Source organism: Gemmatimonas groenlandica, assembly GCF_013004105.1.
Lineage (GTDB): Bacteria > Gemmatimonadota > Gemmatimonadetes > Gemmatimonadales > Gemmatimonadaceae > Gemmatimonas > Gemmatimonas groenlandica.
This window is the reverse complement of record NZ_CP053085.1, coordinates 4,260,569-4,318,239: the sequence shown is the minus strand read 5'-3', so window position 1 is coordinate 4,318,239 and position 57,671 is coordinate 4,260,569. Positions and strand designations below refer to the sequence as shown.

Annotated in this window: 47 protein-coding genes (2 of these 47 running past the window's edge); 11 read left to right on the top strand and 36 right to left on the bottom strand. The window is 65.8% G+C overall.

The annotated features are described in order from the left end of the window. Positions 1 to 159: the beginning of a TonB-dependent receptor gene (locus HKW67_RS18520; protein WP_171226793.1), read on the bottom strand. Its footprint begins 2,568 nt before the window's first position; 159 of the gene's 2,727 nt are visible here — the first part of the coding sequence; it begins with the start codon at positions 157 to 159; its stop codon lies beyond the left edge, outside the window. A gap of 183 nt (positions 160 to 342) precedes the next feature. Here HKW67_RS18520 and HKW67_RS18515 point away from each other — a divergent pair, with 183 nt between their 5' ends. Together HKW67_RS18515 and HKW67_RS18510 are read left to right on the top strand one after the other, a co-directional pair. Beyond that, the gene (locus HKW67_RS18515; RefSeq protein WP_171226792.1) at positions 343 to 1,347 is read left to right on the top strand and encodes a proline iminopeptidase-family hydrolase; all 1,005 of its coding nucleotides are present in this window, start codon (positions 343 to 345) and stop codon (positions 1,345 to 1,347) included. Beyond that, on the top strand, positions 1,347 to 1,760 hold the full coding sequence (locus HKW67_RS18510; protein WP_171226791.1) for a hypothetical protein: 414 nt from the start codon (positions 1,347 to 1,349) through the stop codon (positions 1,758 to 1,760). The genes HKW67_RS18515 and HKW67_RS18510 overlap by 1 nt, the downstream gene beginning before the upstream one ends. Positions 1,761 to 1,777: 17 nt before the next feature. On the opposite strand, the gene HKW67_RS18505 is transcribed toward HKW67_RS18510, so the two are convergent. From HKW67_RS18505 to HKW67_RS18495, 3 genes are all read right to left on the bottom strand, one after another. Further along, complete coding sequence (locus HKW67_RS18505) at positions 1,778 to 3,832, bottom strand: response regulator (RefSeq protein WP_171226790.1); 2,055 nt, start codon at positions 3,830 to 3,832, stop codon at positions 1,778 to 1,780. After that, on the bottom strand, positions 3,829 to 6,126 hold the full coding sequence (locus HKW67_RS18500; protein ID WP_171226789.1) for a PAS domain-containing sensor histidine kinase: 2,298 nt from the start codon (positions 6,124 to 6,126) through the stop codon (positions 3,829 to 3,831). The genes HKW67_RS18505 and HKW67_RS18500 overlap by 4 nt, the downstream gene beginning before the upstream one ends. 234 nt (positions 6,127 to 6,360) lie before the next feature. Then, positions 6,361 to 8,400 carry a sodium-translocating pyrophosphatase gene (locus HKW67_RS18495; protein ID WP_171226788.1) on the bottom strand — a complete coding sequence of 680 codons (2,040 nt, stop codon included), beginning with the start codon at positions 8,398 to 8,400 and terminating at the stop codon, positions 6,361 to 6,363. 293 nt (positions 8,401 to 8,693) lie between these two features. Here HKW67_RS18495 and HKW67_RS18490 point away from each other — a divergent pair, with 293 nt between their 5' ends. Both HKW67_RS18490 and HKW67_RS18485 read left to right on the top strand, forming a co-directional pair. Next, on the top strand, positions 8,694 to 11,999 hold the full coding sequence (locus HKW67_RS18490) for a TonB-dependent receptor (protein WP_171226787.1): 3,306 nt from the start codon (positions 8,694 to 8,696) through the stop codon (positions 11,997 to 11,999). A gap of 146 nt (positions 12,000 to 12,145) precedes the next feature. Beyond that, positions 12,146 to 13,174, top strand: a complete 1,029-nt coding sequence (locus HKW67_RS18485) for a dienelactone hydrolase family protein (RefSeq protein ID WP_171226786.1) — start codon at positions 12,146 to 12,148, stop codon at positions 13,172 to 13,174. 45 nt (positions 13,175 to 13,219) lie between these two features. On the opposite strand, the gene HKW67_RS18480 is transcribed toward HKW67_RS18485, so the two are convergent. Beyond that, positions 13,220 to 13,669, bottom strand: coding sequence for an Lrp/AsnC family transcriptional regulator (locus tag HKW67_RS18480; RefSeq protein ID WP_171227746.1), 450 nt, complete (start codon positions 13,667 to 13,669; stop codon positions 13,220 to 13,222). Between the two features lie 95 nt (positions 13,670 to 13,764). On the opposite strand from HKW67_RS18480, the gene rocF reads away from it, so the two are divergent. After that, positions 13,765 to 14,715 carry an arginase gene (rocF, locus tag HKW67_RS18475; RefSeq protein ID WP_171226785.1) on the top strand — a complete coding sequence of 317 codons (951 nt, stop codon included), beginning with the start codon at positions 13,765 to 13,767 and terminating at the stop codon, positions 14,713 to 14,715. A gap of 14 nt (positions 14,716 to 14,729) precedes the next feature. Further along, complete coding sequence (gene rocD, locus HKW67_RS18470; RefSeq protein WP_330998917.1) at positions 14,730 to 15,938, top strand: ornithine--oxo-acid transaminase; 1,209 nt, start codon at positions 14,730 to 14,732, stop codon at positions 15,936 to 15,938. A gap of 310 nt (positions 15,939 to 16,248) precedes the next feature. Here rocD and HKW67_RS18465 read toward each other — a convergent pair whose 3' ends face one another. From HKW67_RS18465 to HKW67_RS18445, 5 genes are read right to left on the bottom strand one after another with little or no spacing between them, the layout of a single operon-like run. Continuing rightward, entirely contained in the window at positions 16,249 to 17,547 is a 1,299-nt protein-coding gene (locus HKW67_RS18465) for an MFS transporter (RefSeq protein WP_206044492.1), read from the bottom strand. Further along, positions 17,544 to 18,560, bottom strand: coding sequence for a threonine ammonia-lyase (locus HKW67_RS18460; protein WP_230981059.1), 1,017 nt, complete (start codon positions 18,558 to 18,560; stop codon positions 17,544 to 17,546). Before HKW67_RS18460 ends, HKW67_RS18465 begins: the two co-directional genes overlap by 4 nt. Beyond that, complete coding sequence (locus tag HKW67_RS18455) at positions 18,557 to 19,150, bottom strand: YbhB/YbcL family Raf kinase inhibitor-like protein (protein ID WP_171226784.1); 594 nt, start codon at positions 19,148 to 19,150, stop codon at positions 18,557 to 18,559. The genes HKW67_RS18460 and HKW67_RS18455 overlap by 4 nt, the downstream gene beginning before the upstream one ends. Further along, the gene (locus tag HKW67_RS18450) at positions 19,147 to 20,010 is read right to left on the bottom strand and encodes a DUF1028 domain-containing protein (protein WP_171226783.1); all 864 of its coding nucleotides are present in this window, start codon (positions 20,008 to 20,010) and stop codon (positions 19,147 to 19,149) included. The genes HKW67_RS18455 and HKW67_RS18450 overlap by 4 nt, the downstream gene beginning before the upstream one ends. Positions 20,011 to 20,058: 48 nt before the next feature. Continuing rightward, positions 20,059 to 21,501: a glycogen synthase gene (locus HKW67_RS18445; protein ID WP_171226782.1), complete on the bottom strand. Its 1,443-nt coding sequence runs from the start codon at positions 21,499 to 21,501 to the stop codon at positions 20,059 to 20,061. 109 nt (positions 21,502 to 21,610) lie between these two features. Between HKW67_RS18445 and glgC the strand changes: the two genes are divergently transcribed. Continuing rightward, positions 21,611 to 22,876: a glucose-1-phosphate adenylyltransferase gene (gene glgC, locus HKW67_RS18440; RefSeq protein ID WP_171226781.1), complete on the top strand. Its 1,266-nt coding sequence runs from the start codon at positions 21,611 to 21,613 to the stop codon at positions 22,874 to 22,876. A 15-nt stretch (positions 22,877 to 22,891) separates the two neighbouring features. Here the strand turns inward: glgC and HKW67_RS18435 are convergent, their stop codons facing one another. The 5 genes from HKW67_RS18435 to HKW67_RS18415 all read right to left on the bottom strand — a co-directional run bounded on the left by HKW67_RS18435 (position 22,892) and on the right by HKW67_RS18415 (position 29,363). Continuing rightward, positions 22,892 to 25,153, bottom strand: a complete 2,262-nt coding sequence (locus HKW67_RS18435) for a PAS domain-containing hybrid sensor histidine kinase/response regulator (RefSeq protein WP_171226780.1) — start codon at positions 25,151 to 25,153, stop codon at positions 22,892 to 22,894. Between the two features lie 89 nt (positions 25,154 to 25,242). Continuing rightward, positions 25,243 to 26,466, bottom strand: coding sequence for an RNA polymerase sigma factor (locus HKW67_RS18430; protein WP_171226779.1), 1,224 nt, complete (start codon positions 26,464 to 26,466; stop codon positions 25,243 to 25,245). 8 nt (positions 26,467 to 26,474) lie between these two features. Continuing rightward, positions 26,475 to 26,828: a YciI family protein gene (locus HKW67_RS18425; protein ID WP_171226778.1), complete on the bottom strand. Its 354-nt coding sequence runs from the start codon at positions 26,826 to 26,828 to the stop codon at positions 26,475 to 26,477. A 1,078-nt stretch (positions 26,829 to 27,906) separates the two neighbouring features. Then, entirely contained in the window at positions 27,907 to 28,971 is a 1,065-nt protein-coding gene (locus tag HKW67_RS18420) for an aldo/keto reductase (RefSeq protein WP_171226777.1), read from the bottom strand. Further along, positions 28,968 to 29,363, bottom strand: coding sequence for a TIGR04076 family protein (locus tag HKW67_RS18415; RefSeq protein ID WP_171226776.1), 396 nt, complete (start codon positions 29,361 to 29,363; stop codon positions 28,968 to 28,970). Before HKW67_RS18415 ends, HKW67_RS18420 begins: the two co-directional genes overlap by 4 nt. A gap of 38 nt (positions 29,364 to 29,401) precedes the next feature. On the opposite strand from HKW67_RS18415, the gene HKW67_RS18410 reads away from it, so the two are divergent. Continuing rightward, the gene (locus HKW67_RS18410; protein WP_171226775.1) at positions 29,402 to 30,826 is read left to right on the top strand and encodes a Na+/H+ antiporter NhaC family protein; all 1,425 of its coding nucleotides are present in this window, start codon (positions 29,402 to 29,404) and stop codon (positions 30,824 to 30,826) included. A 589-nt stretch (positions 30,827 to 31,415) separates the two neighbouring features. Here the strand turns inward: HKW67_RS18410 and HKW67_RS18405 are convergent. From HKW67_RS18405 to HKW67_RS18305, 21 genes are all read right to left on the bottom strand, one after another. Continuing rightward, complete coding sequence (locus HKW67_RS18405; protein ID WP_171226774.1) at positions 31,416 to 33,644, bottom strand: YfhO family protein; 2,229 nt, start codon at positions 33,642 to 33,644, stop codon at positions 31,416 to 31,418. Beyond that, entirely contained in the window at positions 33,625 to 34,683 is a 1,059-nt protein-coding gene (locus tag HKW67_RS18400; protein ID WP_171226773.1) for a glycosyltransferase family 2 protein, read from the bottom strand. The genes HKW67_RS18405 and HKW67_RS18400 overlap by 20 nt, the downstream gene beginning before the upstream one ends. Then, entirely contained in the window at positions 34,683 to 37,418 is a 2,736-nt protein-coding gene (locus HKW67_RS18395; protein WP_171226772.1) for an Ig-like domain-containing protein, read from the bottom strand. The genes HKW67_RS18400 and HKW67_RS18395 overlap by 1 nt, the downstream gene beginning before the upstream one ends. Continuing rightward, positions 37,415 to 37,900, bottom strand: a complete 486-nt coding sequence (locus tag HKW67_RS18390) for a hypothetical protein (protein WP_171226771.1) — start codon at positions 37,898 to 37,900, stop codon at positions 37,415 to 37,417. Before HKW67_RS18390 ends, HKW67_RS18395 begins: the two co-directional genes overlap by 4 nt. Then, on the bottom strand, positions 37,897 to 38,973 hold the full coding sequence (locus HKW67_RS18385; protein ID WP_171226770.1) for a hypothetical protein: 1,077 nt from the start codon (positions 38,971 to 38,973) through the stop codon (positions 37,897 to 37,899). The genes HKW67_RS18390 and HKW67_RS18385 overlap by 4 nt, the downstream gene beginning before the upstream one ends. A gap of 6 nt (positions 38,974 to 38,979) precedes the next feature. After that, positions 38,980 to 39,909: a hypothetical protein gene (locus HKW67_RS18380; protein WP_171226769.1), complete on the bottom strand. Its 930-nt coding sequence runs from the start codon at positions 39,907 to 39,909 to the stop codon at positions 38,980 to 38,982. 70 nt (positions 39,910 to 39,979) lie between these two features. Beyond that, the gene (locus HKW67_RS18375; protein WP_171226768.1) at positions 39,980 to 41,176 is read right to left on the bottom strand and encodes a flippase; all 1,197 of its coding nucleotides are present in this window, start codon (positions 41,174 to 41,176) and stop codon (positions 39,980 to 39,982) included. Between the two features lie 47 nt (positions 41,177 to 41,223). Next, positions 41,224 to 42,015, bottom strand: coding sequence for a polysaccharide deacetylase family protein (locus HKW67_RS18370; protein WP_171226767.1), 792 nt, complete (start codon positions 42,013 to 42,015; stop codon positions 41,224 to 41,226). Then, positions 42,012 to 43,241, bottom strand: a complete 1,230-nt coding sequence (locus tag HKW67_RS18365; protein ID WP_171226766.1) for a glycosyltransferase — start codon at positions 43,239 to 43,241, stop codon at positions 42,012 to 42,014. The genes HKW67_RS18370 and HKW67_RS18365 overlap by 4 nt, the downstream gene beginning before the upstream one ends. Beyond that, positions 43,238 to 44,428, bottom strand: a complete 1,191-nt coding sequence (locus HKW67_RS18360) for a glycosyltransferase family 4 protein (protein ID WP_171226765.1) — start codon at positions 44,426 to 44,428, stop codon at positions 43,238 to 43,240. The genes HKW67_RS18365 and HKW67_RS18360 overlap by 4 nt, the downstream gene beginning before the upstream one ends. A 109-nt stretch (positions 44,429 to 44,537) precedes the next feature. Further along, entirely contained in the window at positions 44,538 to 45,506 is a 969-nt protein-coding gene (locus HKW67_RS18355; protein ID WP_171226764.1) for a glycosyltransferase family protein, read from the bottom strand. After that, a complete protein-coding gene (locus tag HKW67_RS18350; protein WP_171226763.1) occupies positions 45,499 to 46,437 on the bottom strand; it encodes a glycosyltransferase family protein in 939 nt (312 codons plus the stop codon). The genes HKW67_RS18355 and HKW67_RS18350 overlap by 8 nt, the downstream gene beginning before the upstream one ends. Positions 46,438 to 46,444: 7 nt before the next feature. Further along, on the bottom strand, positions 46,445 to 47,491 hold the full coding sequence (locus tag HKW67_RS18345; RefSeq protein WP_171226762.1) for a Gfo/Idh/MocA family protein: 1,047 nt from the start codon (positions 47,489 to 47,491) through the stop codon (positions 46,445 to 46,447). A gap of 6 nt (positions 47,492 to 47,497) precedes the next feature. After that, complete coding sequence (locus tag HKW67_RS18340; protein WP_171226761.1) at positions 47,498 to 48,592, bottom strand: Gfo/Idh/MocA family protein; 1,095 nt, start codon at positions 48,590 to 48,592, stop codon at positions 47,498 to 47,500. A 30-nt stretch (positions 48,593 to 48,622) separates the two neighbouring features. Then, entirely contained in the window at positions 48,623 to 50,416 is a 1,794-nt protein-coding gene (locus HKW67_RS18335) for a glycosyltransferase family 39 protein (protein WP_171226760.1), read from the bottom strand. A gap of 13 nt (positions 50,417 to 50,429) precedes the next feature. Then, complete coding sequence (locus tag HKW67_RS18330) at positions 50,430 to 51,257, bottom strand: glycosyltransferase family 2 protein (RefSeq protein ID WP_171226759.1); 828 nt, start codon at positions 51,255 to 51,257, stop codon at positions 50,430 to 50,432. Beyond that, positions 51,254 to 52,258: a UDP-glucuronic acid decarboxylase family protein gene (locus HKW67_RS18325; RefSeq protein ID WP_171226758.1), complete on the bottom strand. Its 1,005-nt coding sequence runs from the start codon at positions 52,256 to 52,258 to the stop codon at positions 51,254 to 51,256. Before HKW67_RS18325 ends, HKW67_RS18330 begins: the two co-directional genes overlap by 4 nt. A 116-nt stretch (positions 52,259 to 52,374) precedes the next feature. Beyond that, positions 52,375 to 52,782, bottom strand: a complete 408-nt coding sequence (locus tag HKW67_RS18320; protein WP_171226757.1) for a VOC family protein — start codon at positions 52,780 to 52,782, stop codon at positions 52,375 to 52,377. 73 nt (positions 52,783 to 52,855) lie between these two features. After that, positions 52,856 to 53,815, bottom strand: a complete 960-nt coding sequence (locus HKW67_RS18315) for a sigma-70 family RNA polymerase sigma factor (protein ID WP_171226756.1) — start codon at positions 53,813 to 53,815, stop codon at positions 52,856 to 52,858. Continuing rightward, on the bottom strand, positions 53,815 to 54,195 hold the full coding sequence (locus tag HKW67_RS18310; protein WP_171226755.1) for a DUF1801 domain-containing protein: 381 nt from the start codon (positions 54,193 to 54,195) through the stop codon (positions 53,815 to 53,817). The genes HKW67_RS18315 and HKW67_RS18310 overlap by 1 nt, the downstream gene beginning before the upstream one ends. 12 nt (positions 54,196 to 54,207) lie before the next feature. Beyond that, positions 54,208 to 55,419 (bottom strand): FG-GAP repeat domain-containing protein, encoded by a 1,212-nt coding sequence (locus HKW67_RS18305; RefSeq protein ID WP_171226754.1) that lies wholly within the window; start codon positions 55,417 to 55,419, stop codon positions 54,208 to 54,210. A 364-nt stretch (positions 55,420 to 55,783) separates the two neighbouring features. Between HKW67_RS18305 and HKW67_RS18300 the strand changes: the two genes are divergently transcribed. The 3 genes in view from HKW67_RS18300 to HKW67_RS18290 are tightly spaced (at most 28 nt apart) and all read left to right on the top strand, a layout consistent with a single transcriptional unit that may run on beyond the window. Beyond that, positions 55,784 to 55,993 (top strand): heavy-metal-associated domain-containing protein, encoded by a 210-nt coding sequence (locus HKW67_RS18300; protein ID WP_171226753.1) that lies wholly within the window; start codon positions 55,784 to 55,786, stop codon positions 55,991 to 55,993. A gap of 13 nt (positions 55,994 to 56,006) precedes the next feature. Next, complete coding sequence (locus tag HKW67_RS18295; protein WP_171226752.1) at positions 56,007 to 56,423, top strand: cupredoxin domain-containing protein; 417 nt, start codon at positions 56,007 to 56,009, stop codon at positions 56,421 to 56,423. A 28-nt stretch (positions 56,424 to 56,451) separates the two neighbouring features. Then, positions 56,452 to 57,671: the 5' portion of a heavy metal translocating P-type ATPase gene (locus HKW67_RS18290; protein ID WP_171226751.1), read on the top strand. Its footprint extends 1,171 nt past the window's final position; only the first 1,220 of its 2,391 coding nucleotides appear in the window; its start codon is at positions 56,452 to 56,454; its stop codon lies beyond the right edge, outside the window.

Below are 57,671 nucleotides of genomic sequence, written 5' to 3'. Positions count from 1 at the left end.
ACCGGAGACGACGACGGTGGCACCCGTGATCGGGGCATTCGCGTCGTCGCGCACCACGCCGGTCACGATGCCGGTAGACTGGGCGACTGCCGGCATGGCGAACGCACACAGCGCAACGCCAAGTCCGGCCACGAGGGTTCGGAGCGGGAGAGTCATCATAGGGGCGGGGTGTTGGAAGCGCGGCCCGGTCTCAGGCGATACGGACAGACCGGCTCTCGGCGGGTGGGAGGCGAGAGGGACGAAAGGAGGGATTAACGCCGGGACGAAAGGTGTAACGGGAAGCTCAGCGGTGAGGTTCCCTGAGGGTTGGCGCACCAGCCTTCCGTACTGCACTCTTCCGCTGTGCCCAAACACTTTGCGATCTGGTGCGGCCTGACCGCCGCCGCACTCTGCGCCTGCCGCGGTGATACGCGCTCCACGAACGACAGTGCCGCGGCCACTGCGGCGGCCACCTCACCCGCTCCAGCCACGCCGGTGCTTGGCCCGGGCGAGGCCATGCTCCCGGTCACCGGCGGCAGGATCTGGTATAAGGTGAGCGGCACTGGCACAGGCACCCCGGTCATCCTCGTGCATGGCGGCCCGGGTATGGGCAGTTTCTATCTCAAGTCGATGGAAGGACTTGGCGTCGACCGTCCGGTGGTGCGTTACGACCAGCTCGGCGCGGGCAAGTCGGATCGGATGACCGACACCACGCTGATGGTGATTCCGCGCTACATCGAGGAGCTCGATTCGCTCCGTCGCACGCTCAAGTACGACAAAGTATTTCTCAACGGCAATTCGTGGGGCACGATCGTCGCCGTCGAGTACTACAAGGCGCATCCGGAGCACGTGGCCGGGATCATCTTCAGCGGCGAGGCCTTCGACATCACGGCCGCCGAGAAGGAAATCAACAAGTGGGTGGCGACCCTGTCGGATTCGGCGCAGAAAGCCTTCGCGCAGTACAACACCGACAAGAATCTCGAGGCACCCGCCTACAAGGCCGCCACCGAGGAGTTCTACGCCAAGAACGTCTTCCGGCGCCCGGTCAAAGCCGATCTCGACTCGATGTTCGCGATGATCGGTATGGACCAGTACCGGTACTTCCAGGGCGAAAACGAGACGATCGTGGTCGGCACGCTCAAGGGATACAGCGCCATGAGCATCCTGCCGACGATCAAGGTGCCGGTACTCATGACCACCGGTGAGTTCGACGAACTCGGGCCCAAGCTCATCGAGCAACACACGAAGCTCATCCCTGGGGCGAAGTACATCGTCTACAAAGACGCAGCCCACATCACGCAATGGGACGCTGCCGAGCAGAGTGTGAAGGACGCGCGCGCGTTCCTCGCGGCGGCGGACAAGAAGTAGTGGCGGACGCCTCACGTCGTCCGCGCGAAGAACAGATCGGGGAGCACGACTACGCGCGTGCGTCCCGATTCACGTGGATGGGCGAAGTGATCATCGGCGACGGCCACGACGCGCGCGCGGTTCGCGGCACGTGGAATCTCGAGTGGCACCCGCATGCGCTCGTGCGCCCCAGTGCGTCGTCCGCACTGATGCCGGAAGTGGGTGACGCGGTGGCATGGACGTCCCGCGTAGCCCGCCTCATGACGCTCGCCGAGCCGGGGCTGCAGCTGCGCATCGGTACGTCAGATGCCGATGGCTGGACGACGCTCGAGGTGACGGCGCCTTCGCACCCGGCGACCGTACTCGAATTCGATCGCGACGCGATGGCGACGGTGGCCGGTGTTCCAGCGATAGCGCTGCGCGTGTTCGCGTAGCGCCGATCGTCGCTACCCTACCACGCCTGAGCCTGACGCGCCAACGCGCCTGACACGGTGTTCAGGAGCGTCTCGATCGAGTACGGCTTCGCGATGAAGTTCGCTCCCTTGGACAGCGCCAGCGTCGGGTCGTCGAACGAGTCCGAATAGCCGCTACAAAAAATCACCGGGAGTGCTGGCCGTTCGACGGCCAGCCTGGCCGCGAGATCACGCGCCGTGAAGCTGCCCGGCATGATCAGGTCGGTGATCACGAGGTCGATGGCGTCGCGCTGCGCATCCCAAATGTGCCACGCGGCCTCCGCGCAGTCGGCCACGAGCACGGTGTATCCATTGCGGCTGAGCACCCGCTGCATGACTGATCGCAGGGACGCCTCATCGTCGACCAGCAGGATGGTGCCGCTGCCGGGTTTCGATTCGGCGCGCACGCTCGCGCGAACCTCGCGCTTCGGCGGCATGTCGCACGCCGGGAGGTAGACGTCGAACACGGTCCCGCCGCCATCGCGAGCGGTAACGCCGATCGCGCCACCGTGCAGCTGCACAATCTCGTGTACCGTGGCGAGGCCTAGTCCGGTGCCGCGGCCCTCCGCCTTGGTCGTGAAGAACGGTTCGAACATCCGCGCGCGCACGTCATCCGGGATGCCGCTACCCGTGTCACGCACCGAGATGCGCACGTATTCGCCGGGACGCATCGCCGCGCTGATGGCAGCAGCAGCAGCAACATCCACCGCCTGCCGCGTAGTGGCCATCGTGAGCTTGCCGCCGCCCGGCATCGCATCGCTGGCGTTCATGGCCAGATTGAGCACGACCTGCTCCAGGTGCTGCTCATCGCTCAGCACCAGCGGCAAGTCGGCCGCCAGTTCAAGCTCAACCGCGACATCAACGACGATCAATCGCTCGAGTAACCGGGCGATCGCCACAATCACACCGTTCACTGACATCGGGTGTGCCTCGAACCGGTCGCGTCGACTGAATGTGAGCAAGTGCCGGGTGAGTGCGCGACCGCGGTCGGCGGTGGCGAGAATCTCCTGAAGCAACTCCGTCCGCTCCATCGGATCGCTGCCCGTCAGCACCATCTCGGCGCTGACCGCCATCGCCGTCAACAGGTTGTTGAAGTCGTGCGCCACACCGGCGGCCAGCCGCCCGACTGCGTCAACCCGCTGGCGCTGGTGCCTCTCGTCGCGGGCTTCCCGTCGTTGGATCGCAAAGAGGATGGCACGACCGAGTCCGCTGCCGCCGAGCTCATTTTTCTGCAGATAGTCCTCGGCGCCCGAGCGCAGAGCCTCCTCCCCGCTCCGTCCGTCCGCGTTGCCGGTAAGCACAATGATTGGCTCGCCATGCGTGGACAGCCGACGCAGGGCGTGCACCGCTTCCAGCGCTTGCGCGTCCGGTAGCGAGAGATCGGTGACGATGACGTCGAATCGGCGCTCGGCCAGCAGCGGTGCAGCATCCGAAAGCCGGGTCACGTGGACAAGCTCGAATGCCGTCGATTTGGCCGCGAGCGACGACCGCACAAGCAGGGCATCCGACGGCGAGTCCTCGACCAGCAGCACGGCAACACGGCCCGCCGCGCTCCGTCCAATCTCGGCAGGTACGGCGGACGGACTCCCCGACGGCGCAGCGTGCGGCGGCAACGTGACCACCTCGAACCAGTAGCGCTCAAGCGAGGCCAGGGCCTCATGGAAGCGCCGGAAATCCACAGGCTTGGTGATGTAGCTATTGGCGTGTGCGGCGTAGGCGGCGGCCACGTCTTCCGGCGCGGCCGAAGTCGTCAGCACCACCACCGGAATGTGGCGCAACGAGGGATCGGCCTTGATGTGGACGAGCACCTCGCGCCCGTCCATGCGCGGGAGATTCAGGTCGAGCAGGATGAGGTCGGGACGCGGCGCATCAGCGTACGAGCCTTCGCGGCGCAGAAACGCCAGCGCCTCCACGCCGTTGGCGACCGTGTGCAGCGTGTTCAGCAGGCGCGCTTCTTCCAGCGCGGCCTTGGTGATCAGGCGATCGCTGGGAGAATCCTCCACCAGGAGAATCACGACGGCCGATTTGCCCGGGGCGGCGACGCGGGCTGTCATCGAGGCGCCGGCAACGTGAAGCGGAACTCTGTTCCCGCTCCCTCAACTGGTTCCACCCAGATCCGGCCATGATGCCGCTCTACGATTCTCCGGCAAAGCGCCAGGCCAACGCCCGTGCCTGGGTACTCCTCCCGCGTGTGAAGTCGCTGAAAGATCTCGAAAATCCGCTCGCGCGCGTCCGTCGGTATGCCGATCCCTTGATCCCGGATTGCCAGGATCCAGCTGCCATTTTCACACCAGCTGCGGATCTCGATCCGAGGCGGGGCGCTACCCGCATACTTGATGGCGTTGGACATGAGATTCTGAAACAGCTGCACCATCTGGCGACGGTCAACCTGCAGAGAAGGGAGCTGGCCGACCGTGACCACGGCGCTCGCTTCGGTCGCGGACAGGTGAAGGTTGCGACCCGCCTCTTCCACTGGCTCAGCGAGTGACACTTCCGTCAACTCGGCACCTTGCGTGCCCACTCGCGAATAGGCGAGCAAGTCGTCGATCAGACTTCGCATCCGATCAGCACCACCGACCATGTGGCCGATCAGTTCGTCGGCCTGCAGGTCGAGCTTGCCGTGGTACCGCTGTCGCAAGATCTGCGCGCAGCCGGAGACCGCGCGAAGCGGCTCCTGCAGGTCGTGCGAGGCAGCGTACGCGAACTGCTGCAGGTCCTTGTTGCTGCGAGCCAACTCGTCGGTTTGCGACCGCAGCTCGGTCTGCAACTCCATCGCCTCGCTCACATCACGGGTAAAGAACAGCATCCCGCCAAGTACATGATTCGCCTCGTAGAATGGTCGCGCCTCCCATTGCAGCCAGGTCGTCTTGCCATCGGGCTGCGGGAATGGGTCACCATCATGGCGATGCACTTCACCCGCGAGCACCTTTTGATGAATCAGCTTCCAGCGCTCCGGCAGGTGAGGAAAAACGTCGTAATGACAGCGGCCGATGACTGCCTCGCGCTGCAGACCGTAGTCGGTCATCCAGCGGTCACTCGCTTCCACATAACACACGTCCTTGTCGAGCATGGCAATCGCCGCCGGCGCGTGCCGAATGAACTCCTTGAGCTGCGCAGCGCTCTCCTCCTGCAGGCTAGCGGCGACCACCTCCGCAGTCACGTCGAAGTTCACGCCGATCATGCGAATCGGGGATCCGTCGTGGTCGAGGAAGCCGCGTCCGCTGGCGCGAAGGTGCCGCACGCCGCGGCTGCTCGGCCGCAATCGGAAGTTGGTGATGTAGCTGGTGCCGCTGGCGGATGCCGCCTGAACGATCGCATCGGCCTCCGCTCTGTCATCCTCGTGCACGGCCGATGTCCAATCGTCGTATGTCACCGGCGTGCCGCGAGGGATGTCATACAAGTCATACATATTGTCATCCCAAGTCAACGTGCCCGTCTCAACGGTCCAGTCCCAGATCCCGATGCCGGCAGAGGAGGCCGCTATCGCGATGCGCGCGGCTGCACGATCCCGCTCGCGGCGCGCCAGCGCCAGTTCGGTCACATCCTGAAGGGTGCCATACAGACGACGAACCACGCCCACATTGTCTCGCTCCGCGTATCCGCGGGCGACCACGAAACGTGGCGTCTCGGACGCGCCCGCAAGCTGCAGTTCCAGCTCGTACGGATCGCCGTGCTCTCTAGCGCGTCGGATCGCCGCCGACAACGCGATCCAATCGCGCTCTGTGAAGAGCGCGTGATGCGTGTCGAACGGCGGGGGCGTATCGCCGACCGGCAACCGGAAAATGCGAAAGAGCTCAGCGGACCAGCTGACTTGATTGTCATCGAGATCAAAGCTCCAGCTACCGGTGTGCGAAATCTGCTGCGCGGTCTCGAGCGACGCGGCCAGCACTCGCATCTTCTCCGCGGTGGCGAGCGCCGCCTCGGTGCCTTGGTGAATGCGCAGTTCAAGGTCAGCGTTCAGCGCCGCCAGCGCGGTCTCGCTGTCCCGGAGCTCCTGCACGTCGGTGTTGGTGCCGTACCAGCGGAGAATGGTGCCGTCCGGCGCGACGTCTGGGGTCGCACGGGTTTTGAACCATCGGTAAACGCCGTCGTGCCGACGGATGCGGAAGTCGAGATCGGCGGGTTCCTTCCGGTCAACGGCGGATGCCCACCCGGCAGCGGTGGCGACCCGATCGTCCGGGTGGATTTGCTCCAGCCACGCAGAGCCAAGCTGCTCCGACTCCGGAATTCCCGTGTACGCGACCCATTGCGGGCCGAGGTAATCGCACGGCCCGTCGCCACGACAGCTCCACACCAGCTGCGGCATCGACTCGGTAAGCGCACGGAAGAGGTCGAGCGGTAGCGTCATATGTCGAGCGGAAGGTGGGACGCACGAGGCGGGCCTTGCAGGCCGTATTCGCTCTGGTACTGCACGAGGCGCCTCGTCGCGTCCGCTCTACATAGCGCAGAGTATCGGTCGGTGCGAGTAAACGCGCAAGCAATGCGTTGACAGTAGGCGCCGACGCAAAACCGCGCGGACCGTTGCCGGTCCGCGCGGTCATGATGCGGATGATGCGACCAGAGGTTGGGTCGTGACGCGCGACTACGCCTTCGCCAGCAGCGGCACCAGCAACAGCGCCACGATGTTGATGATCTTGATCAGCGGGTTGATCGCCGGGCCCGCGGTATCCTTGTACGGATCGCCCACGGTGTCACCGGTTACCGACGCCTTGTGGGCTTCGCTGCCCTTGCCGCCGTGATTGCCTTCTTCGATGTACTTCTTTGCGTTGTCCCACGCGCCGCCGCCGGTGCACATCGATATCGCCACGAACAAGCCCGTCACGATCGTGCCCATCAGCAGTCCACCCAGCGCCGCGCCACCGAGCAGGAAACCGACAATGGGCGGGATGACGAGCGGCAGCATTGACGGGAGAATCATCTCGCGAATGGCGGCCTTCGTGAGCAGGTCCACCGCCTTGTCGTACTGCGGCTTCTGCGTGCCCTTCATGATGCCGGGCAGCTCCTTGAACTGACGCCGCACTTCTTGCACGACCGCACCAGCCGCGCGACCCACCGCCTGCATCGCCATGGCGCCGAACAGGTACGGAATCATGCCGCCGATGAGCAGGCCGATCACGACCTTCGGATCGTCGATCGAGAAGTTGACCGGGCTGCCCAGATGCACGCCCAGCTTGCTCGAGTAGTCGGCGAACAGCACCAGCGCGGCGAGGCCGGCCGAACCGATCGCGTAGCCCTTCGTGACGGCCTTCGTGGTGTTACCCACCGCGTCGAGCGCGTCGGTGATCTTGCGAATCTCCGGACCGAGATGGCTCATCTCGGCGATGCCACCGGCGTTATCGGTGATCGGACCGTACGCGTCGAGCGCGACGATCATGCCCGCCATCGAGAGCATCGACGTGGCCGCAATGGCGATGCCATACAAGCCGGCCAGATCGTAGCAGAAGTAGATCGCGGCCGCGACCACCAGCACCGGCGCGGCCGTCGACTTCATCGACACCGCCAGACCGGCGATGACGTTCGTGCCGTGTCCCGTCTCCGACGCCTTCGCGATCTGCCGCACCGGGCCGTACTCGGTGGCGGTGTAGTACTCGGTGATCACTACCAGCGCTGCCGTGAGGGCGAGGCCGATCATCGCGCAGCTGAACAGGTTCGTGCCCAGTTCACCGGGGAACATGGTGCGCGTCACGAAGAAGAATGCGATCGCCGCCAGCACACCCGACACGATGAGGCCGCGGTACAGCGCATTCATGATCTTGCCGCCCGGCTTCACGCTCACGAAGAACGTGCCCACGATCGACGCCGGGATCGACACCGCGCCGAGCACCAGCGGATACAGCACGCCGGTGTTGCCATAGGTGGCGAACGACAGACCGGCGACCAGCATCGCGGCGATGATCGTCACCGCGTACGTCTCGAACAGGTCGGCCGCCATGCCCGCGCAGTCACCGACGTTGTCACCGACGTTGTCGGCGATCACGGCCGGGTTACGTGGATCGTCTTCGGGAATGCCGGCTTCGACTTTACCCACGAGGTCGGCGCCGACGTCCGCGCCCTTCGTGAAGATGCCACCGCCGAGACGGGCGAAGATCGAGATGAGCGACGAACCGAACGCCAGACCGATCATCGGTTCGAGCGCCGCGCGGATCGCTTCTTCGCCCGTCCCGTTGCCGAGGACATACATATAGAAGCCAGCCACGCCCAGCAGGCCGAGGCCGACCACGAGCATGCCGGTGATCGCGCCGCCCTTGAAGCTCACGTTCAGCGCAGCGTTGAGCCCGCTGGTTGCGGCCTGTGCGGTGCGGGAGTTGGCGCGCACCGACACGAACATGCCGATAAAGCCGGCCAGCCCGGAGAGCACGGCGCCAATCGCGAAGCCGACGGCGGTCACCCAGCTGCCGAGACCGAAGCCGACGGCGAGAAAGAGCACCACGCCGACGATGGCGATGGTGGTGTACTGGCGCTTCAGGTAGGCGTCCGCGCCTTCCTGGATAGCGCCGGCGATCTCCTGCATGCGCGCATTGCCGGCGGGCAGCGAAACGATCCATCTGGCCGAAAGGATGCCGTAAACAATGGCAACGGCCGAGCACACGAGGGCAAGGACGAGAGCGTACTGCTCGAGCACGGGGTGTCCGGGGTTATTTATGGAGGGGAGGCCTGGGAGCCCGTAATGCAAAGGATCCCCGCAAATTCGTTCCTTGGCTGGGGTTAGGCCAGTCCCCAGAGTCTGCTTTGTTGCGATCTAGCAGGGACGGGACCGAATCCAGGACTGGACGGAGCGGACTGAAAATGGGAGGAACCGTGCCGAATTGTTGCCCATTCGCGACGTGGCCGATTCGCTCGCCACACGCCGCTCCGCGTACATTCCCCCCCGGCAGCTAGTCACGCCCCCTAGATAGAAACCTTCAGGAGATGGGAATGAAGCCGTGGTTCATGAAGTTCACGCGGGCAGCGTGGTTGCTCGCGTGCGGGTGCCTGCTGGCCCTTCCGACCGCCGCGCTCCACGCGCAGGGTGTCACCACCGGCTCGATGAGCGGAACGGTGAAGAGTGACAAGGGGGTCGTTGCCTCGGCCCGCGTCGTCGCCGTGCACCAGCCGTCCGGCACCACCTACCAGGCGACGACGCGCGCCGACGGACGCTTCCTCATTCCCGCCATGCGCGTCGGTGGACCGTACACCGTGACGGCCGTGGCGCTGGGTTACGAGCGCAACGCCCAGAGCGGCCTTGACGTCACCCTCGGCTCGTCCACCGACGTGAGCTTCGAGCTCAAGACGGTCGCGGTCACGCTGACCGGAGTACAAGTCACCGCCACGGGCGGCGCGCTCAGCTCGCGCATCACCGGCGCCTCGACGACCATTCCGCGGGAAGCCATCGCGGCGTTCCCGACCATCGGGCGCACGATCACCGACTTTACGCGCCTGACGCCCCAGTCGAGCGGCTCGTCGTTCGCGGGTCAGGACAACCGCCTGAACAACATCACGCTCGACGGTTCGTTCTTCAACAACTCGTTCGGGCTTGGCTCGCAGCCAGGTGCCCGCACGGGCGTGTCGCCGATCCCGATCGACGCCATCGAACAGATTCAGGTGAACATCGCCCCGTTCGACGTGCGTCAGGGCGGCTTCACCGGCGCCGGCGTGAACGCCGTCACCAAGAGCGGCGGCAACGAGTTCAAGGGCTCGCTGTATTACACCACGCGTAATCAGGGGCTGGTCGGCGACAGCACGGCTGGTGCGTTCTACAACAAGGGCACGTTCAAGTTCACGCAGCCGGGTGGCTACGTGAGCGGTCCGATCATCAAGAACAAGCTGTTCTTCTTCGTCGACTACGAGACGGACGAACTGACCCAGCCGGCCACCAGTTTCCAGGCGAACACCGGTGGGCAGGAGATCAAGAGCAACACGACGCGCGTGCTGCAGACGGACATCACCACGCTCAGCGCCTTCCTGAAGGACAAGTTCAACTACGAGACCGGTCCGGCGCAGGGCTTCAATCTGGCCGTCCCGTCGACGCGCATCATTGCCAAGATTGACTGGAACGTCAACGACCGGAACAAGTTCAGCTTCCGCTACTCCGATCTCGAGTCCAAGTCCGACCAGCCGATCTCGAACTCCAATGCGCTCGGCACGCTGGGCAATCGTCGCGACAATCTGAACTCGATGAGCTTCCAGAATTCCGGCTACGCCATCAAGGAGAACGCGCGGTCGTACATCGGTGAGTTGAACTCGCAGATCGGGTCGAACATGTCGAACCAGATCATCGCCGGGTACACCACGAACGATGAGAGCCGTGAGTCGAAGGGCACGCTGTTCCCGCTCGTGGACATCAACAACAACGGCACCAACTATCTCTCGTTCGGTTTCGAGCCGTTCACGCCGAACAACGTGCTGAAGTACAACACGCTGCAGTTTCAGGACAACTTCTCCATCTACACCGACAAGCACGATCTCACCTTCGGTGTGACGGCGCAACGCTACCAGTCCGACAACGGATTCTCGCCCGGCCTGCAGAGCGCGTACGTGTACAACTCGCTCGCCGACTTCTATACCGACGCGAACGGCTTTCTGGCCAATCCGACGCGCACCACGTCACCGGTGACGCTCGGCCGCTTCCAGGTCCGCTACAACAATATCCCGGGCATCGACGCGCCGATCCAGCCGCTGCGTGTCAACACGTACGGCGCCTACGCGCAGGACGAATGGCGCGCGACGCGCAACCTCAAGGTGACCGCAGGCTTGCGTATCGACCTGCCGGTGTTCGAAAACACTGCGTTCAACAACGCACAGGCCAACGCCCTGTCGTTTCGCGACGAGACCGGTGCGGCCGTCAAATACAACACCGGCAAGCTGCCCGACGCCAACCTGCTCATCTCGCCGCGCGTCGGCTTCAATTGGGACGTGGAAGGCGATCGTCGCACGGTCGTGCGCGGCGGTACGGGTATATTCAGCGGTACGCCGCCGTACGTCTGGATTTCCAACCAGCTCGGCAACACGGGCGTACTCACGGGCTTCGATCAGCGCGACAACACCACCACGCGCCCGTTCAACCCGAACCCGGAAACGTACAAGCCGACGACCGTGACCGGCGCGCCGGCGGCCACGTACGAACTGAACGTCACCGCACCGGACTACAAGTTTTCGCAGGTATGGCGCTCGAACATCGCCGTCGATCGTCGCTTGCCGTGGGGATTCATCGGTACGCTTGAAGGATTGTACGGCAAGGAAGTGAACGGCCCGTACTACATCAACGCGAACCTGCCGGCGGCCAACTCCGCCTTCACCGGCGCCGACACGCGTCCGCGCTGGACGGCGGGCAACAACCGCGTGAACAGCAACGTGACCGCGGCCTACGTGATCAGCAACGCAACGACGGGACACTCGTACAACATTGCCGGCTCGCTGCAGAAGTCGTTCACCAACGGCTTCTTCGCGAAATCAGCGTACTCGTACGGCGTGACCAAGAACTCCTACGATCCAGGCTCGACGGCGTCCACGAACTGGACGGCGAACGCGCAGGCCGGTGACCCGAACAACCCCGGCGTGCAGTTCTCGGCGTTCTCGCCGGGACATCGCGTGTTCCTCGCGGTGTCGTATCGCAAGGAGTATTTCAAGTTCGGCGCAACGTCGATCTCGCTCTTCACTGAAGGCCGTACGCAGGGTAACTCCAGCTACACCTTCAGTGCCGACGCCAACGGCGACGCAGCGGGGGCGAACGATCTGATCTACATCCCGCGCAACACGTCGGAGATGAACTTCCAGCAGTATGGCGTGAATGCGGCCGGCACCGTGGTCACCACGAATCCGGTAAAGGTGTTCACCGTGGCCGAGCAGCAGGCGGCGTGGGAAGCCTACATCACGCAGGACAAGTACCTTTCGGCGCGCCGCGGGAAGTACGCCGAGCGCAATGCGGTATTCCTGCCGGTGCTGTTCCGCAGCGATCTCGGCGTTACGCAGGAGATCTTCCAGAATGTCGGCGGCAAGCGGAACACGCTCGCCATCCGCTTCGACATCCTGAATCTCGACAACCTGATCAACAAGAAGTGGGGCGCCGGCGATCGTCTCGTGTCCAGCACGCCGCTCATTCCGCAGGGAGCGGACGCGAATGGCGCGCTGCAGTATCGCCTCCGCAACTTCGGCACGAACCTGCTCAACACCACGTACCAGCACACCGCCGGCATCTCGGACGTGTGGCGCATGCAGTTGGGTGTGCGGTACACGTTCAACTAAGCCGCTCCTCGTTGGGTCCAACGCGCCGTCACCTCCCAAGGTGACGGCGCGTTGTCGTTGGCGGCGTTCCTCTCGCGCCCGCTGGCGCGACGGTCTCTCCCCACTGAGATTCCGTGTGTCGTTCCCACCTTTGCCAGGAAGCTCCCATGTCCCGCCGCACTTCCCTGATCGCCGTCGCCCTGCCCACCGTCGCGATCCTCGCCGGCTGCACGCTCCAGCGTTCGTCGTCCAATCCGACGGCCGACGATCACATGGCGCATATGAATGCCGCCGATCGCGCGGCGCCGGCCGCGGGTGCCACCGCCGGTCAGGGCATCGCCGGGCTCCCCGCTAGCAACAACACGGCGCCGGCACGGCTCAAGGCGAGCCCGCGTCACGCCGAATGGGTCAAGATCGCGTGGGGAGCCGGGTCGGCCGACTCGATCATGGCGTGGGTGGTCTACCCCGCCAGCCCGAACAGCCGCGCCAAGGCGCCAGTGGTCGTCGTGGTGCACGAGATCTTCGGACTCTCCACGTGGGTCCGTGGTGTGGCCGATCAGGTGGCCGCCGATGGCTTCATCGCGATTGCCCCCGATTTTCTGTCGAAGGTGCGTGGCGGCCCGAGCAGCGTGGAGCTGTCGTCGGATTCCGCTCGCAAGCTCATTGCAGGCGTGAATGCAGCCGAGCGCAATCGCGCGATCAGTGCCGCCGCGAACTACGCCATGATGCTGCCCAGTGCGCAGCAGAAGTACGCCGTGATCGGCTACTGCTGGGGCGGACAGACGGTGTTCATGCATGCCGTGAACGGCGGCCTGAAGGGCTTCTCGGGCGGCGTGGCGTTTTACGGCCTGCCGTACACCACTGGCGGTACGCCCGCGACGGCGACGACGGCCGCGGTGCCAGCGAGCATCAACACCGACTCGATCGCCAAGATCAAGCAGCCGGTGATGCTGTTGAACGGCTCGAAGGACGCGCGCATTGCGGCCGCAATGCCGGCCCTCGATTCGATCATGAAGGGGCTCAAGAAGGATTACTCGGGCACGAACTACGAGGGTGCTACACACGGCTTCCTGCGCGCGCAGGGTGACCCCAAGGCCACGCGGGATGAAGCCGAAGAAGCGGCCAATCTCGCGGCTACGAAAGACGGCTGGCCCAAGACGATCGCCTTCCTCAAGAAGAACCTCGGCGTGAAGTAAGCGCCGCGTGTAGGTCTTCTCCCGCTGTCGACGCGAGGCTCGTGGTCAGAGCTTCTGCGTCGACAGCAGGAGGCTGGTCTCGGAATTGGCCACGCCCTTAATACTACGAATGCGACGCAACACCGCGTCGAATGTCTCCAAGCTGTCGGTGCCGATTTCGGCCACGATGTCCCAGCGCCCGTTGGTCGTGTACAGCGCCTGCACCTCGGGGTAGCCCCGCAGTGTGCGCAGGATCGCGTCCGAGCGATCCCCTTCAATGCGGTCGCCTTCCACCGCGATCGACATGATCGCCCGCACGCGATGCGCCGCCGCTTCCGGCGTGGTGCGCACGGTGAAGCCCAGCAGCACGTTGTCGGCGATGAGCCGGTCGATGCGGTTCTGCACCGTGCCCCGCGACACCTTGAGCTGTTTGGCCAGCTGCGCCACCGACATGCGGGCGTTTTCGCGAAGGAGCCCGATCAGGCGTAGGTCCTGTGCGTCTAGGTCTTTGAGCATATTGCCAAATTTATCCTGCATTTCGTCAGATAGTGAAGCATTTATGGCAATTCGTTGAACTTGTTGCTGTCACTGGCAATCGGCAGCTTGGAGTCATGAATGCGACCTTCGCCTCCCCTGCCCGCGCAGTAGTCAAACCGTGGACCGGCACCGTCCAGCTGATCGGCGTCCCCATGGACTTGGGCGCCAGCCGCCGAGGGGTGGACATGGGCCCGTCGGCCATGCGCCTTTCCAGCCTCACCGCCCAACTCGAGCGACTGGGACTCGCGGTGCAAGATGCCGGCAACGTGCCGGTGCCCGATCGCACGTCGCTCGCGAACGAACCGCGCGCCGTGCTCGACGCGATCACCGAGGTGTGCATCGATCTCGCCGACCGCACCGCCGCGGCCGTGCGCGCCGGCATCCGCCCGCTGGTGCTGGGCGGCGATCACTCGCTGGCCGCCGGCTCCGTGGCCGGCACCGCCACCGCCCTTGCCGAACGCGGGCAGCGCACGGGACTCATCTGGCTCGACGCGCACGCCGACTTGAACACGCCGCAATCGAGCTTGAGCGGCAATGTGCACGGCATGCCGGTCGCGCACCTTCTGGGCTTCGGGCATCGTCCGCTGCGTCAGCTGTCCACGGCCATTCCAGCGGTGAGCCCCGAGCATCTCGTATACGTGGGGCTGCGCGATCTCGACGACGCCGAGCGGGCGATGATCCGCGAACTGGGTCTGCATGCGTACACCATGCGCGACATCGACGAGCGCGGACTGCGCGCCGTGATGGACGAAGCGGTCAGCATCGCGACCGACGGCACCGGCGGCGTACACGTGTCGTGCGACGCCGACTGGGTCGATCCCGCCGAAGCGCCGGGCGTGGGCACACCGGTACGTGGTGGCGCCACGCTGCGTGAAGCGCATCTCGCGATGGAGATCGTGCACGACTCCGGCGCGATGGTGGCGATGGACCTGGTGGAAATCAACCCAATTCTCGATCGACAGAACCAGACCGCTGAACTGTGCGCGGAACTGATCGCGAGCGCGTTCGGCCGTCGGATTCTCTAAGCACGGAGCACACCATGACGTCGACCACGATGACCACCACCGACGAACTGATCGCCCGCGAAGACGCGTGGGGCGCGCACAACTATCACCCGCTCGACTTGGTGATCGATCACGCCGAGGGCGCGTGGGTGACCGACGTTGAAGGCAAGCGGTACCTCGACTGCCTCAGCTCCTACTCGGCGGTGAACCAAGGCCACTGTCATCCGCGCATTCTCGCCACGTTGGTGCAGCAGTCGTCGCGCGTCACGCTCACGTCGCGCGCCTTCCGCAACGATCAGCTGGGTCCGTTCTGCGAAGAACTCGCGGCGCTGTGCGGCATGGAAATGGTGCTGCCCATGAATACCGGCGCGGAAGCGGTGGAAACGGCCATCAAGGCCGCACGACGGTGGGGCTATCGCACCAAAGGCATACCTGAGAGTCAGGCCACGATCATCGCCTTCGAGAACAACTTTCACGGACGCACCACGACCATCGTGGGCTTCTCGTCGGAGCCGGCGTACAAGGCCGACTTCGGCCCGTTCGCACCGGGGTTCGTGCTTGTACCGTTCGGCGATATCGCGGCAGTACGCGCGGCGATGACGGCGCACACGTGTGCGGTGCTGATCGAACCGATTCAATGCGAGGCCGGTGTGCTGATGCCGCCCGACGGATTTCTGGCCGAGCTTTCGGCGTTGTGCACCGAACAACAGGTACTGCTGATCGCCGATGAGATTCAAACGGCACTTGGTCGCACCGGCACCATGTTCGCCTGCGATCATGATGGCGTGACACCAGACATGTACGTGCTGGGCAAGGCACTCTCCGGCGGATTCTATCCGGTGTCGGCGGTGGTATCGCGCCGCGAGGTATTGGGCGTGTTCGGCCCCGGCTCGCACGGCAGCACCTTCGGCGGCAATCCACTCGGCTGCGCCGTGGCGCGCACCGCGCTAAGCGTGTTGCAAGACGAGCATCTGGTGGAGCGATCGGCCGAGCAGGGTGCGTGGTTCCTGGAGCAGGTGCGTACGCTGCGTCATCCGGCTATCAAAACCGTGCGTGGTCGCGGCCTGATGATCGCGATCGAGCTGCACGAGAAGGCACGGCCGTATTGCGAGGCGCTCAAAGCGCACGGCATGCTGTGCAAGGAAACGCACGACACGGTGATTCGACTGTCGCCGCCGCTGGTGGTGAGCCGGGAAGATCTGGCGTGGGCGGTGGGACAGCTGCGAGCGGTGTTTGCGGGCTGACGCGGCGAACTGCTCAGTACTCAGTTCTCAGTGCTCTGGCGACAGGCGTCAGACTTGGTATAGTGGTCAGAATCGAGCAGCCGCAGTGCTCAGTACCGAGAATATCCTGACTGCGCGTGCGACGGCGGGGATGCGTTGGGGCGACGGCTCGCGACAGACCCCGCGAACCGTCAGCTCCACGAAACCCGCTCGGTACTGAGCACTGTCGCTGCTCGATTCTGAACACTATACCGATCAGAGTTCTGAAGCCAGTTCACTGAGTACTGAATCCGCGCGGTACGGCGCTGGAGCCGTCACTTCCGCGCTGCCGCTACTCCAGCTCCTTCCCCTGCGTATTCGGGATTACCGACCACGTAAGCGCCGCCAATAGATACGCCGAACCCGCTACCGCGAATGCGGTTTGAAATCCGCGAGACGTAGCCAATGACCCCACCGTAAACGGTGCCGCCGCGCTCGCGATGCGTCCGATGTTATACGTGAATCCCTGCGCCGAGGCGCGGATCTGCGTGGGGTACATCTCGGCCGTCACTGCACCGAAGCCACTGAAGAAGCCGGTGCCGAAGAACGCCACGAAGGGTCCGAGCAACAGCAGCAGCAACGGGTTCGACAACGAGCCGTACAGCGGCAGCAACAGGCTCGCACCAAGCAAGTACACCACGTACACCTTCTTGCGGCTCATGACGTCGGTGATGTACCCGAACGACACGTAGCCCAGCCACATGCCGAGTTGCATGAACACCACCAGCTTGGACATGGTGGCGGTGCTGAGACCGATACCACCCTGCGTCGCGGGTAGCGAGAGATACGCCGGAATCCAGCCGTTCATGCCCCACCAGCCGAACAGCGTACAGGCGTTCATGAACGTGACCGCCGCCGTGCGCTTGAACATCGCGCCGCGGAAAATGTCGAACACCGAATGCATGCGCTGCGCATCGGGAAGCTTGGCCGCACCAGTCCGCTTGGCGTCGAGACGCGCCGCGTGCAGCGACTTCCACGCGTCGGGCTCTTCCACGCTGCGGCGCACCCAGAGTGTGAAGAATGCCGGCAGGATGCCGATGAAGAACACGGCGCGCCATCCGTAGGTGGGCAGCACGAAGCCCACCACCGTGGCCGCCGCCGCGAAGCCGATCGCCCACGCGCTCTGCATGAACGCGAGCGCGCGTCCACGCGACTTGGCTGGCCAACTTTCCGACACGAGCGCGGCACCGCTGGCCCACTCGCCGCCCATGCCGAGTCCCAGCAACGCGCGGAAGAACGCGAACTGCCAGAACGTGTTCGACAGGCCGCAGGCAGCGGTGAACACGGAGTACAGCAGCACACTCGCAATCATCGAGCGCGTGCGACCGTAGCGGTCAGCCACCCATCCGAAAAACAGGCCGCCCGCCGCGCCGCCCAGCAGCGTGATCGAACCCAGCGCACCAGCCTGCGCCTTCGTGAGGCCCAACTCGGCGATCACCGCCGAGAGCGTGAGCGAGAAGAGCATCACGTCGAAGGCATCGAGCGCCCAGCCCATGGAGGCGGCGACCAACGCGCGGCGGGCCTGCGAGGGAGCAACGCGCCACCAGCCCATCAGGCCGGCGTCGGAGGGAGCGAGAGATGCTAGGCTCACGCGAGCAACTGCGCCGCAAACGTCGCCGCGTCGATATTCGCGCCACACACCACGATGCCGACGCGCTTCCCTTCTAGCCGTTGGCGTAGCGGATACATCAACGCCGCCAGCGACGCCGCACCAGCTGGCTCCACGGCAAGTTTCGCCGCACGGAACGTGAGACGCATCGCCTCGCGGATCTGATCGTCGCTCACCAGCACCACTTCGTCGACAAAGCGGCGGTTGAGCGCGTACGAATACGGCTCGCAACGCGGCGCACCGAGTGAATCAGCGATGGTGCGTACGGCGTCGATCGACTGTGGCGACCCGGCGGCGAAGCTCCGCGCCAGCGTGTCGGCGCCCTCGGGTTCCACCACGTACACCGCCGTGCTCGGGCTCATCTGCTTCACCGCACACGCGACGCCGGCGGTGAGTCCTCCCCCGCCCGCCGCGACGATCACGGCATCAAGCTCCTCGCCGGCAGCGCGCACCTGATCGATGAACTCCATGCCCACACCGGCGGTACCAAGCGCGGTCTTTGGGCCCTCGTACGGGTGCACGAACGTGCGTCCTTCGCTCGCTTCGATCTCTTCCACGCGTGCGAAGGCGGCGTGTACGTTCTCCACCAGTTCCACGGTGGCGCCCAGTTCACGACACACTTGCACGCGAAAGGCGTTCGCGGTTTTGGGCATCACGACCGTGGCGGTAGTGCCGAGTACGCGCGCCGAGTAGCCGAGTGAAATGGCGTGGTTGCCGGCGGATACGCCCACCACGCCGCGCGCGAGTGCGTCGGCATCGAGATCGAGCATCACCGACAACGCGCCGCGCGGCTTGAAGCTGCCGGTACGTTGGAAGAGTTCTTCCTTCAGCCACACGCGCGTGGTGTCACCCACTGCGCGCGACAGCGCGTCGTCGACCAGCAGCCGCACCGGCGTAGTGATCACGCGATCGCCGAGTCGTGCGCGGTTGGCGCGGATCGCCTCGACGGTCGGGAAATCGATCTCGACGTCCGTATTGTTCACCGATGACGTCACGGCGCCGACCGCTTGTACAGACCCACCAGCACACCCTTGCCGCGAATGTGCGAGGCCATGGCCGTCATCACCTCGCGCCGCGTGAGCGGTGGCGACATGCCCGTCGGTGCCACGTTCACCATGGCATCGAGCGCGTACAGCTCGAACACGTAGTGATGCGCCGGTCCGGTGGCCGGTGCCGCCGGGCCGCGATAGTACGGGCCCGTACCACTGATCTGGCGCATGCCGTTCGATGCCTGCGCGCCCTGCGGTACGCCCTCCGGCAGCGACGTGGCGTTGCCGGGGATATTCCACACCATCCAGTGCAGCAGGTCGTCGTAGCCGTCACCGATGGCCGCGTCGGCATCGTGCACCAGCAGCACGAAGCTGCGCGTGGAATCGGGCGCACCGCTCCAGCTCAGCGCGGGCGACAGATCGCGTCCGGCTTGCGCGTAGCGGGAGGGAATCATACCGCCGTCGGTGAACGCCGTAGACGTGAGCGTCATCACCTGCGTCGCCGGCCGACGCTGCGCAAACGCGCTGGTAGCAACGCACAGCGCCGCGCTCACGAGCGCAACGCGGGCCAGCGCCTTCGTCATCACGGCGCTCATGAGAACGACTTCGGCATGCGCTTCCGCCACACGTCGTACCGTGCTCGCAGCGTCTTTACCGGATTCAAATTCTCGCCGGCCTTGATCGCGTTCGGTCCACCCTGCTCCGGCTGCACCACCGTGAGATACATCGCGTAGGTCCCGTTGCTGTGCGAGTCGCCGCTGGCGTCGTTCGCGTTGGCCATCAGGATGTACGCGATGTACGATGTGCGTCCTTCACACGGACTCGCCGGGGCCGAGCCATCGGTCGGCAGGGGCGGACAGACACATCGGCTGTCACCGCCGTACTGATCGGCCGTTTCGAGTGCCGCCATCACGCGATCGGTGAGCGCGCCCTTGGTGTGCAGAAAAGCCTTCACCGCGTTCGGGATCACTTCACCCGGACGCAGGATGTTGCCCTGAATCGAGTAGTAGATCTGCGTCCCCGGCACGCGGCCCTGAATGTCTTGGCTCACGTAGCCGTTGGTGAGCCCCGAGTGTCCGGCGCTGCGCCCGGTGAGATCGAGGATACCGAACTGTCGTGATTGAAAGGCGGGATCTTCGGAGAGCATCTCGATGATACGCGTCGGGTCGGTGCCCTTCTGGAGTTCACGATACACCAGCATCTGATTGGCGTGCGTCCCGTCCACGCCGGCCTGACAGGCGGCGACACCCTTGCCGGGAACGACCACCGCCTGAATGCCCATGAGGAAGGCGTCGTTGTTGTTGACGCAGGTCGCCGAGGCGATGACGACACGACCGGTCGCCGCGTCGACGGCGATCACCGACCAGGTGGCATGGGCGACTCGGGGGACGGTCACCGAGAGCGCAACGAGGGCGACCGCGTAGCCAACCACGCGGCGCAGAAGAGATGTCAGCATCCCGCTAACGTGCGCCTCGAGCATGCGGTATCGCAAGGGCAGCGTGTCTTACCGTCGCGCCAACCTCGCGGCCCAGTCGTACACGCCGCCGTACTGCTGGGCCGCGAAATCCCACGAGTTGTCCTCGCGCATGCCGCGCGCCCGCAGCAGCGCCCAGCTTTCGGGGTCGCGATACACCTGCAGCGCACGTGCAATCGCGTCGGCGAAATGTTGCGCCTCGTACGGATGGAAGCGGAAGCCGTTGCCATCAAAGCCTTCGCGCACGGTGTCGTTGAGACCACCGGTGGCACGCACGATCGGCACACTGCCGTAGCGCAACGCGATCATCTGTCCCAGTCCGCAGGGTTCGAAGCGCGATGGCATGAGGAAGGCGTCGCTGCCGGCGTAGATACGCTGGGCCAAGGCGGCGTCGAAGCCGATGCGCACGGCAATGCGGTGCGGATGAGCCCGCGCATGTTGCTGCATCACAAACTGCAGGTGCGCATTGCCCGAACCCAGAATCACCAACTGCGCATCGGTGCGTTGCAGGATCCACGGCATGACCTGATCGAGCAGGTCGAGTCCTTTCTGCTCCACCAGCCGCGACACGATGCCCAGCAGCGGACGATCGGGGGCAACTGGAAGTCCGAACTCCTCCTGCAGCGCGGTCTTGCACACGGCCTTGCCCGAGAGATCGTCGACATCGAAAGTGGCCGCGAGCTGCGCGTCGGTGGACGGATCGAACGCCTCGCGATCGATGCCGTTCAGAATGCCGACCACCCGATCCCGCTTGGCGCGCAGCAAGCCATCGAGCCGCTCGCCGTACTCTGGCGTCATGATCTCCTGCGCGTACGTCGGGCTGACGGTGGTGACGACGTCATTGAACAGGATGCCACGCGCCATGAAGTTGAACGTGCCGGCGATCCCGGGGCCCATGCCGTCTTCGGGCAAGCCGCCTTCGGTCAGCCCCGCCAGCGCCAACGTCTTGGTGCTGCGCTGCCCCTGATACGCCAGATTGTGAATCGTGAACACGGTGGCGACGTGGCCGAACGTGTACGCGAGATACGTCTTGAGATAATTGGCGATCAGCGCAGCGTGCCAATCGTGGCTGTGCACCACGTTGACCTGCCAGCGTTCCACTTCACGCAGATGCTGCATCAGCGCCAGCACGCCGCGCGCGAAGAGAATGAAGCGGCGATCGTCGTCCCCTTCCCCGTAGATGGCCGAACGCTCGAAGGCGGCGGGGATGTCGAGCAGATACACGGGCGTCTCGCTGCCGGCTAACCGCCAGACCCGGAGCTCCTCCTGTCGCTCGCCAACCGTGACGAACGATGCGGCAATGGGGCCTTCCACCGGGATGCCGCGCTCGCGCAGTTCGCGGAAGTAGGGCATCACCACGCGGACGTCATGCCCGGCGCGCCGCAGCGCCGCCGGCAGCGCACCAGCCACGTCGGCCAGTCCACCCGTCTTGATCAGGGGGGCGACTTCAGCAGCCGCGAAGAGGACGTTCATGGCTGAAAAATGCAGTCTGGAATCGCTTCGGGACACCCTTCCGCGCGATCAACCCGCGACACAGAATGCAGAGAGGGCGATTTCCTTCCCGATTGCGAGTATCCCCGATATGACGTCACCATCCCGCCCGAGCACGATTGCCCGTAACGCCATGGCCTACGTACTGGCGGGGGGACGCGGCTCCCGACTCTACGAGTTGACCGATCGACGGGCGAAGCCAGCGGTGTACTTCGGCGGTAAGACGCGCATCATCGACTTCGCCCTCTCGAACGCGCTCAACTCGGGCATTCGGCGCATCGGCGTGGCCACGCAATACAAGGCGCACAGTCTCATCCGACACCTGCAGCGCGGCTGGAACTTTCTGCGCCCCGAGCGCAACGAAAGCTTCGACATTCTGCCGGCCAGTCAGCGTGTGAGCGAAACGCAGTGGTATGACGGCACCGCCGACGCCGTGTATCAGAATATGGATATCATCGAGGCGTATCACCCGGAGTACATGGTGATTCTCGCCGGCGATCACATCTACAAGATGGACTACGAGCAGATGCTCGAGCAGCACGTCGCGCAGAACGCCGACGTCACGGTTGGCGTACTCGAAGTGGCCCGCAAAGACGCGTCCGGATTCGGCGTGATGCACGTCGATGCCGAGGATCGCATCGTGCACTTCCTCGAGAAGCCGGCCGACCCGCCGGGGATTCCGGGCAATCCGGAGCGGGCGCTGGCCAGCATGGGCATCTACGTGTTCAAGACCACGTTCTTGTTCGACTTGCTGCGCCGCGATGCCGCCGACCCGAGCTCCTCACGCGATTTCGGCAAGGACATCATTCCGTATGTCGTCGCGCACGGCAAGGCAGTGGCGCATCGCTTCGGCACGTCGTGTGTGAAGGCGCATCGCGAGTTGGAGGCCTACTGGCGTGATGTCGGCACGATCGACGCGTACTGGGAAGCGAACATCGACCTCACCAGCGTGATTCCGTCGCTCGACTTGTACGATCAAAACTGGCCGATCTGGAGCTACAGCGAAATCACCGCGCCGGCGAAGTTCGTGCATAACGATACGCATCGCCGTGGTGCCGCCATCAATTCGCTGGTGGCCGGCGGCTGTATCGTGTCCGGCTCGCACGTCGAGAAATCGCTGCTCTCCACCGGCGTCAAGGTGCACTCGTTCGCGCACCTCGATGGCGCCGTGGTACAGCCGTACGTCGAAATCGGTCGCGGCGCCCGGTTGCGCGATGTGGTGATCGATCGCGGTGTGGTCATTCCCGCCGGTCTCGTGGTCGGTGAAGACGCCGAGAAGGACGCCAAGCGATTCCGCCGTACGGACAAGGGTCGCGTGTTGATTACGCAGCCGATGATCGACCGGCTGCCCGAATGAGCCCCGTCGTGCGTGTCATCCGATCACGGACTGCAGTGCATCCAGCAGTTCGCGACCGCTGATCGGCTTCTGCAGTACCATCGCGGCGCCAACGAGCTCCTGCGCGTCGGAAACGTGCCCCGAGAGCACAATGACGGGCACGCGGGGAAGGGAGGAGCGGATCTGCGGTAGCGCCTGCGCGCCCGACAACCCGGGCATCGACAGGTCGAGAATGACCGCGAGAACGGGCTCCGTGCGAACCTCGCGCAACCAGTCAAGCGCGACCTCGGCACTCTCTGCCACCTCCACACGCACGCCACCTCTGGTTAGTTGACGCGAAACAGCGGTGCGCACCATCGGCTCGTCGTCGATCAGCAGGACAACGCCATCCGGAAACACGTATTGCGACGGTGACGACGCGGAGGATTCGTTGGTCTGCGGCGCGACGAGCGGCAGGCGCACGAAGAATGCGGTGCCATCCCCCAGCGTGGACTCAACCCGCCAGGTGCCGCCCGCGTCGGCGATACTGTGAAAGGCCGACGCCAGGCCGAGCCCGGTCCCTCGTCCCGGACCCTTGGTTGAGAAGAACGGCTCTCCAAGTCGCTGCAGCGTGTCACGCGACATGCCGTGACCGGAATCGCGCACCGTCAAACTCACGGCATCGGCCCCGTCCGCCTCCAATCGCACGAAGAGTCGGCAGCGGTCGCCTCCGAGCATCGCGTCACGGGCGTTGAGACACAGATTGAGCACAACCTGCTGCAGCTCACTCGCGCTGCTTCGCACGAACGCCACCGGCAGTGCGATGTCATCCACGATCGTGATGCCGCGATCGAAGGTTTGTCGGCACATGTGCACCGCTTCGCGCGTGATCGCGGCGAGATCGACCGATGCATCCGCGGCCGTCGGCTCCGCCCGACCAAGGGCGAGCATACGCCGCACAAGATCGGCGGCGCTGCTGGCGGCACGTGCCGCGTCCGACAACGATGCGCGCGTTTCCGGCGACGCGTCGTCCCGCGCCATCTCGACGTTGGGGAGTATGACGGCCAGCATGTTGTTGAAGTTGTGCGCGATCCCCGCCGCCATGTCGCCCATCGCCTCGCGCCGCTGTCGGCGTCGCAACGCCTCTGCCATCCGGTGCTCCTCGGTGACGTCGAGGATCACCCCGGTGTACAGGACGCCCTCGTCGGTGCGCTCCGGTATGCCGTGCACACGCAGCCAGCGCAGCCCCCGGTCGGGCAGCGTGACCGACAGCACGTGATCGAAGATCTCCTGCTTCGCGACGTACGCGTCGATGTTGGCGAACAGGGCGGCCTGCTCGGACTGGCCGAGTAGCGTCGGCAGCAGCATCGGGTTTGCGGCGGCAACTTGGGGATCCACCCCGAGCACCTCGCGGATTCGTCCGGCCAGAAATGGCATCCGGTCGGGACCCTCGGTGGGTCGAAGGAACTGATACACGACACCAGGTACCGCATCGAGCACGCGTTGGATCTGCGCGCGACTCGCCTCGAGCGCGAGCGTGGTCTCCCGTTCGGCCGTGATGTCGGTAAAGGTCGCGACAATGCCGCGCAATGCGACGTCGCCGGGGTCGAACATCGGGTCGGCGCGCACGGCCACCCAAGCCAGGGCACCACTGGCACGCGACACGCCGAGAATGGTCTCGCCGGCGGGTTGGCCCGTGCGACGGGCAATTTCCGACGGGATGACGGTGGCGTCAGCCGCCACGCCGTCGGTCGTCACGAGCTGCCATCGCGGATCGGTGGCGGCGCGTCCGCTCATCTGATCGACGGTGAGCCCGAGGACACGCTCTGCCGCGGCGTTGGCCGCACGGATCGACCCGTCCGGCGCGTGTAGCACCAGGCCTTCTGACATCGAGCGGAACACCGACTTGTACACCGCATCCTGCTCGCGATACTCGCGGTGCGCATCGCTGACGTCACTCAGGGTAATCACGACGCGCTCGACGACGCCGTTGTCCGATCGCTCAGGAATGGCCGACACCTGGATCCAGGCCCGTTCCGGCCTATCGTCGCGGCGCACACCGAGGATAACGCCGCGCACGGGTTCGCCGGAACGCAAGGCGCGCGGCCCCGGATGCTCATCCGGCGCGACGGGGTCGCCGGTCGCCTCGATGACATCCCATCGTGCGTCATCGGTCGTTCGCGAGGTCATCTCGGCAGCGGCGATCCCAAGCATCTCGGTGGCCTTGGGGTTCGCGTACACGATGGACAGATCGCGCGCCTGTACCACCACGCCAACGTCCAGTGCACGGAGAGTCTGCTGCCAATCGGGCAAGGGCATGCGAACAGGGGCGGGCGTGGTTTGGAGCTTCGTCTTGTCCCAGAAGCATGCGCGCTGCTTCGGATCCGGTCAACCGCAGCGCGATCTGTTCACTCGTTGGAATGCCCGGCGAGTGAGCCCAGCCGCAACTCGATCAGTCGTCGCTCCGGCGCCGACTCGCTCAACGCGAGCGCTCGCTCGAAGCCGTCGCGCGCGTCGGCGAAGCGACCCGCCCGTCGACAGAGCTCGGCGCGCGCAGCGTGTGCAAAGCGGTACTGCCCCAGCTCACCGCGCGCGAACAGGTCGTCGATGATGGCGACACCGATCGCCGCGCCATCGCGCATAGCGACCGCAACCGCGCGATTGAGTTCCACGATGGGCGACGGATCGGCGCGCCGGAGCAGATCGTAGAGCGCGACGATTTTGCGCCAATCAGTTGCGTCGGCTGATGGCGCCTCGGCGTGCACCGCCGCGATCGCCGCCTGCAACGTGAACGCACCAATGCGTCGGCTTCGTAGAGCGCGTTTGACCAACTGACTGCCGTCGGCGATCATCTCGCGGTTCCACCGCCCGCGGTCCTGATCTTCCAGCAAGACGATGTCGCCGTTGGCACTGGATCGTGTATCGCGTCGGGCCTCATGCAACAGCATCAGCGCCACGAGTCCGTGCAGCTCGGGCTCATCGAGCAGCGTCATGAGCTCGCGCCCCAGGCGGATCGCCTCGGCCGACAGTGACGCGTGAGTCACGTCGGCCCCACTCGACGGCGAGTAGCCTTCATTGAACACGAGATAGATCACGTGCAGCACGGCGTCGAGCAGATCGGGGAGATCAGCGGGCAGCGGCACGGCGTACGGAATGCGCGCACCGCGGATCTTGGCTTTCGCGCGCACGATGCGCTGCGCGATGGTCGGCGGCGATGTGATAAACGCGTGGGCGATGGCCTCGGTGGTGAGCCCACACACCTCGCGTAGCGTGAGCGCGATTTGCGCATCAGGCGAGAGCGCCGGATGACAGCAGGTGAACAGGAGGCGTAGCTGATCGTCGGCGATGGTCTCGTCGTCGAGCGCAGGCTCGTGCACGTCGACGCTGGGTAGGTCGAGTTCCGCGAAGCGGGTGGCGCGGCGCAGTCGGTCGATGGCACGGAATCGACCGGCCGAGATGAGCCAGCTGCGCGGGTTGGCCGGCATGCCTTCCAACGGCCACCGCTCGACCGCCGCCGTGAAGGCATCCTGCATCGCCTCCTCGGCGAGATCGAAATCGCCGAGGAGCCGAATCAGGGTGGCGAGAATGCGACGCGACTCCTCCCGGTACACGGCCTCGATCGCGTCGCGCATGGTCGTACTCAAGCCATCTGGGTGGAGATGGGCCGTACTTCGATGCTGCCGGTACGCGCTGACGGGATGCGCGACGCGATCTGAAGGGCCTCGTTGAGATCGCGGGCGTTGATCAAGTAAAAGCCCCCCAGCTGCTCTTTGGTCTCGGCGAACGGCCCGTCGGTGGTGGACATCTTACCGTTGCGAATGCGCACGGTGGTCGCGGTGTGCACCGGCTGCAGCTCCTCGCCGGCGATCATGTTGCCGCTGGCGATAATGTCATTGGTGAACGTGCCGTATTCGCCCATGAAGGCGCCCATCTCGGTGGGCGACATGGCGGCCAGCGTGGCCTCAGCGTCATAGATCAGGCAGAGATACTTCATACTTCAAGCTCCTGGCGGATGGTGAGTCGGGGTGGACACCATCTGGTCGAACGGGGGACGGGGAATTCGACAAGCGAGTAGCACATCGGGGATAGGAACCGAAACCGCGGTTCCAGCCTGACACGGATATGAACGGACAGAAGCGGCTACGAACGGATCGGCTCCGTGCTTTCGACGGAATCCCCGTGGACACGGGGCGTTCAATTTTTTGACATGAACAGTCGTCGAGCCGCCGAGTCCGTCGCGTATCGAGGATGATCAGTTGTTATCCATTCGTATCGGTTCGTATCCGTGTCAGGCTGGAACCGCTGGTTTCAATTTGTATCCCACCAGCAGGATAGGAACAGAAACAGCGGTTCCTCCCTGACACGGATATGAACGGACAGAAGCGGCTACGAACGGATCGGCTCCGTGCGTTCGACGGAATCCCCGTGGATACGGGGGGTCAATCTTTTGACGTGAACAGCCGTCGAGCCGCCGAGTCCGTCGCGTATCGAGGATGATCGGTTGTTCTCCGTTTGTATCGGTTCGTATCCGTGTCAGGCTGGAACTGCTGGTTTCAATTTGTATCCCACCAGCAGGATAGGAACAGAAACCGCGGTTCCAGCCTGACACGGATATGAACGGACAGAAGCGGCTACGAACGGATCGGCTCCGTGCGTTCGACGGAATCCCCGTGGATACGGGGGGTCAATCTTTTGACGTGAACAGCCGTCGAGCCGCCGAGTCCGTCGCGTATCGAGGATGATCGGTTGTTCTCCGTTTGTATCGGTTCGTATCCGTGTCAGGCTGGAACTGCTGGTTTCAATTTGTATCCCACCAGCAGGATAGGAACAGAAACCGCGGTTCCAGCCTGACACGGATATGAACGGACAGAAGCGGCTACGAACGGATCGGCTCCGTGAGTGGGACGGCTTCCCCTCGCACACGGGGCGTTCAATTTCCTGAACACAACAGCCGTCGAGCCGCTGAGTCCGTCGCGCCTCGACGATAATCGGTTGTTATCCGTTCGTGTCGGTTCGTATCCGCGTCAGGCTGGAACAGTCCGTTTCTGTTGATATCCCGTCGCAGAGACCGGTCACGCCGTGTTCAGGTTGTACCGCATGATCCCCGCGTGTACACCGGTCATATCTCGCTCCAGCTCGTACACATCACCACGTGGACCGGGCGCGGCAGCTATCAGCGCCTGAAGCACCGCACGCTCGGCCACCGAGAACTCGAGCGACAGGGAAGCCAACGTGGCCGGCAGGTGATCGGCGTGGCGCGCGCCGAAGATCACCGACGTCACGGCGGGTTCGTCGAGCACCCCACGCAGCGCCACTGCGCCGATCGTGGTGGAGTGGGTATCGGCAATGTCACGCATGGTGCGCAGCAACTGCTGAAACGCGGGCCAGCCGCCGAACTCGTCGATGATCAGTTTGTACTTCACCAGCGAGCGGTTCTCGAGCGGGGCGATGGGCTCATGCACGCCGAGCCAGCGTTCGTGAAAGAAGCCGCCGGCCAGCGCGCCGTAGGTCAGCAGCCCGACACCGCGTTCGGCGCAGAGTGTCGCCATATCGCCCAGTGCGCGGCGGTCCAGCAACGAGCATTGCACCTGATGCGACACGATCGGGATACCGGCGTCGAGCAACGCCCGTAGTCGCGGCGTATCGAAGTTCGTCACGCCAAGCTGCCGGATCTTGCCGATGCGTTTGAGCTCGGCCAGATGGCCAGCCGCTTCGAGCCAGCCCGAGATGTCGAAGTTCCACCAGTGGAACTGCACGAGGTCGAGGGCCTCGACGCCGAGTCGCGAGAGCGAGCGGTCGACGAGACGCTCGATATCGGCGCGGGAGAGCGTGGGCAGTGCGTCACGATCCGGCACACACTTGGTGTGCACGCGAATCGTGGGGGCGGCGGCCCCGTACCGTTCATGCCAGCCGCGCAGGAACTCCCCAATGAGCTCCTCCACGCCGGTGTAGATGTCGGCGCAGTCGAACGCTGTGATTCCCACTTCCGCGAAAGCCACCATGTCGGCGATCGCATGCGCGCGATCGACCGTGCCGTGTCCACCGGCCAGCTGCCAGCCGCCCTTGATGAGACGGGGAAGCACATAACCCGGCGCCAGTTCGCGCGTAGGAACCGGCGGATGCTCCGCGGCGCTCACGACGGCTCCGGTGTCGGCGGCAGCGGTACCAGCGTGACATCGGCATGCCGAAAGGTCGTCGTGCCCGTGCGCGTGATGCGAAACCGGCCGCCGCAGTGCGGATCGGGACAGGCGATGTCGGCGTCGGTCGTCATCCAGTCGTTGGGATGTGTCGGGCGCTGCTTGGCCGGCAGTAGCGGCAACAGTGCCGCCAGTGGATAGAGTGGAAACGTCTGACCGGCGGGGAACGCGAGGTTCTCGCCGCGCAGCGTGAAGTAGTCGCCAACCTGGTGATTGCACACCATCGGTCGGTCGGTCCCGATCACCTCGACGCGCAGGTCGAAAAGCGTGAACGCGTCGTCGCGCGCGGGCGGTGTGGTGTGCCGCGCGGGGTCCCGATTGGTCTCAGACATGGCGCGAACGATAGCGCCACACGACCTTCTCCTGCCATATGTCCAGCCAGATGCCAAGCCCAACATCTCCCGCAGCCACGCCCCCGGCTCCGCTCACGTTCATCGGCGGGCTCGCGGGCGCGCTGGCCCCGTTCGCGGCATTCTTGGGCGGCGTGGCGTGGCTCGCACTGAACGGCGCGCCCGATGAGAAGGGTTTCTGGCCGATCCTGCTCGGCGCGCTCATTCTAGGCCTACTGCTCGCCAAGGATCGCGAGCGGTACGCTGACGCGATGCTGGACGGTATGAGCCAGCGGGTGGTGATGGTGATGCTGTGCGCCTGGCTGTTCGCCGGCGTGATGGGGGCGGTGTTGAGCGCGGGTGGTCTGGTGACCGGACTCGCCTGGCTTTCGCGGACGTTGGGGCTGAGCGGTGGTGCGTACGTCGCCGCGACCTTCCTCACCACCGCGATCGTATCGACGGCCACCGGCACGAGCTTCGGCACGATCCTGTTGTGTGGCCCGATTCTGTATCCCGCTGGTGGTGCGGCCGGTGCGATGCCGGCGGCGCTCATGGGTGCGGTGCTCGCCGGCTCCACGTTCGGCGACTCGATGTCACCGGTATCGGATACCACGATTGCGTCGAGTGGCACGCAGCGCGTGGATATCGGCGGCACCGTGCGCAGTCGGCTGCGATACGCCGTACCGGCGGGGCTTGTCGCGTTGGTCGCGTCGGCGCTGCTGGGCGGCGGTACGGTGGTCGATGCCGTGACCACCACCGTCGCGAGTACCGCCCAGTCGGCACCAGCCTCTCCGAAAGGCTTGGTGCTGCTGTTCTCGCCCGCGCTCGTGATCGCGATGCTGTTGCGCCGAACGCATCTCATTACCGCGTTGCTGACGGGAGTGGCGACCTCCGTGGGTATCGCGCTCGCGTTTCAGTTGGTGAGTCCATACGACCTGCTACACATCGCGCCGGGGACCTTCGGTGCGACGGGCGTGCTGGTGGAAGGCATGAAGCGCGCGATCGGCGTGAGCGTGTTCACACTGCTGCTCGTGGCGCTGGTGGGCACGCTGCAAGCCACCGACGTGCTCGATCGGTTGGTCCGCGCCTCCGAGCAACGGGCACATACCGCCCGCGCGGCGGAAGGATGGATGGTGGGTGTAGTGTCGGCGGCGGTGCTGCTCACCACGCACAGTGTGGTGGCCATTCTGGCCGTCGGCGAGTTTGCGCGACAAACCGGTGAGCGCTTCGGCATTGACGGCTATCGTCGCGCCAATCTGCTCGACCTCACCGTATGCACGTGGCCGTTTCTCCTGCCGTACTTTCTGCCTACGATTCTGACGGCCAGCGCGAGCCGCAGCGGCGAGGCCTTCGGCATGCCTGCCCTGGCCGCCGGTACCGTGGGCCTCTACAACAGCTACGCCTGGGCGCTGGTCGCCACGGTGCTGTTCGCGGTGGTCACCGGATACGGGCGGCAACGCAGCTAATGTCATTCCAGACTTGGTCGATCACGCGGCGCCGGGGCTCGGGACAGGACCTGAAGCAGACTGTTCCTGCCTGACTCGGATACGAACCGATAGCCACGGCTGCGAACGAATCTGCTCCGTGCACACGGCACCGCCATCGTCAGTCCGGGCTTTTCGTTCCCTGCCGTGAACAGCCGGCGAGCCACCGAGTCCGTCGCAGAACGACGATGATCGGCTGCTATCGGTTGCTATCAGTTCGTATCCGTTCTAGCTGGAACAGCACGTGTCCGTTCGTATCCCGTGGCCGCTGGATCACGCGGCGTCGGGGCTCGGGACAGGACCTGAAGCAGACTGTTCCCGCCTGATTCGGATACGAACCGATAGCAACGGCTGCGAACGGATCTGCTCCGTGCACACGGCACCGCCATCGTCAGTCCGGGCTTTTCATTCCCTGCGGTGCGCAGCCGGCGAGCCACCGAGTCCGTCGCACAACGACGATGATTGGCTGCTATCGGTTTTTCTCAGTTCGTATCCGTGGCAGGCGGGAACCGCTGGTTTCCGTCCGTATCCAAAAATAAAACGCCGACAAATTCCGGCAGACACCAACCAGTCAGGCTGACGCAGCCAGCAGACGCCGAGGCAGCCAGTCGAATCGGTCGCGAACCACGCACACGATCGCTAGGACCAGCGTACCAAAAGCCAGCAGGATCCACTTAACGGTCGCCATCGTGTAGCGCGCAGCGATGGTGTGTTGCCCAGCGGGAAGGTCGATGCCGATGAACACCGGCGACACCATGTACGTGCGCACCGGCGTACCGTCCACGGTCACACGCCAGTTGGGGTGGTACGTGGTCTTGAGTATCAGCGACGACGGCGACTGGCATTCGACGACGAGATCGATGATGCCTGCTTCCGCACGCTCTGAGAGTGTGCGGCCGCCACCGGGACAGGCACCGGTGGGCACCGCCGGACCGCTCGGCTGGCGAAAGTCCCAGCGGATGAACTGCTTCGCTACCGGCGCTGCACTCTTGCTCCACGCTTCCACGCCGCGCAGGAGCTCGAGCTGCGAACCGGCGGCACGTCGTTCCACCACTGCACCGTAGGTCGCGATACCGGTGGTGGCCACGCGATAGACCGTATAGCGCGGCGTACGCGCGAGCGGCGTCATGAAGCCGTCCACCGGCGCGCCGCTCGGCAACGCCACGTAGCGCACGTCGAGCAGATCGTACTGCGCGGGATCACGATCGCGGAAGCTGACGACCATATCGGCGTTGAGCGACAGCCCCTGGAACAGCGGCGCCACCGCCGGCAGTCCGCGACCCTTGAGCACGTCGTACGCGCGAATGAGGGGACCGATGCGCCACTGCTTGCCGCCGTTGCTGGCGAGACCCATGTAGGCGCGCCCGCCTGGTTGTGCCGCCATGGTGTCGAGCACCGTGGTCAGGTCAGGATCGGCCTCCAACGCAGCGCGCGTCGCCGTCATCGCACGGCCGTCGCGACCGAAGAACGTGGCGCGGTCGCGCATCGCCGGCGAGAGGATCGCCAGCAGCAGTACGGTGGCGACCACGAGCGCACCGATGGAGCGCGGTGCGCGGGGTATCATGGCCTCGGAGTCGCGTCCCACCTGACGATCCACAATGGCGCGCCAAATCCACTCACCTCCAACGCCGACCAGCATCAGCAAGAACACGTCGGCGATGCCGATGAACCGGTATACGAGGTGCCCGTCATACCGCAGCACGCGCCCGAGCCAGTTCACTTCAGTGGGGCGGAGTTGGTAGAGCAGCAGCCACACCAGTGTCCCCACCAGCGCGAAGCGCGCCGCACGGGTCCGCATAAAGAACGTCGCCACGCCGCCCAACAGGGCGAGCGCGGTCAGGATCGGCCAGCGGTCTTCGTCGATCACCAGGCGCTGCAACGCGCTGAGCAGCGAACGGCTGCCATCGAGATCCGGCGACGTAATGCCGGGAAACATCGCGAGATAGCTGCCGGAGCTCATCGCGAACGGGATCAGCATGTACGCCGACATCGCCATCGCGAGCGCGCCCACGATGACAAGCCGCAGCACGTTCGCCTTCCACGTGTCGCGCGTCGACAGCAGCACGCACAGCAACACACCGGTCATCGCCATCATGTACGACCAGATGAAATGCGACAGCGCGAGCGCGGCGAGTGCGGCCGTGGTGCCGGCGTAGCCGCGCCCCGTACGCATGAGGCGATAGAGTCCCGCCATCGCGATCAGCGAAAGATGCTCGGCCCACAGCTGCGTGAAGAGACCGCGACCGACCCACAGCTGCCCGTCGTACTCCAAACCATAGCCATCGCGGTTGGCGAACAGGGTGGTCGCGGCGGCACTGATCGCCGCCGCACGCACCGAGAAGTCCATGCGGCGCATGGACCAATACACGGTGAGCGGCAAGCCAATCAGCAGCAGATAGCGCGCGCCGTCGAACACCGTGCGCAGCTCGACGAGGCCGAACAGCAGGCGGTGCACACCCGCCACCACGAGGTGCGGCAGGTTCTGGTAATACAGGAACTGCGGATAGCCGAGTTCGAGCTGCGGCATCCAGAAGTCGAGCGGATTGCGCCACTGCGCCATTTCGCGACTGGCGCCCTGCACCATCTGCCAATGCAAGGCGAGATCGTTGCTGGCGGGCACCGGCGTCGTGAACTCGGGCAGCAGTTGCCACGCCGTCACCAGCAACGGCACCAGTGCCAGCAGCGCCAAGCAGAGGCGCTCCCAGTTCACCGTCGAGGGCGACTCAGTGGCCACGCTTTCCGGTGACGGCGACGTTACCGCCGCTGGCGCCGGTGCCGAGTTACGACGCCGTTTGCTCATACGCCGCGAGCGGTGGGAGCCGGACAGGTCCGACTTGCTGCTTGTGTGTGACGATCGCCCAGGCGGCACCAAGACCGGCCTCGGCGTAGTAGAGCAGTCGCAACGGCGCCACCCCAATCGCGAAGAAGAAGCCGCGACGTGAGCCGAACCACGACAACAGCGCGGCATTGCCCAGGAGTACAATCATCACACAAAACGCCGCGATGTAGGCCAGCGCGTTGTTCAGGAACACCAGCGCGCCGAACGTGGCCGCGACGGCGATCGCGGTGAACACGGTGTACAGCTTCTCGCGCACGCGAAGATTGAGCGGACCGCGTTGCATCGCTTCGCCCCGACGCAGAATCAGGTGCATCCAGGGAATGGCGCGCTCACGCAGATCGGTGCGCACCATGTTGCTGAAGCTCCATCGCTTGAGGTGTTTGCCCTGCAAGTCCGGATCGAGCAGGATGCGCGCGCCGGCTTCGCGCAGCCGATAGCCCAGCTCGATGTCTTCGATCTGTGGGCGCGGATAGCGCACCGCGTCGAATCCACCGACCGCCAGGAACGTGTCACGCCGCACGGCCCCACAGCCCGCCCAGAACGTATCGGCCTCGCCGGGGTGCAACGTGTGCACGTAACGATGCAGGAGGTTGCGGTACTGTGAAATGAAATCCGTTTCCGCCGGCGCATCGTCGTAGGCACCGAACGCGGCGCCGAGTGTGGGGTCGGCGGCGAAGTGCGCGGCAAAACCACGCAGCGTGCCCGGCGCCACGACCACGTCGGCATCGATGAACACCAGCACCGAACCCGTGGCGGCGCGTGCACCCATGTTGCGGGCGTGGGCCGGACCACGCGGGCCATCGGCCACGCGCAGTACACGATCGGCCGCGGCCCGCGCGACGTCGGCCGTGTTGTCCGGACTGCCGTCGTCCACCACGATCAGTTCCCACGACGCGCGCGGCAGCTCGCTGGCCTGCAGTCCGTGCAAACACTGCTGCAGGTACGCCGCACAGCGATAGGCCGGCACCACCACCGAAAGAAATGGCGCCGTAGAACTCACTACGGTCGCTGCTTCTCGAAGGTGATCCCGACCGCCGCCAGCGTCGCTCCGCTGATACGACCGATGATCCACGAATTGGGTTGCGCCGAGGGATTCGCGGCGAACGCGCCCGTGAAGGCGAAGGTGAGCCCGTTCGCCGTCGTAATCGTGAACTCCACGACGTTGCCGCTCACGGTACCGGTGACCGACGCGACCTGCACGATGCTCTGGCCGCCCAACGCCAGCACACCGTCGGTATTGAGCGCAGACAGCTGACAGTCACCGGCAGTCGCCGCGCATCCACTCGGCGAGGCCAGCGCGATCGTATTGCCAGTTTGAACGAGGCGGACATGCCAGTGCACATCACTGCACGCCGATTCACCCGACCAGAAACCCGTCATCGTGACCGGCGCCACCGAGCCGGGCACCGGCGTGAAGCAGCTCTGTACCTGCGCCGGCAATGTCTGGCCGTTTACATCGGCCACGCCCGTGGTCACCGTGGCAACGTAGCCATTGTTGTTGTTCAGCGCGGAGCTCGGCGTGAATGACGCGGTGCGAGTGGCGCTGTTGTACGATACCGTACCGGGCACCAGTTCGGCGGTGTTGCGGTTGCGCACGAAAAACGTGCTGCCATTCACGGTGCTGGCAAGCATCGGCAAGCTGAACGTGACCGACACCGGACCGTTCACGGCGGCGTCGACCGATCGATCGGGCGGCGTGAACGACACCACCCGCGCCGGCGCCGGACGTGTTTGGAAGTTGAACGACGTGGCCTCGAATCGATTGCCGGCGAGGTCGCGCGCGTTCGCACTCACCGACACGGTATACGTGGTCACGTATTCCAACGGCGAGGCGGGACGGAAGGTGAGCGTCGTGGTAGCCGCGTCGTAGGTGAGGGACCCGGCAATCGACTCGGTGGTGTTCGCCACCCGGAGTGTGATCACACCCGTCGTGAGGGTGGCCGCGTTCATGGCTTCGTTGAAGCGCACACTGATCGCCGTCGCGATGTCGATGGCGGCCGCGTTCTCCGCGGGGACGCTGCTCGCAATGCGCGGCGGCGTGTCGTCGGTGGTCGCGGCCGTCGTGAAGCTGACGTCGCGCGCTGCGGCCAGGGCATTACCAGCGGAATCACGCGCGGCGGTGGTGATCGTCGCCGTGTAGCCGGTGTTGCCGGCCAGTCGTGCCGCCGGCGCGAACGATAGCGTCCGCGTCGCCACGTTGTACGTCACGGCTCCCGCGATCGCGGTGCCGCCGGTGGTGGTGCGCAACACGAAGGCGGCGGCGGTGAGCGACGCCACATTCATCGTTTCGCTGAACGTCGCGGTGAGCGTCGAGGCTGGGTCGACATTCGCGGCGCCGTTGGCTGGAAACGTGGCGGTTACGGTAGGCGACACGATGTCCGCGCCGATCGCGGTGAATTGCGACGTAAACGGTGCCGCCAGCGGATTACCCGACAGATCGCGTACGGCGGTGGTCACGGTCAGCGTGTACGTGCTGCCGAGCGTGAGCGGTGTCGATGGCGTGAGGGTGGCGCGGTTGGTGGCCGGTGAGAACTCCACAGCGGCCGGCACCGCCACCGCGCCCGGGGCGCGCGTGAGCGAGAGGGTGGAGGCGGTGATCGTCGTGGCGTTCATCGCTTCACTGAACGTCACCGTGATGGCCGACGCGATCGGCACGTTCGCCGCGCCATTGACCGGCGACACGGCCGTGACCGTCGGTGCCGATTCATCGACCGGCGCCGACGTGACGAACTGGGTGGTCGCGACCGACGCGAGCCCGTTGCCCGCCAGATCGGTCGCGGCGGTCGACATACGGGCCGTGTACGACGTCGACGCCGCCAACGGCGCGGTCGGCGCCAGCGTGGCAATGCGGGTACCGGCCGCGTACGAGACAGTGGCAGCCACATTCGCGCCACCGGCGGTCGGCGCGAGCGTCATCGAGGTCGCCGAGATCGACGCCGCATTCATCTCTTCGCTGAATGTGGCGGTGACGGTCGCGCGCACGGGCACATCGACGGCACCCGCCACGGGCGCGAATGCCAGCACGGTGGGCGCCGTGGCATCGATTGGGGCGGCGGTGGTGAACGACGCGCGATAGGCCACGAGCAGACGATTTCCCGCGCCATCCTTGATCGCGGTCGTGACGTCGAACGTGTACGCGGTGCTGGGCGTGAGCGGGACCGACGGCGTGAACGTGAATGCTTTGGCGCCGGCGGTATACGACACCGTGCCGGCGAGGTTCTGGCTGGAGCCGACGGCGCGCAGGATCAGGTTCGCGGACACAAGCGTGCTCGCGTCGAGCGCCTCGCTGACCGTGACCGTGATCGGCGCCGCGATCGCCACGTTGAGGGCGTTGGTCGCGGGCACCGAGCTCACCACCGTGGGACCGGTGAGATCGGGCAACGTGAAGGTGGACTGCGTGGTAACCGGAGACGGCGCCGACTGGGCGCTGCCGCTGCCCTGCGCGATGACGGTGTATGTGTACGTCTTCAGCTCTTCGAGACCGAAGTCGGTGTACGTGGGCACCGTGACATCGCCGACCTTCGCGCCGTTGCGCAGCACGGCATAACTCTTCACCGATTCGCGCGCGGGGTTCGCCGTCCAGTCGACCCGGACCGACGTCAGCGAGGTGAGTGTCACCGTGACGCCGGTCGGCGCCGAGGGCGCGACGGGACCGCTGGGGTCTCCCGAACACGCCACGGCGGCCAGCGCGCCAACCGCCCGCATCCAGCGAACCGCCCGGGCACGCGCGATCACGTCGTAATGCTCTTCTCGAACGTGATCGTCGTCTCAGGCAACGTCGGCCCACTGATCTTCCCCGTCATCAGGCGATCTTCTGCCATCCGTCCGGTGAAGGTATAGGTGCGGTTGTTGCTGAGCGTGAAGGTGAACGTGATGTTCGGATTGTTGAAGGATCCCGTGACCGACCGCACCGTGACCGGCAAGTCGCTCCCCACGAATGCGACGCCCGTCGGGCTGAACGGGAAGAGGCCGCACCGCTCCGGATCGCAGTTGGGGAGCAGCGAGAGCGACGTGCCGGTCTGCACCAACGTGATGTGCAGATGCACTGCGCCGGTCTGCTCGATGCCGACCCAGTACGACGTGGCGGTTTGGGCCGGGACATTCGGATCGGCATCGGTCGGTGCCGGACCGCCGCATGCAGACACGAGCGCGATCATGGCCAGCGTCGACACACGACGGGCAAACGAGCGGACGGAACGAAGCGAACGAAGCATCATGAGCCTGGATGTTTGTGAGGTGCCGCCGCCTTCGGTGCCGGACGGCGCGGCAACGGCGCCGGGCCTCCCTGCTGCGTGAGTCCCATCGCGTGTCCCATCGACACCCACTCATCGACGGTCGTGATGTTGGACGTGGCATCGCGGTACTTGGCCGATGCCTCGAGAATCGTGGCGCGCTTCTTCTCGCGCGGGACATTCGGATTGGCGAGGATGTCCGATACGACGTCATGTAGAGAATGCAGGTTGTCGAAGATGATCGCCGCTTCCGGATAACGCGTGGAGAAGTCGGGCGCGATCGCCGGCGACATCGGCATGACCGTGGGCAACTTGTCGATGCCGCCGCGCGTCATCTCGTAGAACCGATCGACCACGGCGTTCACGTTCACGTCCATGTCCGCCTTCGCATCGGAGGCCAGCATGGCGTCGTACAGCGTCATCTGAATCCAGTGGTACGACCACACGAGCCCGTTGAACTTCGGGTTCTGCTTGCGGAAGGCCAGCGAGTATGACTGACCTTCCATCAGGTTCATGTCCTTCGGATGCGAGCTGAAGGCGAGCGCCGGGCGAGACTTGTAGTAACGCAGCAGATCGGCCACATGTGCGTCGCGCTCGGCCGGTTTGCCGGCGTCGTGCGCGAGCACGTCGTACAGCTGCCGGTGCAGCATGTGCGCCCAGCTGAACATCGCAAGCGTTTCCGGAGCCAGCAGCGACCACGACGGACCAACGGCCGCTTCATCGAGCGGCACACGGGGCGGCTTTTCGAGCAGTGATTTGGTCAGGAAGTCGTATTCCTGTCCATCGAGATCACGCGCCGCCGTACCCGGTGAACGCCACAACCGTTCGTACAGAATGGCGTGTCCGTAGTCGAAGGCGTTGAACAAGTAGCTGGCACGCGGATGCAGCGCGTTGAAGGCGAAGCTGTGCGCGCCCGGCAGATACGTCTGCTCGAAGTACTTGCCGGCCTGCGCCTGTAGCGGCGCGGCGGATACCGCCGACACGGCACCACTGACGGCCGCGGCCGCCAGCAGCGTACGTGCGAGCAGTCGGCGGGACGACTGCGTGTGAAGGGACATGATGGCCTATAGCGTAAGGGCACGACTGAGCGTCGTGCCGAAGGTCAGGAACGTCGCGCGGCTTTCACCGGTGAACAAGCGACCGACAGCCGCGTCGATCACGATGGAACGCGAGAGCTGGGTCCGCACGCCCACTTCGCCGGTCCAGTCGACCGGACGACCGATACTGCGATATTTCTGTCCGAACACGTCGGCCATGAGCAGCGTGGAGCGCAGCGGTAGCGACTTGTCGACCGCCATGCCGAACAGCCAGCGATCGTGCGTGCGCGTCGCGCCGGGGGCGGCGGCGCTCAGCAACGTCGAGGGCATACAGGCGAAACGCACGGTCATCGCCAGTTCGGTCGGCGCCACACTGCAGGCGCCGTGAATGGGCGGGAGGATCTTTTCGAAGCCGACCGGCGTGCGCACGTTGAAGGTGCCGTAGGCGCCGTTGAAATGGATGCGTCCCACCGGAAACGAGCGCGTCATCATGCCACGCACGGAGTACGTGGGCGGCAACGCCGCCGGACCGGTGGGCACGAACAGCTCAGTGCCGAGCCCCACGCTCGGCAAGTGCAGCGATTCGATGCGGAGCTGATGCTCGAAGCCGATGCCGACTCCCGCGACGCCGGCGCGCGGTCGCAGCGCCCGTTCGTTGAAGAAGACCGGCGAGCGCACGGACACTTCGGTGCGAGGGAGCAACCCGTACGTCAGACGCGGCTCCAGCTGCAGGCGATAGCGCCCCTGCGACAGCTGCTCGACGCGTCCATTGCCAAGATTCAGTTCGAGCGACTTGCGCGCAGTAGGCGTCGCATCGCCGATGCGGACCGGACGCCCCGAATCGATGTTCCGATAGTCCACCTGAGCGTGCGCAGCCCGGGCTCCGGGAAGCAAGGCGCCGACAAGCAGCACCGCCGGCAGTACCGACGACGTCATCACGTTGTGAATCCTGGGCATGCTCGTTGGAAAATGGTCAGTCCACCGGGTCGTCGTCCCCAAGTATAGAGGAAGCTTCATCTATTGTCACTCAGGACGCGCCCCGGCGACGGAAGTCAGCGCGCGTGGCCCAGCTGCCGAGCGCCAGCACCGCCAGTTCACCCCCGAGGGTACCCAGCGCCGCCCCCTCGATCCCGGCGATAGGGATCAGCGCCAGCTTCAACGTCACGTGAGCGCCCGTCGACAGCATCGTATTGCGCAAATCCACCCGCTGGCGGTTGGTGGCCAGCAGCATATAGCGGAAATGGTTGTTCACCACATTTACGAGTGCTGCCGCACCCAGAATGCGGAGCGCCATCGCCGCGCCGGCGAAGGAGGGTGAGAAGAGGAGGCCGAGTGCCCACGGCGCCAACACCGCCACGCCAACCGCTCCCGCCAGCGCCAGCGGCATCACGCGGGCCAGCGATCCGAGCGCTTCCGCGCGGAACGCGGCCGGCGATTCGGCCGCCCGTCGCGAGAGGCGCGGAAAGAGAATAGTGAAGTACACGGCGCTCAGTCCCATCATCAGCCCAAACAGGCGCCAGGCGCCGTTATACCAGCCGATCTGGGCGTCGCCGACCAACAGCAGGCGCAACAGTACGAGATCGGAGCCCAGGGCGACGGTTCGCAGCAGCCACGACGCGCCGATCGGCGCCGACTCGCGCAGCACACGCCCCCACTCCGCCACCGGCCATGGCGCCACCAGTCGTTCGGCACGCCCCCGCAGCCACCGGAAGAGTCCCACCGCCACCAGCGCTTCAGCTGCCACCTGTGCCATCGGAAGGCTCCACAGCGGCCCGCCTGTCCGCGTGATAAGCAACACGCCCAGGAAGTACAGCGCACCGATGGAAAGATTCGCTGTGGCCAACACTCGGGTCTGTTGCAGCGCCTGCGGCACCCACGTGAGCGACAGCGCACCGGTGAAGACCGTAAGACCGAACAGCGCCACCAACGGCAGGATCGGACGCAGCGCCGGCAGCGCCCAGCACACCACCAGCAGGACCGTGTACGCCGCCAGCCCCAAGGCACCACGCATCGCCATCACGGAGCTCGCCGTCGCGCCGATCTGGTCGGGATGACGCGCCCCGTGACGCACCGCGAACACATCGAGCCCGCAGGTACTCGCCTGCAGCGCGTAGGTGACCACCGTCGTCGCCACGCCGATCTGGCCGAACGCTTCGTCTGCGAAGGCGCGTACGATCAGCAACGTGCCCAGAAAAGCGAGGCCCCGCGACGCGACATCGGCCAACGCGAGCGAGCTGAACCTGATGAGCGTCGACGACGGCGCGCGCGTACTCAGCGACCGATCCCCCGGTGCACCACTGCATCGAGCAGTGGGGCCACCGCGCGCACGGCGCGGGCCGCCGCGCGCACCCGCAGATACCAGTCGCCGGCACGATGCCCGAACAGCGGAAAGACCGACGGACTCCGCCAGTAGTACATCTCCACCCGCGGCAGCCCGTACCGATCGTCGGTGGCCGCCGCCACCCGCAACTGCGTACCGACCGCCGCGCGGTAGTGTTGTGCGACCGTCGCGCGCACGGCCGCGTTCGAGTGACCGAACGGATACGCGAACGACGTGACCGATACACCGAGCGTCGACTCCAACGCCTCGCGACAGACCACGACCTCCGCGGACCACGCTGACGGCGAGAGCGTGTCGAGTCGGACGTGAGTGGCCGTGTGGGCGCCGATTTCACAGCCCGCCGCGATACACTCGGCCAGTCCGCTGCGCGACAACAGCGGCAAGCGGGGAATGCCAGGCGCTTGGCCCGGCCAGTCGTTCACACCGCCCAGCTTTCCGCTCACCGCAAAGATCGTCGCGCGGAACTGCAGCGCCGAAAGTACCGGCAGCGCGTGCGGCAACAGATTCTCGGTGGCGTCGTCGAATGTGAGCACCACGGTGTTCGGCGCCACCGGCTCGGCGCGGTCCCACGCATCGAGCAGTTCGCGCAACGCGATCACCCGGTACCCACGGCGCGCCATCAGCTCCATCTGCGCGCGAAACACTCCCGGTGACGTCGAGATCACCGACCCCGAGTCGTCCAACGAGTGATACGTGAGAATCGGGACCGCCGCGTCGGTCACGGCCGCCTCGCGGCGCGCGTCTCCAGATGCGACTCCACCAGCGCCTCGTAGCGCGCGAGATGCACCTCGATCGTCCACTCGCGCTGCGCGAACGCCCGACCGGCATCGCCGAACGCGGCGCGGACCTCGGGCTCGAGCCGCATCCGTTCCATGGCGGCGCGGCACTCGGCAAGCGTCTCGAACGTAAGCCCACCACCCGAAATCTCGAGCAGCTCCTGCACCGCACCGATACGCCGCCCGATCACCGGCGTGCCGTAGGCCATCGCCTCGGCCGCGCTCAGCGCGAAGGTTTCATAACACAACGACGGCACCAGCAGGGCGATCGCCTGCTGGATGTAGCTGTCGAGTGCCGACGGATGCACGGTGTCGAGGAAGTGCACGTGCGGCATCGATTGCGCGGCGGCGCGCAATGACGCTTCGCTCTCGCCCGAACCCACGATGAGCAGGTCGGCGTCGCGATAGGTCGAAAAGATCGTGAGCAGATCCTGCACGCCCTTCAGTCGCTCGAGTCGACCGACATACAGGAAATACGGCCGCACCGACGGCGACGACACCGCCAGTTCGGCATCCGTCGGCACCGGCACGAAGTGCGGCAGCAGCGTGAGCGGCTTGGTGATGCCATCACTCGCGTGCCGGTCGCGCGCGAACCGGCTGGGCGTGAGGACCGCATCGACCGACTCCAGACTGTCCGCCAGCTGCGAGGTGGCGCGCCACCACTGCGGTGGACGATGGCTGCGCAGCGTGCAGCTGAGACACGCCCGCGACGTGCACGCCTCGCGATCGTTCTTGAACAGCACGTGCGTGGGACACACGAGCCAGTACTCGTGCGTAGTGTAGAACTTCACCGCCGTACCCATGCGCAAGATCGAGGGCGCGCCCATGAGCGACACGTTGTGGTAGTGAATCACATCGTACGCGTTCGCGGCGAAGTGCGCTTCGAGCTGTGCCGCGTACGGCAGCGGATGTCCCGACTGATGCACCTGGAGCGCCGACCAGCGCGGGTGCGCCGACTGCAGGCCGATACGACGTACGTTGGGATGGTCAGTGAACGCCACCGACGGTTCGGCGTCCACCTTCGCGCGATACGCGTCGATGGAGTGAATCACATCCACCCGATGCCCGCGCGCGGCCAGCGCCTCGGCCAGCCGGTACACGAACACGCCGTCTCCGCCGAAGTGATACGGCGGATAGAACGTGGTGACGAAGCAGAAGCGACGCGGTGTCATGCGGCCGCTCCCGATGGCGCGACGACACGCTCCAGCAACTGCGCCATGCGCTCCGCCCCGCGGCGCCACGAATAGGCATCCGCGCGCTGCAATCCCTTGGCACGCATCATGGCGCGCAGGTCTTCATTGCCGAGCACGCGCGAGAGCGCCTGCGTCATGTCGGGCGCGGAGTCCGGATCGAAGAGCACACCGGCATCGCCCACGATTTCCGGCAGCGAGAAGCGGTTGCTCACCGCCACCGGGACACCGCACGCCATGGCCTCGAGCACGGGCAACCCGAATCCCTCGCTGAACGACGGCAACACCAGCACCGTGGACGCGCGATAGAGTGCCGCGAGCTGGTCGTCTGGCACGAAGCCGGTGAACGTGACGCGGCCGGCAAGACCAGGCGCACGCGCCTGTGCCTGCAACGCGTGCGCGCAGGTGAGGAATGTGTCGTTCGCCACGTCCCCAACGATGGCCAGATGCCAAGGCGATAGCGAAGGCGGCAGCGCGGCGACCGCGCGCAGCAGGCCGTCGATGTTCTTGTGCGGGCTCAATCCGCCCACGTACAGCAACAGGGCGCCCTCCGACGGCAGCCCGTATTGCGCGCGCACGTTTGTGGCTTCGGCGGCGGAGTCGGAGACGGGCTGAAAGATCGGATCGGCCCCTTCGCTGACCACATCGATCTCGCCGACCGGCATGCCGAACACGTGGGCGATCTGGGCGCGGGCATTCTCCGACACGGTTACGATGCGCCGCGACTGCCGGCGGGCGAGGTGCGATTTGATCGTCCACAGCAGCCGTGGCACGGCGCGCGGGAAGATCAACGCCGGATGCATCTCGGCCGTGGCATCGTGAAACACCGTGACCACCGGGGTCCGCCCGAACACGGGCACGTACGAGAACGAGGTGGGAAAGAGAAAGACGTCCACGTCGAGCGCACCGATCGCGCGCCCCATGCGCAACAGATCGGCCGGCCGACGGGAGCCATCGGCCGACGCCGCCGTGGCCTGACGTTCGGAGGTCTGCACCACGTGCAGATGGGTCCGCGCCGGGAAGGACGCATCGCGCGCCATCGTGCTATCCACCACCAGCGTGAAGTCGTGTTGCGGACACGCGTTCACCATGGCCTGCACGAGCCCGCGCGTAAAGCGACCGTAGCCACGACGGTTCACCCAGGTACAGGCGTCGATGCCGATCTTCATGCGCGTCGCGCCACGTCACGCGTGTGACGCTCGGCGTCGAGGAGCGCGAGACACTGCCGCAACAGCGCCTCGCTGCCCCACGCGGCAACCACTACCAACCCGCCGGTCATCAGCACACCCTCGCCATGGCACCGCCGTCTCCGAACCAGGCACCGGTGACCTCGCCGAGTCCCCACGCGCTCACGAACAGCGCGAGTAGCGGCAGGGAGTGCAGCAGCTCCCGGCGGTGGGCGCCACTCCGCCACACGCGCGACGTGATGCGGGCGTAGAGCAGCACGGGCAGCGCCATCGCCGCCGCACCGTACGCGAGCCGAGACGGCATCGACGACGAGCGCACGCGATCGGCGGCGTACGCCCGCGCGTACAGGAATCGCTGTTCACTGTATTCGCTGACGGTGTAGTGCTTCTTGTGCCCCACCACGATGTCCGGGCGGTTCCAAAGCACGATGCCGCGCCGACGCAGCTCGTCGTGCAGCACGTTCTCCCACCGCCCGGCGTGCACGACCTCAGCGCACTCCTGCAGCGCGGTGCGGGCATAGGCCGTGTTGTTACCCATCAACCACTCGGCGGGGCCAGCGGGGCGCGGCGTGAGCACGTGACTGTATTCGCAGAAAAATGCGGCCCAGTCCACCGTGCTATCCGTGGCCGCGTTCACCAACACGCCACCCACCACCCGCACATCGCCGCGGCACGCGTCGACGATCTGCTGCGCCCACTGCTCCGGCACGATCACATGATCCTCAATCACGGCGACCGTGGGTGCGGTGGCCATGTCGATCGCCAGGGCCCGCATGTGTGGGATCGTCGTGGTACCCGCCACCGGCAACAGGCGGACCGAGGGGAAGCGCTGCGACACGTGGGTGCGCACCGCACTACCGCACCGCTCAGGCACGAGGACCTCGAGCCGCGTGCGTGTGCGCGACTCGGCCCGCTCGAGCGCCGACAAGCAGGCGACGAGATCCGACCAGCCATTCACCGACGGCACGACTACCGACAGCATCGGCGGCGGCCGGTTGCTCTCGGTGTGGTGCGCGGTTTCCGTCCCGGTCGCAGGCGCGATTGGCGTCACGTCACTCATGCGCGAACGTTACCTGATTGCCGCGCCCGACGGCGGCGCGCCACGCACCGACTGCCTCTCCCGCGGCCCAGGCGATCGTGAGCCGCACGACGGCCGGGAGGGCCCGCCGAATCCGACCATGATCAACACCCGCGGCGCGTGCCCGGCGGGCGATGCGCGCCGCCAGCACCAGCGGCACGAGCGGCGCGGCCAGCACGATCCGGATCGCCGACTGACCATGCCGGTCGACCCGGCTGCTGCCGAACGAGACGGCATGCGCGAAGCGTTGTGCCCGAAGCGCACGCAGGTCGACGACGCCCTGCGCGGTGGCTCGTGCCGCCGGGACCATCAGCAGCTGCTTGCCCGCGCGCGCGAACCGCCGATGGAATTCGACCTCCCAGAACCCGTCGCGCAGCAGGTCCTCATGCTCCACGAGATGCGCGCGCAGATAGGCGGCATTGTCGCCGGGGATATCGTGGGCCGACATCACGCGGGGCCAGCGTCCGGGCAGGAATGCACTGAAGCGGACCAGCGTGGCGGCGTCGGCGTCCGACGCGACGGCTGGCAGGTCGACCGGTCCACCCGCGCCAATCACCCCGGCATCGACGCCGCCGTTGATCGCCTCCAGCAGCGCACCGGCCCACGTGATGCTGACACGCATCTGCGACGTGGTAAAAGCCACCACGCGTCCGCTGGCGGCACGCAGGCCGAGGCCCCAGTTCACGGGCGTGAGCGCACCAGGCGCGACGGTGACCAAGCGCGCCGACGGAAGTGCGCCCGGCAGGGGGAGCCCCTGCGCGTTCGCGGCCACCACGATCACCTCGTGCGTGAGGCCGCCGGTCACCCCGGCGACACTCTGCGCGATTGCGCTGAGGGCGGCGGCGAGCGAACCGTCGCGCAGGGCATCGTCGTGGGAGACGGCCAGCACGATGCTCAGCGCCGGCGCGGTCACGAATGACTCACGGAGCGGTCCAGCCGCTGAGCGCAATCAGCCGGTCGCGCGCACGGGCCACGTCGAGCAGAGTGCGCGGCGAAATGGGCACGTCGCCGCGGCCCGCGAAGGCGAGATACGCCCGATGCACGAGCGCCTGCAGCCCCGGATACGCTGACTCGGCGCGCAGTCCGCGCCGTGCCAGATTCGCCGAAGCCGCCACCATCGAGCGGCCAGCCACGCGAAACGGACGCGCCGCCTTTGAAGCGCGGGTCACCGCGCCGGTGTCGATCACCGAGTAGCCGTGGAACAGATCGACCACCGCCGAGGCCGTGGTGCCGAACACCCGCAGTTCCGCGCACGTCGGCCGCGCCGACATGGAGATGAGGTACGCGATCGACGCGGTGTTCGCGTGTGCGGTGATGCGCCATTCACCGGGGCTCACGCGCGTGACCTGCCACGGCAAACCGTTGAGCGACGCATCGCCATGCGAGGCATCGCCATGCGAGGCATCGCCGTGCGACGTCGGCAACAGCACCTGCGTCAGGGACAGACAGTGCGGCAGAATCTCCGCCACGACATCGTCGGCGTCGCGCGGGCCGCTGGCGCCAGCGGATGCTATCGTGAGTTCGACGTGGACGATGGTGCCCAGCGCGTCGTGCTTCGCCAGCAGATCGCCCACTCCCTGCTGGAACGGAAACTGATGCACCGGCACCAGATGACGGCCGCGGGCGGCCGCGAGCGCACAGAGCGCCTCCGCTTCGGGTGCCGTGGCCGTGAGCGGCTTCTCACCGATCACATGACAGTCGGCGTGCAAGGCCGCTTCGATCACTGCACGGTGCGTGGGCAGCGGCGTGCACACGTGCACCACCGTGGGCGTCGTGGCCTGCAGCGCCGAGGCCACGTCCGCGAACACTGGCACGCGGCCAGAGGTGCCAGCGAGTGCGCTGGCACGCAATGGATCGGGGTCGACCACACCCACCACTACCCCGCCGCTCGCCGTGATGGCGTGCGCATGAGCACGACCCATCAGGCCGGCTCCGACGATCAGCGCGCCGATCGGTGCGTGACTCATCGCGACTTACCCGAGATGCACATCGCGCAACTCCGCAATCAGAGCGTCGTCGATCGCGACCCGCTGCCCGATCGCGGCCGAGTGGTACGCCGCGGCGATGACCGTCATCACGTCGCGGCCCACCTCACCGCTGGCCGGTGGCTCGGTGCCATCGCGGAACGCCGCGAGCGAGCGCTCGAACACGTATCGCGTCGCCACCATTCTCGGGTCCTTCGGGTTGCGCGCCAGCATGGAGCGCGTGGTGCCCACTTCCTGCCAGGCGATGCCGGCGATGCCGTATTCCACACGAACATGCGGGCGCGTGCTGCGAAACAATCCGGCGGAAATGCGGGCACGGCCGCCGAATGACGCGCGTAGTGACGCGCGGTCGGTGTCGGCGCGCACCTCGAAGTATTGCGTTTCCCCTTTGGCCAGGCGGTTCTGCGTGACCGTGGCCAGACGCCCACGACTGAACTCCATGGTGAGCAGTGCCACGGCATCTGACTCGCCCTCGCGCACGCCGCAGGTAGAGGTCCATGCCTGCACCGCGCGCGGACGCTCCCCGAACAGCGCCATGAGGAAATCGACGAGGTGCACACCAGCCTCGTACAGCGTGCGCTGCCGCATGCCGCCGCGCCAGCCGGGTTCGGCCCACGGCGGCAGATCCATCTGTTGCCACACCTGCGCGAAATTGAGCCCCCCCGTGGCGCCGCTGCTCACGGCATCACGCACGGCCTTGAACACCGGCATCTCACGGAACTCGTGATTGAGCGCAATGCGACGACCAGCCGCACGAGCCGCCGCCAAGACCATGTCCGCCTGCGCGATACTCGACACGAACGGCTTCTCGCACAGGACGTGCGCGCCCGCGCTGAACGACTGCAGGCAGAGCGCCGCGTGCGACCCCGGCGGCGTGCCGATGCACACCACGTCGGGGCGCGCGGTGGCGAACATCTCCTCAACACTCGCGAAGACCGGCACACGGAATGTCGTCTTCGCCTGATCGCGACGGGTGGTGTCGAGATCCACCGCGCCCACGACGTCGATGTCGCGCATCGCAGCCAGCGCCGGCAGATGCAGCGTGGCCCCGGCGTTGCCCAATCCGATGACGGCGACTTTCACCACGACCGTCCGTTCACGATGCCTGCGCAGTCATGGCGCGCTGCCCGATGTGGCGGCAGCGTCCCGTTCGCGCCACACGCTGATCCCGCCGTCGCCGACGGTGCCGTCGAACGTCTGTTGCAGCGTCCAGCCGGAGCGCACGCGCGCGTTCAGTTCCGGGAGGTCCATCTGCAACGCTCGTTCAAAGGTGACAACCAACCACACTCGTCCGGCACCGCGCCGTGCCAGGGCACTATCGAGCGCGGGCACGGTGCGCACGAATCGGTATCGCTGCTCGAGAGGCGCACCGGCGCGCGCGCCGTAGTACCGCATCCCCAGTTCGGCGAGATACACCACCACCACGCGGTCGTCGGGCTTTCGCTCCCGCTCCACGTAGGCCAACGCCGCGCGATACGGCTGCTTGGGTGTCGCATAATACCGCGCCAAGGAAGCGGCCGACAACATGGCCAGCAGCGCCACGGCGGCGCCGCCGACCAGGGCGGCCCGCTTCGGCCGCGATCGCCAGATCCAGCCGGCACCGTCGTCGATCGCCACCACGGCCGTGAGCACCGCTAGCGGAAGCCAGAGCAGAAAGAAGCGCGGCGAGATCGTGAGGCCGCGCACCAGCAGAAAGGCGAGCGTGAGGAGACCCGGCAGCGCGAGGCCGAGGGCCAGCACCCACGCCCGCTTCAGGACCGCCAGCGCGCCGGCCCCAGCCACCAGCAGGAACGGCACTGCCGCCAGCAGCGCACCGGCGCCGATGCCGCCCGACCCGAACCCCGCACTCACGCCGCGCAGCACTTCGCGCACGAACTCCCACGAAAAGAGCAGAAAGCCAGTGCTCTGCGTTTTGTAGACGTTCGTAATCACCACGTACACTTCGGGCATGGCGACCGCATACAGTTCGGCGCTCAGAAACCCGGCGATCGAGCATACCACCAGGACGCGACGCAATAGCGGCATCGCCGGGCCGCCCGCCCGGTAGACGCGCCACACGACCGCCAGAGCCACCAACCCCTGCGCGGCCAGCACGAACGCCGTATTGAGCAGCGCGGCAAAGCCCAGCACGGTGGCCGCCACATACAACAGCCAGTCGCGCAGGCGATCGTCGCGCAGTCCATTCACCAAGGCCCGCGTGCTGAGCAGCGCCAGACACAGGTAGGCAGTGTAGCCGCGGGCATTCTGCGAGAAGAACAGATGGTGATACGACACCGCCAGCAACAGCGCCGCCCCCAGAGAGGCGCGCCGCGAGAGGGCCAGTCGCGCGCACCAGTACAGCGCCGGCACACCGGCCACGCCGAACGCGACGGCCGGCAAGCGCACCGACCACGCCTGTTCGCCGAACAGCGCGATCATCTCCTTCAGGAGCAGCGTGTTCAACAGGTGATTGTTCGACCGCAGGTAGCTGCCGACGATCTGCGGTACCGACAGCGACGCGTAGTCGAGGATCGGCGAGATTTCGTCGAGCCAGAGATCACGGTCGAGGTGATACAGGCGCAGCGCCAAGGCGAGCAGCGTGATGACCGTGAGACCGATGGCCCCCGCCCGCGGCGTGAGGTCGCCCGGTTCATCGCGCGCCGCATGACCCGCCAGTCGTGAAGTCGCCGCCAGTCGCACGAACCGCCAGTCGAAGGCGACCACCATCAACATCACCGCGGCCTGTACCAGCAGCACGACGCGCAGCAACGTCACCCCACTGATGGGCGGCGGGGGTAGTTCTGCCTGTCGCGGCAGCGCGTCATACCACGCATGCGGCATCAGCGCTGCCGTCAATGCGACGCCGATCGCGGTAACCAGCAGCAGCCAACGCGACCGCGGCCACGCCTGCCGTGTCGCGTCGGTCACCGGGCGCATCCCGTCACGAGTCGCTCGCAGCGGACTCCAGTGGCGTACTCTCCCGCATCCACGTTTCCAACGCCGGCTTCACTCGCACGCCGTGCGTGAGCGGCGCGCGCTGCGACTGAAAGATGTTCACCAGCACACAGCGCACGAACGTGGGCCATTCGCGCCACACCGCGATGTGACTCGTACCGAACAACCGCGCGTATTCATGCGTAGGCCGGTTCACGACACGATAGCCGTAGGCCAGCACCTTCATCACCATTTCCTGCTCGATGGTGTGCCGGTCTTCGGCGAGCTTGACCTCGAGCGCGACCTCGCGTCGAATGGCGCGGAAGCCGTTCAAGGTATCGGTGAGGGCGACATCGAACCGCCGGTTGATCGCAATGTTCATCGAGATGTTGCCGATCGTGCGAATGAGCTGGCCCACCGTGACCGACAGCTCGTCGGTGCCACCGGAAAAACGGCTGCCCACACACAATTCAGCCTCGCGGGCCAGCACCGGTCGCACGAGCGACGGAATATCCGTCGGATCATGCGAACCATCGGCGTCGAGAAAGACGACGACGTCGGCCGTGGTCTCGCCGAGGCTTTGCCGAACGGCGGCGCCTTTGCCGCGTCCGCGGTCGGTGATCACGCGCGCACCCGCGGCGCGGGCCTGCTCGGCGGTGCCGTCGCGCGATCCACCGTCGAGTACCAGCACTTCGTGCACATAGCGCGCGGATTCGCGCACGACTTCGGCGATGGTGCGCGCCTCGTTCCGTGCGGGGATCACCGCCGCCACTCGCGCGTCACCGTACTCGTGGATCGTAAACGCGCTCGCCAATGCACCCACGATCGCGCTCACCGCTCCGCGGCGCTCGCCAGCCCCGCCCCGCCGATGAGCTCCGGCACTTCACCACTCGCCAGCAGCGTGTCGAAATACGCGATCGTGCTGGCCAGACCAAGCTGCATCGACACGCTCGGCTCCCAGCCCAGCACCTCGCGCGCCTTCGTGATATCGGGCTGACGCTGGCGTGGATCATCGGGCGGCAGCGGGCGGCGCACCAGCTTGGAGCGGGATCCCGTGAGGCCGATGATGGTTTCAGCAAGCGCTCGCACGGTGCACTCCTCCGGGTTGCCGAGATTGATCGGGCCAACGACGGAGTCGGGCGACTTCATCATCCTATGCAGTCCGTCGATCAGATCGCTCACATAGCAGAAGGACCGCGTCTGCTCGCCGTCGCCGAACAACGTGATGTCGTCGCCGCGCAGCGCCTGCATGATGAAGTTCGACACCACGCGCCCGTCATTCGGATGCATGCGCGGGCCGTACGTGTTGAAGATGCGCACGACTTTGATGCGCACCTTCTCCTGATGGTAGTAGTCGAAGAACAACGTCTCGGCGCATCGCTTCCCCTCGTCGTAGCAGGAGCGCGGACCGATCGGATTCACATTGCCCCAGTACGACTCCGTCTGCGGGTGCACGATCGGGTCCCCATACACCTCCGACGTGGACGCCTGCAGCACCTTGGCCCGCAGCCGCTTGGCCAGCTCCAGCATGTTGATCGCGCCGATCACACTGGTCTTGGTGGTTTGCACCGGATCGTGCTGGTAATGCACCGGCGACGCCGGGCAGGCCAGATTGTAGATCTCGTCGGCTTCCACATTGAGCGGCATCGTGACGTCGTGCCGCAGCAGTTCGAAGCGCTTATAGTCGAGCAGATGCTCGACGCCGCGCCGCGAACTGGTGAAGAAGTTGTCGACACACAGCACCTCGTGCCCCTGCGACAGCAGCAGCTCGCACAGATGCGAGCCAAGAAATCCGGCACCACCTGTGACGACGATCCGTTGTGGGGTGACAGGCATGCGGGACGACGGAAGAAGGAGGCGGGCAGGCGACGGGCGTCACGAAAAATGGCGGACTCCCGCTGACAATGGCACCCGCGCTGCCCGCTTGTCTCCCCTCCCGCGAGCCTTTCGCGCTACTGGATGGTGGCCGGGTCCATCCAGAACACCTCCCAGTGATGCTCGTCGAGGTCGTAGAAGCTCCAGGCGTACATGAACCCGTGGTCCTGCACCGGCATGGCTTCCCGTCCGCCGGCGGCGACGGCCTTCTGCACCATGTCGTTCACCTCCTCGCGATTGTCGCAACTCAGGGCGAAGAGCGACTCGGTGTGCGTGCGCGTATCGCAGATCGCCTTCGTCGTGAATCCGCCGAAGAACGGCTCGGTGAGCAGCATCACGTAGGCCTCCTCGCTCACGATCATGCACGCCGCGTTCTGGTCGGTGAACTGCGGGTTGAACGTGAAGCCGAGGGCGGCGAAGAACGCCTTCGTGGCGTCCAGGTCCTTCACCGACATGTTGAGGAAGATCTTGCGGGCGGTCGCCATGGGAGGATTGGGCGTGAGGGAGACGGCGTAGACAATCGGCATATATCTCTTCGACCCACCATCCACCCGAAAATCATCGGTCGAGTCGCATCGGCAATTCGAAGTGGGGAAACAGCGTCTCGGTGTCGAGGAAGTAGTGCATCGTGCCGATGCGATCGCCGACGAAGTCGAGCACGATGAGCGACCAGGGCTCAGCCCCATTCTGCCGGTACTGCGCGAAGGCCGGTGCTCCACTGGCTTGGGTCGCCACGAGGCGCGAGGGCTTGCAGCCGGCGCCACGGCCGGTGAGCCAGTCGGCCACGTCCACGGGGCCCTGCAACCAGAACGCATAGGGCGGCATGCACATCACCACATCGTCGCGCAGCAGCGCCGTGAGGGCCGGCACATCGTACGCTTCGAAGGCGGCCACGAACCGCTCGAGCGTGCGCTGCTGTTGGGCGTTCAACTCCATCGGCGTGCCGGTGGGCGCACTCGAGCGGCGCGCGTCGAGGGTGGCCCGGGCCCGCTGCAGCGCACTGTTCACCGCGGCAGTGCTGAGGTCGAGGCAGTCGGCGACTTCCGCCGCCGACCAGTTGAGCACCTGCGTGAGAATCAGGGCCGCGCGCTGACGCGGCGGCAACGCCTGTAGCGCCGACACGAAGGCCAATCGCAGATTCTCGCGCATCACGGCGCGCTCGTGCGGATCGTCGGTCGACGGGATCGCGCGCACATCGGGAATGGGCTCGAGCCAATGCGCACGCGGGCGCGTCGTCAGCTCGTCGGTAGTCGCGGAACGCGGCATGTCGTCGAACGCCAGGACGCGCGGCGTGCGATCGCCGAGCGCATCGAGACATACGTTGGTGGCGATGCGATGCAGCCACGTGCCCAGCGCTGAGCGACCATCGAATTTCTCGAGCGCGCGCCAGGCCCGCAGCATGGTCTCCTGCACCGCGTCCTCGGCGTCGACGACCGAACCCAGCATACGATAGCAGTGACCTGTGAGCGCGGCCCGATGTGTATCGAGATCGATCGCCGCGAGAGCGTGCGGAGCCATTAGCGGACCTCCTCGATCCAGTGTCGCAGAATGTGCGTCAACGCGTCACGCTTGGCGTCGACATCGGCCAGATCACGCAGGGCGATGATGGCACGGTCGGCGCTCTTCCACTGCAGCAGCGTGTGCGGGTCGGGCACGGTGGCGCGCACCGCGGCGTCGGGCCGACCTTTGGCGCCCAAATGCAGCACGAGCTGGAAGCCGGTCTTCGCGCGCAGGTGGAACGTGGCAAAGTGCTCCGTGGTGTGGAAGCTGGGCGCATTCCACTTCACCGCTTCGCCGATACGGGGGTCGGCTTGCAGGATGATGTGCCGCAACGTGTCGATGGCATCGCGCTGCGGATGATCGAGCGTGGCGAGCAGGCCGTCCACGTCATTCGGCATGGCGTGCGGTCCCTATCGGCGAGGAGCGGGCTTCAGCGGAGCGGGCTTCAGCGCCGCGCGCCGGCCGAAGTACAGCACGTTCGGTGCCTCCGAGCGCCCGGCCGCGATGTCCACTTGGCCGTCTCCGTTCACATCGCCGATGGCAAAGCCGTACACCGTACCGCGGCCGTCGCCGAACCGTACCCTCGCGAAGGTGGTCCCGGTGCGGATGTACGCCACCGACTCCGCCTCGACGTAGCCCACCACGATATCGGTCAGGCCATCGGCGTTGAGATCCCCCACGGCCAGAGCGTACGGCGCCGTTTGCTCCCGACCGAGTGACACGCCGGCCGCGAAGCCACCGTCGCGTACGCCGGTATAGAGCGACAGGCCATTTGCTTCGTCGATGGCGACCAGATCCAGAATCCCGTCGCCGTTGAAATCGCCCGTTTCCGACGCCCGGATCGCCGCGTCGGCCGGACCGAAGGGCACGCCCGCGAACACAGGATCGGGGCCAAGGCCGGCACCGATACCGGTACCGGGACCGGTCCCGGTGCGCCGCTGCTGCAGATACACCATGCTCTGCCCGCCGTCTCGGTGCGGTACGATGAGGTCGACGAGCCCGTCACGGTTCACGTCGGCGGGCGTGATCGTGGTGGCCGACTCGCGTGAAAAGCGGATGCACTGGTCGTCGAACCGGCCGGCACCGCGATTCAGGCAGACGTAGTTGCCACCTGGATTCTTGCCGTACCGGTTGGCCACGATGATGTCGGGGAGGCCGTCTCCGTTGATGTCGGCCACACTGGCATTTCGCGTGGGCCACTCGGCCTTGCCGAACGTGGATCCAACCGAGAAGTGTCCCGCGCCATCGTTCAGGTAGACAAGGCTCGGGTCGGGACGATCGTTGCTAAGCACCACGTCGAGATCGCCGTCACGATCGAGATCCACCAAGCGGGCTGCATATGATCGGTCGGAGGCGGTGCCCAGGTCACGCGCCGGAGCGAAGCCGCCTTTGCCGTCGCCGATCAGCACCCGGTCGACCAACGGCCAATGCCGCCCCTTGGCGAGCACGATGTCCGGTTTGCCGTCGCCGTTCACGTCCCCGATGCTGGCGTTCGCCGAGGTTTCGGCGGTGGTCTCGAGCAGGAGCACGCGATCGAACTGCGGCAGCGGCAGTTGGGCGCGTGCGTCGGCGAGAGGTGACGACAACGCGAAGAGGACGACGGCAAGGCAGAATGTGCGCATTTCCCAACCTGTGCCGCCGTTCCTGTGGTCGCTAGCTGGATACGAACGGAAACATGCGGTTCCTGACTGACACGGATACGAACTGATAGGAACCGATAGCAACCGATCCCCGTCGGTGCGCGACGGGCTCAGCGGCTCGACCGCCTTTCAGTTCAGTACATGAAAAGTCGGGTTTCTTGACGATGGCCCCCATTCACGGGCGAATCCGTTCGCAGCCGTTCCTATCGGTTCGTATCCGTGTCAGGCAGGAACCGCCCGTTTCCGCGTTTTCCCAGTCTTCCCCGCCGTTGACATAGGGGTGGGGGGTATATACACTTAATCTCAAGGGCACTTGCCCCTCCCCCATTTCAATTGGAGCGACCCGATGGACAAGCTCACGATGCAGATCTCCGGCATGACCTGCGGCCATTGCGTGGCCGGTGTCACCCGCGCCCTCAAGGGTGTTCCTGGCGTCACCGTCGACCACGTGGTCATCGGGACCGCGTCGGTCGAGTACGACGCGAACACGACGACGCCGACGGACATCGCGAAGGCCGTTGAAGAAGAAGGCTACCGCGTCGTCACCGCGGCCTAACCCGGAGACCGCCATGACCGGTATCGAGTGGATCGTTGTGCTGGGCGGTACCGCCACGATCGTCTGGATCAACTGGTACTTCTTCGCCTCGTCGCCGGTGACCGCCTCGGTCACCGCCTCCGCTGTGGCGTCCGTCGCCACGGCCGGGGCCACGGCGACGGCCGGACCGCCGAGTATCACGATCACGGTCGACGGCGGCTACAGCCCGCAGTCGGTGCAGGTCCCGGCGGGACAGCCCGTACGCCTGATCTTCGACCGGCGGGACACCGGGAGCTGCTCCGACGAGGTCGTCTTCCCCGATTTCGGGATCCGCAAATTTCTCCCGACCGGGCAACAGACGACGATCGAAATCACACCACCCAAAGCTGGTACCTACGCTTTCATGTGCGGCATGAGCATGCTGCGCGGCTCCGTGATCGCTGTGGCCTAACGGCGCACACGGGCAACAAGGAGGTTCAATGGACACCATTCGTATTCCGGTCAGCGGCATGACATGCGCCGCGTGCCAGTCGCGAGTGCAGCGCACACTGCAGAAACAGCCGGGCGTCAGCGACGCGACGGTCAATCTCATGATGCACAATGCGACCGTGACCTTTGATCCGGCCGCGACGTCGCCCGACGCACTCGTTGCGGCCATTGTCGACACCGGGTACGGGGCAGCGCTGGCCCCGCCCGATCAGTCGGCATTCGAGGAGCAGGAAGCGCGTGATCGCGCGACCACCACGGAATATCTCACACTGCGTCGCAAGGCGATCGTGAGTGGTATCGCCGGGGCGATCGCCATGATCATCTCCATGCCGCTCATGAGCCAGCTGGCGGCCACCATGCACGCGCACGGCGGCGCGTCCACCATCGGCGATCCCTTCATGCGCTGGTCGATGACCGTGCTCGACCCCGCGCTCCGCCGTGTGGCGCCGTGGATGTACGCCATCGATCCGCGCGTCACCACCTGGCTCCTGCTGGCGCTCACGCTGGGCGTGATGACCTGGGCCGGACGGCACTTTTACACCGGTGCCTGGTCTGCCTTTCGCCATCACGCCGCCGACATGAACACGCTCGTGGCGGTCGGCACCGGCGCCGCGTTTCTCTACTCCGTGGTAGCGACCGTCGCCCCCGAATTCTTCGTCAGTCGGGGGTTGGCACCCGATGTGTACTACGAAGCCGTGGTGCTCATCATCGCGCTGATTCTCACCGGCAACATGTTCGAAGCGCGCGCCAAGCAGCGCACCTCGTCGGCGTTGCGGGCGCTGGTGCACCTGCAGCCGAAAACCGCACGAGTGCTGCGCGATGCGCAGGAGCTCGACCTGCCGGTCGAGTCGGTGATGGCCGGCGATACCGTGATCGTGCGCCCCGGCGAGCGCATTCCGGTTGACGGCGAGCTGCTCGCCGGTAGCAGCGCCGTCGATGAGAGCATGCTGACCGGGGAATCGATGCCGGTCACGAAGGGGGTTGGCGACCGCGTGATCGGCGGCACCATCAACGCCACCGGCGCCTTTCGATTCCGCGCCACCACTCTGGGTGGCGATAGTGTGCTGGCGCAGATCGTGAAGCTGATGCGCGATGCGCAGGGCTCGCGGGCACCGATTCAACGGCTGGCCGATCGCATCTCGGGCATCTTTGTGCCGATCGTCCTCTCGCTGGCGGTGCTCACGTTTATGGTATGGTTCGTCGCCGCGGA

Coding starts and splice junctions, on each gene's coding strand:
- HKW67_RS18505 (WP_171226790.1), bottom strand. CDS start 3,832: ATGACAGCCCGCGTCGCCGCCCCGGGCAAATCGGCCGTCGTGATTCTC.
- HKW67_RS18500 (WP_171226789.1), bottom strand. CDS start 6,126: ATGACGCTACCGCTCGACCTCTTCCGTGCGCTTACCGAGTCGATGCCG.
- HKW67_RS18490 (WP_171226787.1), top strand. CDS start 8,694: ATGAAGCCGTGGTTCATGAAGTTCACGCGGGCAGCGTGGTTGCTCGCG.
- HKW67_RS18485 (WP_171226786.1), top strand. CDS start 12,146: ATGTCCCGCCGCACTTCCCTGATCGCCGTCGCCCTGCCCACCGTCGCG.
- HKW67_RS18480 (WP_171227746.1), bottom strand. CDS start 13,669: ATGCTCAAAGACCTAGACGCACAGGACCTACGCCTGATCGGGCTCCTT.
- rocF (WP_171226785.1), top strand. CDS start 13,765: ATGAATGCGACCTTCGCCTCCCCTGCCCGCGCAGTAGTCAAACCGTGG.
- rocD (WP_330998917.1), top strand. CDS start 14,730: ATGACGTCGACCACGATGACCACCACCGACGAACTGATCGCCCGCGAA.
- HKW67_RS18455 (WP_171226784.1), bottom strand. CDS start 19,150: ATGAGCGCCGTGATGACGAAGGCGCTGGCCCGCGTTGCGCTCGTGAGC.
- HKW67_RS18450 (WP_171226783.1), bottom strand. CDS start 20,010: ATGCTGACATCTCTTCTGCGCCGCGTGGTTGGCTACGCGGTCGCCCTC.
- HKW67_RS18445 (WP_171226782.1), bottom strand. CDS start 21,501: ATGAACGTCCTCTTCGCGGCTGCTGAAGTCGCCCCCCTGATCAAGACG.
- glgC (WP_171226781.1), top strand. CDS start 21,611: ATGACGTCACCATCCCGCCCGAGCACGATTGCCCGTAACGCCATGGCC.
- HKW67_RS18435 (WP_171226780.1), bottom strand. CDS start 25,153: ATGCCCTTGCCCGATTGGCAGCAGACTCTCCGTGCACTGGACGTTGGC.
- HKW67_RS18430 (WP_171226779.1), bottom strand. CDS start 26,466: ATGCGCGACGCGATCGAGGCCGTGTACCGGGAGGAGTCGCGTCGCATT.
- HKW67_RS18425 (WP_171226778.1), bottom strand. CDS start 26,828: ATGAAGTATCTCTGCCTGATCTATGACGCTGAGGCCACGCTGGCCGCC.
- HKW67_RS18415 (WP_171226776.1), bottom strand. CDS start 29,363: ATGTCTGAGACCAATCGGGACCCCGCGCGGCACACCACACCGCCCGCG.
- HKW67_RS18410 (WP_171226775.1), top strand. CDS start 29,402: ATGTCCAGCCAGATGCCAAGCCCAACATCTCCCGCAGCCACGCCCCCG.
- HKW67_RS18405 (WP_171226774.1), bottom strand. CDS start 33,644: ATGAGCAAACGGCGTCGTAACTCGGCACCGGCGCCAGCGGCGGTAACG.
- HKW67_RS18390 (WP_171226771.1), bottom strand. CDS start 37,900: ATGATGCTTCGTTCGCTTCGTTCCGTCCGCTCGTTTGCCCGTCGTGTG.
- HKW67_RS18385 (WP_171226770.1), bottom strand. CDS start 38,973: ATGTCCCTTCACACGCAGTCGTCCCGCCGACTGCTCGCACGTACGCTG.
- HKW67_RS18380 (WP_171226769.1), bottom strand. CDS start 39,909: ATGCCCAGGATTCACAACGTGATGACGTCGTCGGTACTGCCGGCGGTG.
- HKW67_RS18365 (WP_171226766.1), bottom strand. CDS start 43,241: ATGACACCGCGTCGCTTCTGCTTCGTCACCACGTTCTATCCGCCGTAT.
- HKW67_RS18360 (WP_171226765.1), bottom strand. CDS start 44,428: ATGAAGATCGGCATCGACGCCTGTACCTGGGTGAACCGTCGTGGCTAC.
- HKW67_RS18355 (WP_171226764.1), bottom strand. CDS start 45,506: ATGAGTGACGTGACGCCAATCGCGCCTGCGACCGGGACGGAAACCGCG.
- HKW67_RS18345 (WP_171226762.1), bottom strand. CDS start 47,491: ATGAGTCACGCACCGATCGGCGCGCTGATCGTCGGAGCCGGCCTGATG.
- HKW67_RS18325 (WP_171226758.1), bottom strand. CDS start 52,258: ATGCCTGTCACCCCACAACGGATCGTCGTCACAGGTGGTGCCGGATTT.
- HKW67_RS18320 (WP_171226757.1), bottom strand. CDS start 52,782: ATGGCGACCGCCCGCAAGATCTTCCTCAACATGTCGGTGAAGGACCTG.
- HKW67_RS18315 (WP_171226756.1), bottom strand. CDS start 53,815: ATGGCTCCGCACGCTCTCGCGGCGATCGATCTCGATACACATCGGGCC.
- HKW67_RS18310 (WP_171226755.1), bottom strand. CDS start 54,195: ATGCCGAATGACGTGGACGGCCTGCTCGCCACGCTCGATCATCCGCAG.
- HKW67_RS18305 (WP_171226754.1), bottom strand. CDS start 55,419: ATGCGCACATTCTGCCTTGCCGTCGTCCTCTTCGCGTTGTCGTCACCT.
- HKW67_RS18300 (WP_171226753.1), top strand. CDS start 55,784: ATGGACAAGCTCACGATGCAGATCTCCGGCATGACCTGCGGCCATTGC.
- HKW67_RS18295 (WP_171226752.1), top strand. CDS start 56,007: ATGACCGGTATCGAGTGGATCGTTGTGCTGGGCGGTACCGCCACGATC.